Source organism: Streptomyces sp. NPDC002795, from assembly GCF_042888725.1.
Taxonomy (GTDB): domain Bacteria; phylum Actinomycetota; class Actinomycetes; order Streptomycetales; family Streptomycetaceae; genus Streptomyces.
Window position 1 is genome coordinate 405,388 of record NZ_JBIAQB010000009.1, and the last position, 45,363, is coordinate 450,750.

Annotated in this window: 37 protein-coding genes; 24 read left to right on the forward strand and 13 right to left on the reverse strand. The window is 69.6% G+C overall.

The window, feature by feature from the left end; genetic code table 11:
- Positions 1-144: 144 nt before the first annotated feature.
- On the reverse strand, positions 145-1,371 hold the full coding sequence (fdhA, locus tag ACFYWS_RS28070) for a formaldehyde dehydrogenase, glutathione-independent (RefSeq protein ID WP_389280990.1): 1,227 nt from the start codon (positions 1,369-1,371) through the stop codon (positions 145-147).
- Positions 1,372-1,577: 206 nt separating this feature from the next.
- Between fdhA and ACFYWS_RS28075 the strand changes: the two genes are divergently transcribed.
- Complete coding sequence (locus tag ACFYWS_RS28075; protein WP_389280991.1) at positions 1,578-1,952, forward strand: cupin domain-containing protein; 375 nt, start codon at positions 1,578-1,580, stop codon at positions 1,950-1,952.
- A gap of 52 nt (positions 1,953-2,004) precedes the next feature.
- Here the strand turns inward: ACFYWS_RS28075 and ACFYWS_RS28080 are convergent, their stop codons facing one another.
- The 3 genes from ACFYWS_RS28080 to ACFYWS_RS28090 all read right to left on the reverse strand — a co-directional run bounded on the left by ACFYWS_RS28080 (position 2,005) and on the right by ACFYWS_RS28090 (position 5,364).
- Positions 2,005-3,216: an MFS transporter gene (locus ACFYWS_RS28080; protein ID WP_389281072.1), complete on the reverse strand. Its 1,212-nt coding sequence runs from the start codon at positions 3,214-3,216 to the stop codon at positions 2,005-2,007.
- Positions 3,217-3,874: 658 nt separating this feature from the next.
- On the reverse strand, positions 3,875-4,447 hold the full coding sequence (locus tag ACFYWS_RS28085; protein ID WP_389280993.1) for a methylated-DNA--[protein]-cysteine S-methyltransferase: 573 nt from the start codon (positions 4,445-4,447) through the stop codon (positions 3,875-3,877).
- A gap of 41 nt (positions 4,448-4,488) precedes the next feature.
- On the reverse strand, positions 4,489-5,364 hold the full coding sequence (locus ACFYWS_RS28090; RefSeq protein ID WP_389280994.1) for a glycerophosphodiester phosphodiesterase: 876 nt from the start codon (positions 5,362-5,364) through the stop codon (positions 4,489-4,491).
- A gap of 270 nt (positions 5,365-5,634) precedes the next feature.
- Here ACFYWS_RS28090 and ACFYWS_RS28095 point away from each other — a divergent pair, with 270 nt between their 5' ends.
- From ACFYWS_RS28095 to aroQ, 7 genes are all read left to right on the forward strand, one after another.
- The gene (locus ACFYWS_RS28095) at positions 5,635-6,486 is read left to right on the forward strand and encodes an MHYT domain-containing protein (RefSeq protein ID WP_389280996.1); all 852 of its coding nucleotides are present in this window, start codon (positions 5,635-5,637) and stop codon (positions 6,484-6,486) included.
- A gap of 74 nt (positions 6,487-6,560) precedes the next feature.
- Complete coding sequence (gene uvrB, locus ACFYWS_RS28100; protein WP_389280998.1) at positions 6,561-8,699, forward strand: excinuclease ABC subunit UvrB; 2,139 nt, start codon at positions 6,561-6,563, stop codon at positions 8,697-8,699.
- 151 nt (positions 8,700-8,850) lie between these two features.
- Complete coding sequence (locus tag ACFYWS_RS28105; protein ID WP_389281000.1) at positions 8,851-9,429, forward strand: TerD family protein; 579 nt, start codon at positions 8,851-8,853, stop codon at positions 9,427-9,429.
- A 266-nt stretch (positions 9,430-9,695) separates the two neighbouring features.
- Positions 9,696-10,685, forward strand: coding sequence for a TerC/Alx family metal homeostasis membrane protein (locus ACFYWS_RS28110; RefSeq protein WP_389281002.1), 990 nt, complete (start codon positions 9,696-9,698; stop codon positions 10,683-10,685).
- 129 nt (positions 10,686-10,814) lie between these two features.
- On the forward strand, positions 10,815-11,117 hold the full coding sequence (locus ACFYWS_RS28115; protein WP_389281004.1) for a hypothetical protein: 303 nt from the start codon (positions 10,815-10,817) through the stop codon (positions 11,115-11,117).
- Positions 11,118-11,200: 83 nt separating this feature from the next.
- A complete protein-coding gene (locus ACFYWS_RS28120) occupies positions 11,201-12,301 on the forward strand; it encodes a calcium:proton antiporter (protein ID WP_389281006.1) in 1,101 nt (366 codons plus the stop codon).
- Positions 12,302-12,385: 84 nt separating this feature from the next.
- Positions 12,386-12,859: a type II 3-dehydroquinate dehydratase gene (gene aroQ, locus ACFYWS_RS28125; RefSeq protein WP_389281008.1), complete on the forward strand. Its 474-nt coding sequence runs from the start codon at positions 12,386-12,388 to the stop codon at positions 12,857-12,859.
- Between the two features lie 46 nt (positions 12,860-12,905).
- On the opposite strand, the gene ACFYWS_RS28130 is transcribed toward aroQ, so the two are convergent.
- Positions 12,906-13,562, reverse strand: a complete 657-nt coding sequence (locus ACFYWS_RS28130) for an MBL fold metallo-hydrolase (protein ID WP_389281009.1) — start codon at positions 13,560-13,562, stop codon at positions 12,906-12,908.
- 9 nt (positions 13,563-13,571) lie between these two features.
- Positions 13,572-14,303, reverse strand: a complete 732-nt coding sequence (locus ACFYWS_RS28135) for a maleylpyruvate isomerase family mycothiol-dependent enzyme (RefSeq protein ID WP_389281011.1) — start codon at positions 14,301-14,303, stop codon at positions 13,572-13,574.
- Positions 14,304-14,600: 297 nt separating this feature from the next.
- Here ACFYWS_RS28135 and uvrA point away from each other — a divergent pair, with 297 nt between their 5' ends.
- Positions 14,601-17,639, forward strand: coding sequence for an excinuclease ABC subunit UvrA (gene uvrA / locus ACFYWS_RS28140; RefSeq protein WP_389281013.1), 3,039 nt, complete (start codon positions 14,601-14,603; stop codon positions 17,637-17,639).
- Positions 17,640-17,743: 104 nt separating this feature from the next.
- On the opposite strand, the gene ACFYWS_RS28145 is transcribed toward uvrA, so the two are convergent.
- Together ACFYWS_RS28145 and ACFYWS_RS28150 are read right to left on the reverse strand one after the other, a co-directional pair.
- Positions 17,744-18,682, reverse strand: a complete 939-nt coding sequence (locus ACFYWS_RS28145) for a carbohydrate kinase (protein ID WP_389281014.1) — start codon at positions 18,680-18,682, stop codon at positions 17,744-17,746.
- Between the two features lie 211 nt (positions 18,683-18,893).
- Positions 18,894-19,844, reverse strand: a complete 951-nt coding sequence (locus ACFYWS_RS28150; protein ID WP_389281074.1) for a hypothetical protein — start codon at positions 19,842-19,844, stop codon at positions 18,894-18,896.
- A gap of 188 nt (positions 19,845-20,032) precedes the next feature.
- On the opposite strand from ACFYWS_RS28150, the gene uvrC reads away from it, so the two are divergent.
- The 14 genes from uvrC (at position 20,033) to ACFYWS_RS28220 (ending at position 37,178) form a co-directional block, all read left to right on the forward strand.
- On the forward strand, positions 20,033-22,102 hold the full coding sequence (uvrC, locus tag ACFYWS_RS28155; protein ID WP_389281016.1) for an excinuclease ABC subunit UvrC: 2,070 nt from the start codon (positions 20,033-20,035) through the stop codon (positions 22,100-22,102).
- The gene (gene rapZ / locus ACFYWS_RS28160) at positions 22,099-23,187 is read left to right on the forward strand and encodes an RNase adapter RapZ (protein WP_389281017.1); all 1,089 of its coding nucleotides are present in this window, start codon (positions 22,099-22,101) and stop codon (positions 23,185-23,187) included. The genes uvrC and rapZ overlap by 4 nt, the downstream gene beginning before the upstream one ends.
- Entirely contained in the window at positions 23,184-24,221 is a 1,038-nt protein-coding gene (yvcK, locus tag ACFYWS_RS28165) for a uridine diphosphate-N-acetylglucosamine-binding protein YvcK (protein ID WP_389281018.1), read from the forward strand. The genes rapZ and yvcK overlap by 4 nt, the downstream gene beginning before the upstream one ends.
- Positions 24,212-25,237, forward strand: a complete 1,026-nt coding sequence (gene whiA / locus ACFYWS_RS28170) for a DNA-binding protein WhiA (RefSeq protein ID WP_389281020.1) — start codon at positions 24,212-24,214, stop codon at positions 25,235-25,237. The genes yvcK and whiA overlap by 10 nt, the downstream gene beginning before the upstream one ends.
- 196 nt (positions 25,238-25,433) lie before the next feature.
- Positions 25,434-28,349 carry a M14 family zinc carboxypeptidase gene (locus tag ACFYWS_RS28175; RefSeq protein ID WP_389281075.1) on the forward strand — a complete coding sequence of 972 codons (2,916 nt, stop codon included), beginning with the start codon at positions 25,434-25,436 and terminating at the stop codon, positions 28,347-28,349.
- A gap of 194 nt (positions 28,350-28,543) precedes the next feature.
- A complete protein-coding gene (gap, locus tag ACFYWS_RS28180; protein WP_389281022.1) occupies positions 28,544-29,551 on the forward strand; it encodes a type I glyceraldehyde-3-phosphate dehydrogenase in 1,008 nt (335 codons plus the stop codon).
- 167 nt (positions 29,552-29,718) lie between these two features.
- Positions 29,719-30,930, forward strand: a complete 1,212-nt coding sequence (locus tag ACFYWS_RS28185; protein WP_389281023.1) for a phosphoglycerate kinase — start codon at positions 29,719-29,721, stop codon at positions 30,928-30,930.
- 6 nt (positions 30,931-30,936) lie between these two features.
- The gene (tpiA, locus tag ACFYWS_RS28190) at positions 30,937-31,725 is read left to right on the forward strand and encodes a triose-phosphate isomerase (protein ID WP_389281025.1); all 789 of its coding nucleotides are present in this window, start codon (positions 30,937-30,939) and stop codon (positions 31,723-31,725) included.
- A gap of 118 nt (positions 31,726-31,843) precedes the next feature.
- Complete coding sequence (secG, locus tag ACFYWS_RS28195; RefSeq protein ID WP_389281027.1) at positions 31,844-32,074, forward strand: preprotein translocase subunit SecG; 231 nt, start codon at positions 31,844-31,846, stop codon at positions 32,072-32,074.
- 228 nt (positions 32,075-32,302) lie between these two features.
- Positions 32,303-32,638, forward strand: coding sequence for an RNA polymerase-binding protein RbpA (locus ACFYWS_RS28200; RefSeq protein ID WP_078637775.1), 336 nt, complete (start codon positions 32,303-32,305; stop codon positions 32,636-32,638).
- A gap of 168 nt (positions 32,639-32,806) precedes the next feature.
- On the forward strand, positions 32,807-34,465 hold the full coding sequence (pgi, locus tag ACFYWS_RS28205; protein WP_389281028.1) for a glucose-6-phosphate isomerase: 1,659 nt from the start codon (positions 32,807-32,809) through the stop codon (positions 34,463-34,465).
- Positions 34,443-34,976 carry a PH domain-containing protein gene (locus ACFYWS_RS28210; protein ID WP_389281029.1) on the forward strand — a complete coding sequence of 178 codons (534 nt, stop codon included), beginning with the start codon at positions 34,443-34,445 and terminating at the stop codon, positions 34,974-34,976. The genes pgi and ACFYWS_RS28210 overlap by 23 nt, the downstream gene beginning before the upstream one ends.
- Complete coding sequence (locus ACFYWS_RS28215) at positions 34,973-36,583, forward strand: PH domain-containing protein (RefSeq protein ID WP_389281031.1); 1,611 nt, start codon at positions 34,973-34,975, stop codon at positions 36,581-36,583. Before ACFYWS_RS28210 ends, ACFYWS_RS28215 begins: the two co-directional genes overlap by 4 nt.
- A gap of 106 nt (positions 36,584-36,689) precedes the next feature.
- Positions 36,690-37,178 carry a DUF2087 domain-containing protein gene (locus tag ACFYWS_RS28220; RefSeq protein ID WP_389281032.1) on the forward strand — a complete coding sequence of 163 codons (489 nt, stop codon included), beginning with the start codon at positions 36,690-36,692 and terminating at the stop codon, positions 37,176-37,178.
- Positions 37,179-37,227: 49 nt separating this feature from the next.
- Here the strand turns inward: ACFYWS_RS28220 and pgl are convergent, their stop codons facing one another.
- Genes pgl through tkt form a run of 5 tightly spaced genes read right to left on the reverse strand, consistent with a single transcriptional unit; the run spans position 37,228 to position 43,871 of the window.
- Complete coding sequence (pgl, locus tag ACFYWS_RS28225; RefSeq protein WP_389281034.1) at positions 37,228-38,007, reverse strand: 6-phosphogluconolactonase; 780 nt, start codon at positions 38,005-38,007, stop codon at positions 37,228-37,230.
- A gap of 10 nt (positions 38,008-38,017) precedes the next feature.
- A complete protein-coding gene (gene opcA / locus ACFYWS_RS28230) occupies positions 38,018-39,094 on the reverse strand; it encodes a glucose-6-phosphate dehydrogenase assembly protein OpcA (RefSeq protein ID WP_389281035.1) in 1,077 nt (358 codons plus the stop codon).
- Positions 39,091-40,626, reverse strand: a complete 1,536-nt coding sequence (gene zwf, locus ACFYWS_RS28235; protein ID WP_389281037.1) for a glucose-6-phosphate dehydrogenase — start codon at positions 40,624-40,626, stop codon at positions 39,091-39,093. Before zwf ends, opcA begins: the two co-directional genes overlap by 4 nt.
- Before the next feature lie 4 nt (positions 40,627-40,630).
- Entirely contained in the window at positions 40,631-41,749 is a 1,119-nt protein-coding gene (gene tal, locus ACFYWS_RS28240) for a transaldolase (RefSeq protein WP_389281038.1), read from the reverse strand.
- A 34-nt stretch (positions 41,750-41,783) separates the two neighbouring features.
- Entirely contained in the window at positions 41,784-43,871 is a 2,088-nt protein-coding gene (gene tkt / locus ACFYWS_RS28245) for a transketolase (RefSeq protein WP_389281040.1), read from the reverse strand.
- Positions 43,872-44,261: 390 nt separating this feature from the next.
- Between tkt and ACFYWS_RS28250 the strand changes: the two genes are divergently transcribed.
- Positions 44,262-45,212 carry a heme o synthase gene (locus ACFYWS_RS28250; protein ID WP_389281077.1) on the forward strand — a complete coding sequence of 317 codons (951 nt, stop codon included), beginning with the start codon at positions 44,262-44,264 and terminating at the stop codon, positions 45,210-45,212.
- The last annotated feature ends 151 nt before the right edge of the window (positions 45,213-45,363 follow it).

Below are 45,363 nucleotides of genomic sequence, written 5' to 3' on the forward strand. Positions count from 1 at the left end.
GGCGCCTGGGGGGGGGGGGGGGCGCCGGGGCGGGGGGGGGGGGGCGGGGGCGGGGGGGGGGGGGGGTGGGGGGGGGGGGGGGGGGGGTGGCCCCCGGCCCCCCCCCCCCCCCCCCCCGACCGCCCCGGACAGCCCGGACCGGCCTCAGACCGGTCGGGCGCCGCTCAGCACGCCGTGCGGATCGATGACGTACTTACGGCTCGCGCCCTGGTCGAACTCCGCGTAGCCGCGCGGCGCGTCCTCGATGCCGATCACGGTCGCGTTGACGGCCTTCGCGATGTGCACGCGCTCGTGCAGGATCGCCATCATCAGGCCCCGGTGGTACTGCATCACCGGGCACTGCCCCGTCGTGAACGTGTGGCTCTTCGCCCAGCCGAGGCCGAGCCGCACCTTCAGCGTTCCGGTGCGCGCGTCCTGGTCGACGCCGCCCGGGTCGTCGGTGACGTACAGGCCGGGGATGCCGAGCGCGCCACCGGCCGCCGTGAGCCCCATCAGGGAGTTGAGGACCGTGGCCGGCGCCTCGGGTGCGTCCGGGCCGTGTCCGCGGGCCTCGAAGCCGACCGCGTCCACGGCCGCGTCCACCTCGGGGACGCCGAGGATCTCGGCGACCTGCTCCTCCACCGTGCCGCGCGTGAGGTCGACCGTCTCGCAGCCGAAACTCCGTGCCTGCGCGAGCCGTTCGGCGTTCATGTCCCCGACGATCACCACGGCCGCGCCCAGCAGCTGCGCCGATGCCGCCGCCGCGAGCCCGACGGGCCCGGCCCCGGCCACGTACACCGTCGAACCGACCTTCGTGCCCGCCGTGACCGCGCCGTGGAAGCCGGTCGGGAAGATGTCGGAGAGCATGGTCAGATCGAGGAGCTTCTCGCGCGCCTGGTCGGCGTCGGGGAAGCGCAGCGCGTTGAAGTCCGCGTAGGGGATCATGGCGTACTCGGCCTGACCGCCGACCCAGCCGCCCATGTCGACATAGCCGTAAGCCGCCCCGGGCCGCGCCGGGTTGACGTTCAGGCAGATGCCGGTCTTGCGCTCCTTGCAGTTGCGACAGCGCCCGCAGGCGATGTTGAACGGCACGGAGACGATGTCCCCGACGTTCAGGAACTCGACGTCGGGGCCCTTCTCCACGATCTCACCGGTGATCTCGTGGCCCAGGACGAGGCCCTCGGGTGCCGTGGTGCGGCCGCGCACCATGTGCTGGTCGCTGCCGCAGATGTTGGTGGCGAGCACCTTGAGGATCACGCCGTGCCGGCAGGTCCGGCCCACGTTCGCCGAGGCCACCCCCGGCCCGTCCTTCAGTTCGAGCGTCGGGTGCTCGATGGTCCTGACCTCCACCGCTCCCGGCTTGAGATATGCGACTGCCCTGTTTCCGCTCATGCCTGACCGCCGTCCCTTCGGCTTCGTGACTCGCTCTGCGGGATGCTCCGGCTGTGCGCACGGCGGAGTCTGCTACCGAAACGGCGTTCTGAGGAGCCTTCCGGGCAGAGTTGTTGAAGCCTCGACGAGCCGTCCAGTCGGCGGGGCCTGTACGGCACAGGCCGTCCAGTGAGAGGAGAGGCGCAGGTCATCTACGGTGACTGGCCATGACCACGAACGATCGACCCGCAACCGCCCTGGGCTCCTTCGCCGTCCGCGTCCCGGACGTGGACCTCGAACCCGAGCCCCTCGACCCCGCACAGATCCTCTCCGGTGCCCCCGAGGTGACCGGCAAGGTGCTGTGGGAGTCGGCCGACGGCAAGCAGGTGCGCGGCATCTGGCAGATCACGCCCGGCGTGGTCACCGACACCGAGGCGAACGAGCTGTTCGTGGTCGTCAGCGGCCGCGCCACCGTCGCCGTCGAGGGCGGCGAAAGCCTGGAACTCGGCCCCGGCACGGCCGCCGTGCTCCGCGAGGGCGACCGGACGACGTGGACGGTGCACGAGACGCTGCGCAAGGCGTACCACATCACCCTGAGCTGATCCGCGAGATCCGCGTACGAACTCGCCTGTCCGCTACGGGGGTTGGGTTCCGCTACGGATGTGGGGACCGCCGCGTGAACAGGGCCAGCGCTCCGAGCGGGAGCAGCAGGCACGCCGCGGCCAGGTTCAGCCACGCGTAGCTCGCCGTCGCCACCACGATGCCCGCCGTCGCGCCGCCGATTCCCGCCGACAGACTCGTCGTCAGGTCGGAGAGTCCCTGCGCGGCGGCCCGCGCGGCCTGCGGCACGGAGTCGGTGAGCAGCGCGGAGCCCGCGACGAGCCCGGCCGACCAGCCGAGCCCGAGCAGGAACAGCGCCGCCGCGCTCTGCGTGTGACTCCCGCCCGCGGTCCCGGCGAGCAGCGCCGCGCACGCGAGCAGGCCCACCGCGAGCCCGATCACAGTCAGACGCCCGAATGTGTCGGCGAGACGGCCCATCACCGGCGAGAACGCGTACATGCCCGCGATGTGCACGCTGATGACCAGCCCGATCAACTCAATGCCCGCGCCGTGGTGTTCGAGGTCCACCGGTGTCATCGACATGACGGACACCATCGCCGTGTGCGACACCGCCACCGTCACCAGCGCGAGCCGGGCGCGCGGCGACGCGGACACGGCAGCGAATCCCGCCCGTATGGAGCGCGCGGCGGGTGACTGCTCCTCGGCGGGGGCCAGGGACCGCGCGGTCAGCAGCGGGTCGGGGCGCAGCAGTACGTGCACCACGACCGCCGATATCAGGAACACCCCGGCCGCCCACATGAACGGTCCCGCTTCCGCCGGTATGCCGAGCCCGGAGACGCTGCGGCCCGCGGGCGCCGCGATGTTCGGTCCGAGGACGGCGCCGATGGTGGTGGCCCATACGACGGTCGAGATGGCGCGGGCCCGCCGGTCGGGCTCGGCGAGGTCGGCGGCCGCGTACCGGGCCTGGAGGTTGGCGGAGGACGCCGCGCCGAACCCCATCAGCCCGATGAGCAGCAGCGGAAAGCTGCCGAGCACCGCGGCGACGACGGTCACCACGGCGCCCACCGTGCCGATCAGATAGGCCAGTACGAGGCCGGCCCGCCGCCCACGGGCGTTCATCAGCGCGGCCAACGGCACCGAGAGCACCGCGGTCCCCGCGACACTCGCCGTGGACGCGAGGCCGGAGAGCGCCTCGTCCCCGCTGACCTTCTTGGCCAGCACGGCGGCCAGCGCGATCCCGGTGGCGGTCCCCAGCCCACCCAGTATCTGCGAGGCGACCAGCACCCGCTGCGTACGCTGCTGCAACGCCTCTGCCCCCGGCCCCGCCCCGCGTTCGGCGGCCGCCCCGCTGCCGTCGGCGCGGCCGACGTCTTCAGGGAGCACGAGGCCGCTCGCGCGACCGGCGCCTCCCGGCCGACTGGCGCGGCCGACGCCCGCGGGGCGATCGGTGCTTCCCGCGCTCCCGGTGCCGCTCGCGCGTCCGTGGTCTTTGCGCCCGGTGTCGTCGGCGCGTCCGGGGTCTCCGGGGACCACGAGGCCGCTCGCGTGTCCGAGCTCTTCGCGGCGATCAGCGCTTCCCGGGCGGCTGGTGCCGTCGGCGCGGCTGAGGTCTTCGGGGCGATCGGTGCTTCCCGCGCTCCCGGCGCCTCCCGGTCGGCCGGTGCCTCGCGCGCGGCCGACGCCCTCCGGGCGCTCGGGGCCTCCCGCACGCCCGGTGCCGTCAGTGCGGCTGAGGTCTTCGGGGCGATCGGAGCCTCCCGCGCTCCCGGTGTCTCCCGCGCGGCCGACGTCCCCGGGGTGATCGATGCCTCCCGCTCGGCCGGCGGCGTCGGCGTGCTCTGCGAGTCCGTCTCGCGCGGACGCGTCCTCCGGTCGCCCGAGTCGCCCCTCATCCGTGCTCAACGCACACCCCCGCCCCGATCAACCTTGCAGACCGCACGCGTCCGCCCCGACCAGGACCGTCTCAGAACAACGGCTCGGGCAACACCCCTTCCAGCGCGAGCAACTTCCGCTTCGTCTCGAGTCCGCCCCCGAAGCCGCCGATCCCGCCGTCGCGCTCCACGACCCGGTGGCACGGCACCACGACCGGCAGCGGATTCGACCCCATCGCCAGCCCCACGGCCTGCGCGGCTCTCGGCTGTCCGACCCGGTGGGCCAGATCCCCGTACCCGACGACCGCTCCGTACGGCACCCCGGCGAACAGCTCGCGCAGCACCTCCCGGTTGAACCCGGTGATCAGTGACCAGTCGAGCGGCACGTCGAACGCGCGCCGACGGCCCGCGAAGTACTCCGCGAGCTGCCGTATCGCCTCGGCGAGCAGGGGCGATTCGGGCGCCTCGACGGGCTCGGCCCCGAGTTTGGAGCCGAGCCCGTCGAGTGCCTTGTCCCGCACCGCGTCGGTGGCGTGGAAGACCACGTTCACCAGACCGGCGTCCGTCGCGGCGAGCAGCAGCGGGCCGATGTCACTGCGCACGACGGCCCACACGGCCTGCTTCGGCGCGGCGGGAGTGGTCTCGCTCGGTCCAGTGGCGTTCATGCCGACCACGGTACGGCCGGGCACTGACAACGCCGGGCGGGTCAGCCGCCGACGGCCGCCCGCACCACGTCAGGCGCGTTGCTGATGATCCCGTCGACGCCGAAGCCGGCCACCTGCCGCGCGGTCTTCGCGTCGTTGACGGTCCAGGTGTAGGACTCGAGCGGCTTGCCGTGCGGGCCCTTGAGCGCGTGCACCGCCTTGACGTAGTCCGCCGAGATCGTCGTGTGCGAGGGATTGATCTGGTCGGCGAACTTCGCGTACGTCGGCAGCTCCGACACCGCGGGGGTGCCGAGGTAGCCCGTCTTGATGTCCGGGCGCCGAGAGTGCAGGGTGCGGATGCTCTCCGCGTTGAAGCTCTGGACGATCAGCCGGTGTTTGACGTCCCCGGCGTCCAGCCAGCCGTCCCTGCGCAGCTGATGCAGGATCTGGTCCTCGATGCCCGGGTACAGCTCGGGCGACTTGACCTCCATGAGCAGCTTCTGGTGGTTACGGTCGACGCGCCGCAGGTACTCGTGGAGCGTCGGGATCCGCGCGCCCGTGTACTCGGCGCCCTTCCAGCTGCCCGCGTCCAGCTTGGCGATCTCACCCGAGGTGAAGTCCGCCACGTTCCACGGGGAGCGGTCGGGATAGACCTGCTCGACGTTGGTGGTGCGGGCCAGGGTGGTGTCGTGGAGGACGACCAGGGCTCCGTCCCTGGTGCGCTGCACGTCGTTCTCGACCCAGGTGAACCCCAGGGCGTGCGCCTTGTCGACGGCTGCCAGGGTGTTCTCGGGTGCGTACGCGGAGGCACCGCGGTGGGCGACGACCGCGGTTCTGTTGTGTGCGGGGGCGGCTTGTGCGGTGGTGGGCAGGACCAGGACACCGATGACGACGGAGCCCGCCGCTGAGGTCAGAGCGGCTGCTGCGCGTGCGTACACGTGTGCTCCTCATGCGTCGTGGAATCACGGACTGTACGAGATTGACAGCTGAGAGCGAACGAAAAGTAGGCGCAGGATGGTCACGAGTTGAATGGAGTCACTCAACTGCGGTCGGCCCCGGTGTCGTGCACCCGGCTTCTTTGCCGGAAAATCGTTCGGACGTTCCCGTGTGCGATTTAATCTCTGCCTCACCCGCGGTCGCCTCGGCCGCCGCGCGCGAAGGGACGAGCTGCACATCTCACGGAAAACCAGGCGGAAGGGCTGTCACGCATGCAGGGTTCGGTCGACGGCTTCAGTTACGGGCTCGTCACCCCGGTGGTGGCGTATCTCATGGCCTGCCTCGGAGGCGCCCTGGGACTGCGCTGCACCACCAGATCCCTGCTCGTCGCCAACACCTGGCGGGTGGGATGGCTCGCGCTGGGCTCCGCGGCGATCGGCTCCGGGATCTGGACCATGCACTTCATCGCGATGATGGGCTTCAGCGTGGAGGACCTGCCGATCCGCTACGACCCGCTGATGACGTTCGCGAGTCTCGGCGTGGCCATCCTCATGGTCGGCATCGGCGTCTTCATCGTCGGCTACAAGGGCGCGACCGGCGCCGCTCTGTTCACCGGGGGCACCATCACGGGCCTCGGAGTGGCGTCCATGCACTACCTCGGAATGGCCGGAATGCGCCTTCACGGGACGATCAGTTACAGCACGTTCACCGTGGTCGCCTCCGTGGTCATCGCCATGGCGGCGGCCACCGCCGCCCTGTGGGCGGCCGTCCAGGTACGGGGCATCATGTGGAGCGTCGGCGCGAGCCTGATCATGGGGCTCGCCGTCTCGGGGATGCACTACATGGCGATGGCGGGGGTCAGCGTCCACGCGCACACCGATGCCGTCGGTTCCCCCGGAGGGGACTCGGCCACCGCCATCCTCGGGCCCATGCTGATCGGCCCGCTGGGCTTCCTGCTCCTGGCCGGGGTCGTCGTCGTATTCGACCCGATGCTGGTCACGGGCCGCCCCGACTGGCGTGACAGCCGAGCGGCAGAGGCCCGGCTCGGGACCCCCGCACCGGCCGTCACACGCCTGCGCCGCCCCCGGGGACGACCGGCTTCGCGCACGCCGCAGGACTCGTGACCCGGAACCCCTGAAGGCCGGGCCCGACAGCGGTTCGGGCCCGGTTGTCAGTGGCGGGTCGTACGGTTGGTTCCATGCGGCCCGTATCCAAGATCGAACGCACGGTGGCACCCTTCGAGGTCGTCAGCCCGTACCAGCCCAGCGGTGACCAGCCCGCGGCCATCGCCGAGCTGGAGAAGCGCGTGACGGCAGGCGAGAAGGACGTCGTCCTGCTCGGCGCGACCGGCACCGGCAAGTCCGCCACCACGGCGTGGATGATCGAGAAGCTCCAGCGCCCCACGCTCGTCATGGCGCCGAACAAGACGCTGGCCGCCCAGCTGGCCAACGAGTTCCGCGAGCTGCTTCCGAACAACGCGGTCGAGTACTTCGTCTCGTACTACGACTACTACCAACCCGAGGCGTACGTTCCGCAGTCGGACACGTACATCGAGAAGGACTCCTCGGTCAACGAGGAGGTGGAGCGCCTGCGCCACTCCGCGACGAACTCGCTGCTGACGCGCAGGGACGTCATCGTGGTCGCCTCCGTCTCCTGCATCTACGGCCTCGGCACTCCGCAGGAGTACGTGGACCGCATGGTCCCCCTGAAGGTCGGGGACGAGATCGACCGGGACGACCTGCTGCGCCGCTTCGTGGACATCCAGTACACGCGCAACGACGTGGCGTTCCAGCGCGGCACCTTCCGGGTGCGCGGCGACACCATCGAGATCTTCCCCGTCTACGAAGAGCTCGCGGTCCGCATCGAGATGTTCGGCGACGAGATCGAGTCGCTCTCCACCCTCCACCCCCTCACCGGCGAGGTCATCAGCGACGACGACTCGCTGTACATCTTCCCGGCGACCCACTACGTGGCCGGCCCCGAGCGCCTGGAGCGCGCGGCCAACGACATCGAGAAGGAGCTGGAGGAGCGCCTCGCCGAGCTGGAGAAGCAGGGCAAGATGCTCGAGGCCCAGCGCCTTCGCATGCGGACCACGTACGACCTCGAGATGCTCCGCCAGATCGGCTCCTGCTCCGGCGTGGAGAACTACTCGATGCACTTCGACGGCCGCGAGCCCGGCTCCCCGCCGCACACGCTGCTCGACTACTTCCCGGACGACTTCCTGCTCGTGATCGACGAGTCGCACGTCACCGTGCCGCAGATCGGCGCCATGTACGAGGGCGATGCCTCCCGTAAGCGCACCCTCGTGGACCACGGCTTCCGCCTGCCCTCCGCGCTCGACAACCGCCCCCTGAAGTGGGAGGAGTTCCAAAAGCGCATCGGCCAGGCCGTCTATCTGTCGGCGACGCCGGGCAACTACGAGCTCTCGCGCGCGGACGGTCACGTCGAGCAGATCATCCGCCCCACCGGTCTCATCGACCCCGAAGTCGTCGTGAAGCCCACCGAGGGCCAGATCGACGACCTGGTGCACGAGATCCGTACGCGCACGGAGAAGGACGAGCGCGTCCTGGTCACCACGCTCACCAAGAAGATGGCCGAGGACCTCACGGACTACTTCATCGAGCTCGGCATCCAGGTGCGCTATCTGCACAGCGACGTCGACACGCTGCGCCGCGTCGAGCTGCTGCGCGAGCTGCGCGCGGGCGAGTTCGACGTGCTGGTCGGCATCAACCTGCTGCGTGAGGGCCTCGACCTGCCCGAGGTCTCCCTGGTCGCGATCCTCGACGCCGACAAGGAGGGCTTCCTGCGCTCCGGCACCTCGCTGATCCAGACGATCGGCCGCGCGGCGCGAAACGTCTCGGGCCAGGTCCACATGTACGCCGACAAGATCACCCCGGCGATGGAGAAGGCCATCGACGAGACCAACCGCCGCCGGGAGAAGCAGGTCGCGTACAACGAGGCGAACGGGATCGACCCCCAGCCCCTCCGTAAGAAGATCAACGACATCGTGGCGTCCATCGCGCGCGAGGACGTCGACACGGAGGCGCTGATCGGCACCGGCTACCGAAAGGGCGGCAAGGACGGAAAGGGCGCCAAGGCCCCCGTCCCCTCGGCCGGAAAGGCGGAGGCGCCGGCCAGGAAGAAGCGCGGCAAGGCGGAGGAGACGGTTCCCACGGACCGTCCCGCGGCCGAGCTGTCCGGGCAGATCGAGGAGCTGACCGAGCGGATGCGGGCCGCCGCGGCGGACCTTCAGTTCGAGGTCGCGGCACGGCTGCGCGACGAGGTGTCGGAGATGAAGAAGGAGCTGCGGCAGATGAAGGAGGCAGGCATCGCCTGACCTGCCACGACGGGCGGGGTGGCAGAGGCGTGTCGCAGGACCGCCACAAAACCCCGCCCACGGTGGCGGCGTTGTCGGCGCCGCCCTCTAGGGTTTGGACCAACCGCGCGTATGGCGCGGCAACAGGGGACGGTTCGAGAGGGGACAGCGCGTGGGCATCGACTTGACCAAGGGTCAGGCCATCAGCCTGGAGAAGCAGGGCGGGGGCACCCTCACGGCCGTACGGATGGGACTCGGCTGGCAGGCGGCTCCTCGACGCGGCCTGTTCGGCACCCGCACGCGCGAGGTCGACCTCGACGCGTCGGCGGTCCTCTTCGCCGACAAGCAGCCCGTCGACGTGGTCTTCTTCCGCCACCTCGTCAGCGAAGACGGCTCGGTGCGGCACACCGGCGACAACCTGGTCGGCGGTGCCGGGAAGGGCGGCGACGACGAGTCGATCGTCGTCGACCTGCAGAGCGTCCCGGACCACATCGACCAGATCGTCTTCACGGTCAACTCCTTCACGGGACAGACCTTCCAGGAGGTGCAGAACGCGTTCTGCCGCCTGGTCGACGAAGCGAACGGTCAGGAACTCGCCCGCTACACGCTCGACGGCGGCGGAAAGTACACGGCGCAGATCATGGCGAAGGTGCACCGTGCGGGCAGCGGCTGGAAGATGACGGCCCTCGGCGAAGCGGCCAAGGGCCGGACATTCCAGGACCTGATGCCCGCGATCCTGCCCAGCCTGTAGCCGTCGTGGACAGGTCTCGGATAGGCCTCCGACCTGCACACTTGGCAACTACTTTACCTTTCCCTTTACCTTTCATGGGTGTTTCGAGTACGCTCCTTTACGCGGAGGGGAGTACTCCAACGCGGCGTTCCCGTCAGTACGGACGACAGGCCAGACGGCGGTCGATCCCGGGGCGCCGGCCCGAGACGCGCCAAGGCGCTCGGGTGGAAGAGACCTCCGGCAGCGACGACGCTGATCAGTAGCCGTACGACGCCGGAGGCGCAGTAGTGGACGTATCAATGACTGTGTGGGTGCTGACCGTTCTCGGTCTGTGCGCCCTCATTGCGGTCGACTTCTTCATCGGGCGAAAGCCCCACGACGTATCGATCAAGGAAGCAGGCATCTGGACCGTCGTCTGGATCGTGCTCGCCGCGCTGTTCGGCGTCGGCCTCATGGTCTGGGGCGGCAGCCAGGCGGGCGGCGAGTTCTTCGCGGGCTTCATCACCGAGAAGTCGCTCAGCGTGGACAACCTCTTCGTCTTCATCCTGATCATGGCGAAGTTCTCGGTGCCCACCCAGTTGCAGCAGCGCGTACTGCTCTTCGGTGTGCTGATCGCGCTCGTACTGCGAGCGATCTTCATCGCGGCGGGCGCGGCGATCATCTCCAACTTCTCGTGGGTCTTCTACATCTTCGGCGCCTTCCTCATCTACACCGCCTGGAAGCTCATCAAGGAGGCCATGGCGGACGACGAGGAGGAGGAGTTCGAGGAGAACCGCCTCCTTAAGTCGATCGAAAAGAAGTTCGGCGTCGCGGACAGCTACCACGGCACGAAGCTCTTCATCCAGCAGCACGGCAAGAAGGTCATGACGCCGCTCCTGGTCGTCATGCTCGCCATCGGCATGACCGACGTGCTGTTCGCGATGGACTCGATCCCGGCGATCTTCGGCCTGACCCAGGACCCGTACGTCGTCTTCACCGCGAACGCCTTCGCGCTGATGGGCCTTCGCCAGCTGTACTTCCTCATCGGTGGCCTGCTCAAGAAGCTGGTGCACCTCAGCTACGGCCTCTCGGTGATCCTCGCCTTCATCGGCGTGAAGCTGGTCCTGCACGCACTGCACGAGTCCGGTGTGCACGTACCGGAGATCTCCATCCCGGTCTCGCTCTCCGTCATCTGCGGCGTCCTGATCGTCACGACGATCACCAGCCTCATCGCCTCGAAGAAGCAGGCCGAGCGGGACGCGGCCGAAGCGGCTCGGAAGGACAGCATCGAGGCCTGACGGCGTCGAGCGTAGGAATTACCAGCACCGGGAGCGGTGCGCGGCCGATTGCCGCGTGCCGCTCCCGGTGCTTCGTTGTGCCCTGAGCGCGTTCCGCGGGGGCGCGAGGGCACGACGGGGGAGGACCCCATGAAGTTCGTCCAGATCATCGATTTCGAGTCCCAGCGGTTCGGCGAGATGCGGGAGCTGCTGGAGGCCTTCGAGCAGCGGATGCAGGGCACTCCGGGCGGCCCCACGCACCGGATGATGCTCAAGGACCGGGACACCACCGGCCGCTATCTCGCGGTCATCGAGTTCGAGTCCTACGAGGACGCGATGCGCAGCAACGAACACCCCGAGGTGGCCGAGCTCAACCGGCAGCTCTCGGCCCTGTGCACCCGCCCGCCGGCCTTCACCAACTGCGACCTCAAGGACACGCGCGAACTCAAGTGACGTACACGTGCGGCGCTCTGCGACCGCCGGGCGCCGCCGCCGGAGAAGTCGCGCCCCCACTCCGCCACGGGCACCATCGATGAATGATCACCAGAGTGCGGGCGCTGAGTACGCAGTGGACCGTGGTGATGCCACTGATCGCGATCGTGCTGCTCGCGTTCACCTGGGGGCGCGATCTGCCGGGTGCCGTGGTCGCCGTCGTCGCGGTGGTCCTCGCGGTCTCCGTACTCGCGGCCGTGCACCACGCGGAGGTCGTCGCCCACCGGGTCGGTGAACCCTTCGGTTCGCTCGTGCTCGCCGTGGCCGTGACGATCATCGAGGTCGCGCTGATCGTCACCTTGATGGCCGACGGCGGGGCCAAGAGCTCCACGCTCGCCCGCGACACCGTGTTCGCCGCCGTCATGATCACCTGCAACGGCATCGTCGGCGTCAGCCTGCTCGCGGCCGCGCTGCGGCACCGCGTGGCGATCTTCCAGTCCGAAGGCACCGGGGGAGCCCTCGCCACCGTGGCCACGCTCGCGACGCTCTGCCTGGTCCTGCCGACCTTCACCACCAGCAAGATCGGCCCGGAGTTCTCCACCTCCCAGCTGGTCTTCTCGGCCGTCGCCGCGCTCGTCCTGTACGGGCTCTTCGTCGCGACGCAGACCGTGCGCCACCGCGACTACTTCCTGCCGATCACCAAGCACGGCGAGGTGATCGACGCCGACGACCACGCCGACGTGCCGAGCACCAGGACCGCCCTGTTCAGCCTCGGCCTGCTCGCGCTCGCCCTGGTCGCGGTCGTCGGACTCACCAAGGGCGTCTCGAAGACGATCGAGCAGGGGGTGGCGGCGGCCGGCATGCCGCAGGCGGTGGTCGGCGTGATCATCGCGCTGCTCGTGCTGCTGCCCGAGACCATCGCGGCGCTCCGTGCGGCTCGCCGGGACCGGGTGCAGACCAGCCTCAACCTCGCGCTCGGCTCGTCCATGGCCAGCATCGGCCTCACGGTGCCCGCCGTCGCCATCGCCTCGTACTGGCTGACCGGGCCGCTCGTCCTCGGGCTCGGCGCCACGCACATGGTGCTGCTCGCGCTGACCATGGTGGTCGCGACCCTCACCATCGTCCCCGGCCGTGCCACACCGCTCCAGGGCGGCGTCCACCTGGTGATTCTCGCCGCGTACATCGAGCTCGCCGTCACGCCCTGACCGCCCTTCACCCACCGCCCTTCGGGCTGTAGTGGCGCCGTGATAGACCCTCAAGGAGCAAACGCTCTTCTACGGAGGTCCCTCGTGCCGCGCACTCTCGCCAACGCCCCGATCATGGTTCTCAACGGCCCGAACCTGAACCTGCTCGGCAAGCGCCAGCCGGAGATCTACGGCCGCGACACCCTCACCGACGTCGAGGCCCTGTGCGTGAAGACGGCCACCGCGCACGGCGCCACCGTGGACTTCCGGCAGTCCAACCACGAGGGCGAGCTCGTCGACTGGATCCATGAGGCGCGCGAGAACCACGTGGGCATCGTCATCAACCCGGCCGCCTACTCACACACCTCCGTGGCGATCCTGGACGCGCTCAACACCTGCGACGGCATGCCGGTGGTGGAGGTCCACATCTCCAACATCCACCAGCGCGAGGAGTTCCGGCACCACTCCTACGTATCGCTGCGCGCCGACGGCGTGATCGCCGGATGCGGCGTGCAGGGATACGCGTTCGGCGTGGAGCGGGTGGCGGCGCTCGCCGCACCGGGCACGGCGCAGGCGTAAAACGCCGCCTACAGGGCGGGCCGAGGCGAAACGGCCCGCCTACAGGTCACCAGCCCCGCTCGCGCCACTCCTGGACGTGGGGACGCTCGGCGCCCAGTGACGTGTCGTTCCCGTGTCCCGGGTAGACCCACGTCTCGTCCGGCAGCGTGCCGAAGATCTTCGTCTCCACGTCGTCGATGAGACTCGCGAAGGCCTTGGGGTCCTTCCACGTGTTGCCCACGCCGCCGGGGAACAGACAGTCACCGGTGAAGACGTGCGGGTGGCCGTGCGGGTCGTCGTAGACCAGGGCGATCGAACCGGGCGTGTGGCCGACCAGATGGCGGGCCGTGAGCGTGATCCGGCCGAACTCGATGGTGTCCCCGTCGGAGACGGCGACATCCGTCGCCACCGGGATCCCCTCGACGTCCTCGCGCCCCGCGTACGTGCGCGCGCCGGTCGCCTCCACGACCTCCTGGAGGCCCTGCCAGTGGTCGCCGTGCCGGTGCGTGGTGACGACGGCGGCGATGCCGTCCTCACCGATGAGCCGCAGCAGCGTCTCCGGCTCGTTCGCCGCGTCGATCAGGAGCTGCTGATCGGTCGCGCGGCAGCGCAACAAGTAGGCGTTGTTGTCCATCGGCCCGACCGCGACCTTGGAGATCATCAGGTCCTGCAGCTCGTGCACATCCGCCGGGCCGCCGACCTTCACCGCTCCGCTGTACGTCATGGATTCAGCCTATAGCGGGGGCAGGGGCGGCAGGGAGCCCCGGTCGACGGTGAGGGCGCCGCCGTCCCTGCGGCCCGCGAGCCAGCCCAGGAGGTCGGCCTGGCGGCCCTTGACGACGATGCCGAGTTCCGGTTCGGGGCCCGCGCCCGCCTTGATCTCCTCCAGGGAGAACTTCTGCACGGCCCCCGTGGAGATCATCCGGCCGTCGTCCTGCTTGATCAGCAGGGGCGGCAGGCCGGGGTGGTCGCGGAACCGCTTCGAGAGGAAGTTGATCTCCCGCTGGGTGAACTCGGCGGAGAGGTCCTCCAGCTCGTAGCCGATCCCGAGGTCCACGTGGTGCAGTTCGACCTCGATCCAGCGGCGGAACGGCACGTTCGAGGCGAGATCCTTCACACCGCCCCGCAGCTCCACCGTGCGCGCCCAGTCGGCGTCCTCGGCCCCCAGGCGCCGGAACCGCTCGGCGCTGTCCTGTACGTCACCGAGCTGCTCGCGCAGTCCGCGCGGGGCGTCCCGTTCGATGTCGGCGTCGCGGGACCGGGCGCTCTCGTACATGGGGCGGCCCTCGAGGACGTTGACGAGCGCGTCCGCGTTGCGGGCCAGGTGGGCGAGTACGTGCCCGCGGCTCCACCCCGGAAGCCGTGACGGCTCGGCCACGGCGGCGTTGTCCAGGGCGCCGACCGCGGCGAGCAGCCGGTCGGTCGCTTCGTGTACTGACGCCAGGTCGCGCACATGATCACTCATGGCGCCGACGATAGCCCCGCCACACGTTCGGGTGAAGGTGGCCTACGAAGGCCTACGATCCGCATGAATCGAATGTACGTGCTATATGGTCGAGGGCGGCGTCAGGCATTCTTGGTAGTCCGGGTTTGTTACCAACCAGGGAATCCGACCGGCGTTGTCAGTGGCTCCCTCTAGTCTTCGAAGGACAGCCTTCTCAGGGCCGCTCCGCCTCGATCGCGGCGTGAGCGCCTCGAGAGTCAGACCTCGAGAGACGGGGGCCCGCCCCTGTCACTTATCTCCAGAAAGGTGCGGACCGGCGTGGCCGACCGTCTCATCGTCCGTGGCGCGCGCGAGCACAATCTTCGGAATGTCTCGCTCGACCTCCCGCGCGACTCCCTCATCGTCTTCACCGGTCTGTCCGGCTCCGGTAAGTCCTCCCTCGCGTTCGACACGATCTTCGCCGAGGGCCAGCGCCGGTACGTCGAGTCGCTGTCGTCGTACGCCCGCCAGTTCCTCGGCCAGATGGACAAGCCGGACGTCGACTTCATCGAGGGCCTCTCCCCGGCCGTCTCGATCGACCAGAAGTCCACGTCGCGCAACCCGCGCTCCACGGTCGGCACCATCACCGAGGTCTACGACTACCTGCGCCTGCTCTTCGCGCGCGTGGGCAAGCCGCACTGCCCGGAGTGCGGCCGGCCCATCGCCCGCCAGTCGCCGCAGGCCATCGTCGACAAGGTCCTGGAGCTGCCCGAGGGCAGCCGCTTCCAGGTTCTGTCGCCGCTCGTGCGCGAGCGCAAGGGCGAGTTCGTCGACCTCTTCAGCGACCTGCAGACCAAGGGCTACTCCCGCGCGCGCGTGGACGGGCAGACGATCCAGCTGTCCGAGCCGCCGACGCTGAAGAAGCAGGAGAAGCACACGATCGAGGTGGTCGTCGACCGCCTCACCGTGAAGAGCACCGCCAAGCGCCGCCTGACCGACTCCGTGGAGACCGCGCTCGGCCTCTCCGGCGGCATGGTCGTGCTCGACTTCGTCGACCTCCCCGAGGACGACCCGGAGCGCGAGCGCATGTACTCGGAGCACCTGTACTGCACGTACGACGACCTGTCCTTCGAGGAGCTCGAGCCGCGCTCCTTCTCCTTCAACTCGCCCTTCGGCGCCTGCCCCGACTGCACCGGCATCGGTACGCGCATGGAGGTCGACCCCGAGCTGATCGTTCCCGACGAGGACAAGTCGCTGGACGAGGGCGCCATCCACCCGTGGTCGCACGGGCACACGAAGGACTACTTCGGCCGCCTCATCGGCGCCCTCGCGGACGCACTCGGCTTCCGTACGGACATCCCCTTCGCCGGTCTTCCGCAGCGCGCCAAGAAGGCGCTCCTGAACGGCCACAAGACGCAGATCGAGGTCCGCTACCGCAACCGGTACGGGCGCGAGCGCCGCTACACGACGCCCTTCGAGGGCGCCGTCCCGTTCGTGAAGCGCCGTCACAGCGAGGCCGAGTCGGACGCGAGCCGCGAGCGCTTCGAGGGCTACATGCGCGAGGTGCCCTGCCCGACCTGTGAGGGCACGCGACTGAAGCCGCTCATCCTGGCTGTCACGGTCATGGGGAGGTCGATCGCCGAGGTCTCGGCCATGTCGATCAGCGACTGCGCCGACTTCCTGAGCGAGATGAAGCTGAACGCGCGCGACAAGAAGATCGCTGAGCGCGTCCTGAAGGAGGTCAACGAGCGGCTGCGCTTCCTGGTCGACGTGGGCCTCGACTACCTCTCGCTCAACCGCGCGGCGGGCACCCTCTCAGGCGGCGAGGCCCAGCGCATCCGGCTCGCGACGCAGATCGGCTCCGGCCTCGTCGGCGTCCTGTACGTGCTCGACGAGCCGTCCATCGGCCTGCACCAGCGCGACAACCACCGGCTCATCGAGACGCTCGTCCGGCTCCGCGACATGGGCAACACGCTCATCGTGGTCGAGCACGACGAGGACACCATCAAGGTCGCCGACTGGATCGTCGACATCGGCCCCGGCGCGGGCGAGCACGGCGGCAAGGTCGTGCACAGCGGTCCCTTGAAGGAACTGCTGGCGAACCCGGAGTCGGTGACCGGCCAGTACCTGGCGGGCAAGAAGGCCATCGCGATGCCGGACATCCGGCGGCCCGTGGACCCGGGACGCCGCCTCACCGTGCACGGTGCCAAGGAGAACAACCTCCAGGACATCGAGGTGTCCTTCCCGCTGGGTGTCCTCACGGCCGTCACCGGCGTATCGGGATCCGGCAAGTCGACGCTGGTGAACGACATCCTGTACACGCACCTGGCGAGGGAGTTGAACGGGGCGCGCTCCGTCCCGGGCCGGCACACGCGCGTGGACGGCGACGACCTGGTCGACAAGGTCGTGCACGTCGACCAGTCGCCCATCGGCCGCACGCCGCGGTCGAACCCGGCGACGTACACCGGAGTCTTCGACAACGTCCGCAAGCTGTTCGCCGAGACGACCGAGGCGAAGGTCCGCGGCTATCTGCCGGGACGCTTCTCCTTCAACGTCAAGGGCGGCCGCTGCGAGAACTGCTCCGGTGACGGCACGATCAAGATCGAGATGAACTTCCTGCCGGACGTGTACGTCCCGTGCGAGGTCTGCCACGGCGCGCGCTACAACCGGGAGACGCTGGAGGTCCACTACAAGGGCAAGTCCATCGCCGAGGTTCTGGACATGCCGATCGAGGAGGCGCTGAGCTTCTTCGAGGCCGTCCCGGCGATCGCCCGCCACCTCAGGACGCTCAACGACGTGGGCCTCGGCTACGTCCGGCTCGGGCAGCCCGCGCCGACGCTCTCCGGTGGTGAGGCGCAGCGTGTGAAGCTCGCCAGTGAGCTGCAGAAGCGTTCCACGGGCCGCACGGTGTACGTGCTCGACGAGCCGACCACCGGTCTGCACTTCGAGGACATCAGCAAGCTCATCACGGTGCTCTCCGGCCTCGTCGACAAGGGCAACACGGTCATCGTCATCGAGCACAACCTCGACGTGATCAAGACGGCCGACTGGGTCGTCGACATGGGTCCCGAGGGCGGCAACGGCGGCGGTCTCGTCGTCGCCGAGGGCGCCCCGGAAGACGTCGCGGCGGTCCCGACGAGCCACACCGGCAAGTTCCTGCGCGACGTCCTCGGAGCCGACCGGGTCAGTGACGCGGCCGTGCCCGCCGCCCGCACCCGTAAGGCGGCGAAGAAGACCGTGGCGGCGACGAAGGCCCCGGCCAAGAAGACGGCCGCGGTGAAGGCGACCGCTTCCAAGTCGACGGCCAAGACGACGGCCAAGACGGCGGCCAAGAAGTCCGCCGCCAAGAAGGCGACCGGGAAGGCCCGTAAGGCCTGACGGAGGTCCAGCCTCACCGGCAGACGAGCGACGGCGCCCCGTGGGAACTCCCCACGGGGCGCCGCGCGTTCAGAGTGGTGGGCAGGTCCTCACCAGGCAGGTCCTCACCAAGAAGGACCCACCAGTTCGGTGGCGTAGGGCGGCTCCGCGCCCGCCCGTGAGCAGGTGACCGCCGCCGCCCGCGCGGCGAACCGCAGCAGCCGGGACCAGTCGTCGCCGCCGAGCCCGGAGATCGCGGCGGGGGAGAGGGCGTCCTGGCGCGAAAGCCCGTGCAGCAGAGCGGCGTTGACGGTGTCGCCGGCGCCGATCGTGTCCACGACGTCGACCCGCTCGCCCGGCACCGAGTACTCGCCCCCGTCCCGTGTGAGCGCGGTGAGACCCTCCCCGCCGCGCGTGATCACCACAGCGGCGGGACCCGCGGCAAGCCACTCCTGTGGTGTGCCGCCCAGCCACTCGGCGTCGTCCTCGGAGAGCTTCAGCAGCGTCGTCGACCCGAGCCAGTTCTTGAAGCGGGCCCGGTAGGCGTCCGCGTCCGGGATCAGGCCGGCCCGGATGTTCGGGTCGAGCGCCGTGCACACGCCCTGCGCGGCGGCCGAGCGCATCACGTCCTCGTACGCGGTGGCGCCCGGTTCGAGCGCCAGCGAGCAGGTGCCGAACGACATCGCGCGCGTGCCGGCCGGCAGCGCCTCGGGCACCGCGAAGAGCCGGTCGGCGGTTCCCTCCACGTAGAAGGAGTACCCGGCGGAGCCGTCGGCGCCGATGGAGGCCACGGCGAGCGTCGTCGGTTCATCGCCCCGCTGCACCGGGGAGACGTCCACCCCGGCCGCCCGCAGGCCGCCGAGCAGGGCCTCCCCGAAGGCGTCCCGCGACACCCGCGAGCAGAACGCCACGGACGAGCCGAGACGGCCGAGCGCCACCGCCGTGTTGTACGGGCCGCCGCCGAGCCGCGGGGCGAGGGCGGGGAGTTCGGTGACGGGTCCGCCGTCGGTGGGCACGCCCTGGGGGACGAGGTCGATCAGCGCCTCTCCGGCGACGACAATCACGGTGTTTCCTTTCGGGCGGGCGGGCGAGCAGTCAGACAGGGACGGTGGGGTCTGCGAGCACCGTCGACGCTAGAGCCTCACACCGAGCGCGGCACCCGCCTCACCCGAACCGGGCACGCACGCCGTGAACCCGGGCACGCACGCCCCGCATCCGGGCACGGTCACTCCCACTCACTCCCACTCAGTCCCACTCAGTCCCACTCACTCCCACTCACTCCCAGTCCCACCCGATCCCCACCAGCCCCGCCCGCACCTGCGGCTCCACCATGTGCACCGACCGGTGCGGGCCGCTCAGCGGGAGTTCGTGGCGGCCGCCGCGCGGGTCCGCGGCCGACCGCTGGGCGAAGCGGTGGCAGCGCACGGGCAGCGCGTCGTCCGCGAACCGGACCTGGAGCGCGTACTGCCCTCCGGAGAAGCCGAATCCGCGGACGTACTCGGAGGCGGAACCGGCCGTCCCGTCCTCGAAGCCGTAGTGGAACAGATGGGTGTCGCCCGCCCGGAGCCGCGCGTCGAAGAGCAACTCCGCGACCAGGACGCCCGCCCTGTCGTCCCAGCGCACCCGTCCCGTACGGCAGTTCTCCATGGCGAAGACCGCCACATCCGCCGGGGAACACCCCGGGCTGCCATGGTGGATGGCCACATAACGGTCCACGCCGTCGCGGTGCGCCCGGACGATCTGCTGCGAGTCCCTGCCGAGGAGCTGCCGGTGCGCGCCGATCCGCACTCGCTCGTGGTGCCCGACGGTGTGCGGCCTGCCGTCCAGCGGGGACTCCAGCTCCGCGAGCAGCCGCTCGACGGCCCCGGACGCCTCGATGAGCGACCGGTACGAGCGGGCCGCAGGGCGCTTGGGCCCGGCCGTTCCGGGAACCGGACCGAGCAGCCGGATCAGCGATTCCTCGGGCAGTTCGAGGATCTCCTCCAGAGCGCGCACGGCCCGCATCGATTCGGGGCGCTGCGGCCGCCGCGCGCCCTGCTGCCAGTAACTGAGGCTGGTGACACCGATGTTGACGCCGTGACCGGCGAGGTGGTGGCGCACGCGGTGCAGGGGCAGTCTGCGGGCGGCGATCGCGGCCCGCAGAGCGCTGTGGAACGGGCCGGAGCGCAGGGCCACGTCCAGCTCCGGTGCCTGTGCCGCTTGCTTCTGCCGTTCGCCGAGCCGCATCCGGGCCTCCCACTTGTGCGACGCCATTCACTGCCCCGAGGCACCGGCATTGAAGCGTGTTGACCTGCTCCCGACAAGACTCGGCACACACGGCGCCGGACATCGCGCCGGACATCGCACCGCCACCGCGTCGCCCGCCCCGCCGACGGCACCCCGAACTGTCACACACCGCCAGTAGGGTGTCTGACATGGCCGACCCCTCCAGCTACCGCCCCAAGCCGGGACAGATCCCCGACTCTCCAGGGGTGTACAGGTTCCGCGACGAGCACCGCCGGGTGATCTACGTCGGGAAGGCAAAAAGCCTGCGCCAGCGCCTGGCGAGTTACTTCCAGGACCTGGCGAACCTGCACCCCCGTACGCGCACGATGGTCACCACGGCCGCGTCCGTGGAGTGGACGGTGGTGTCCACGGAGGTCGAGGCGCTGCAGCTGGAGTACTCCTGGATCAAGGAGTACGACCCCCGGTTCAACGTCAAGTACCGCGACGACAAGAGCTACCCGTACCTCGCGGTGACGATGAACGAGGAGTTCCCGCGGGTCCAGGTGATGCGCGGCCAGAAGAAGAAGGGCGTGCGCTACTTCGGCCCGTACGGGCACGCGTGGGCGATCCGCGACACCGTGGACCTGCTCCTGCGCGTCTTTCCCGTACGCACCTGCTCCAAGGGCGTGTTCAACAACGCGGAGCGCACGGGCCGGCCCTGCCTGCTCGGCTACATCGGCAAGTGCTCGGCGCCCTGCGTGGGCCGCGTCACGCCCGAGGAGCACCGCGAACTGGCCGAGGAATTCTGCGACTTCATGGTGGGGCGTACGGGGACGTACATCCGGCGCCTGGAGAAGGACATGGCCGCGGCCGCCGACGAGATGGAGTACGAGCGGGCGGCCCGCCTGCGCGACGACGTCGAGGCGCTCAAGAAGGCCATGGAGAAGAGTGCGGTCGTCCTCACCGACGCCACCGACGCCGACCTCGTCGCCCTTGCGGATGACGAGCTGGAGGCGGCCGTCCAGATCTTCCACGTGCGCGGCGGACGCGTGCGCGGCCAGCGCGGCTGGGTCACCGACAAGGTCGAGGCGGTCACCAGCGGTGACCTCGTCGAGCACGCGCTGCAGCAGCTCTACGGGGAGGAGACCGGGGACGCGGTCCCCAAGGAGGTCCTCGTCCCCGCGCTGCCCGACCCCCTGGAGCCCGTCCAGGCCTGGCTCACCGAGCGCCGCGGGTCGAACGTGTCGTTGCGCATCCCGCAGCGCGGCGACAAGAAGGCGCTCATGGAGACGGTCCACAGGAACGCGCAGCAGGCGCTCGTCCTGCACAAGACGAAGCGCGCCTCCGACCTCACCACGCGCTCGCGCGCGCTGGAGGAGATCGCCGCGGCCCTCGACCTGGACGGCGCTCCGCTGCGCATCGAGTGCTACGACATCTCGCACCTCCAGGGCGACGACGTCGTGGCCTCCATGGTCGTCTTCGAGGACGGCCTCGCCCGCAAGAGCGAATACCGGCGCTTCCAGATCAAGGGCTTCGAGGGCCAGGACGACGTCCGCTCCATGCACGAGGTCATCACCCGGCGCTTCAAGCGTTACCTCTCTGCCCAGGAGAAGTCGGCCGACTGGTCCGACGAGGAGCCGGACGCGGGCGAGGAGCCGGTGGTCGAGGAGTCGCGCCTCACGGAGGACGACGGCCGCCCCAAGAGGTTCGCCTACCCGCCCCAGCTCGTGGTGGTCGACGGCGGCCAGCCGCAGGTCGCGGCGGCCAAGCGGGCGCTCGACGAGCTCGGCATCGACGACATCGCGGTGTGCGGCCTCGCCAAGCGCCTCGAAGAGGTCTGGGTGCCGGACGAGGAGGACCCGGTGGTCCTGCCCCGTACCAGCGAAGGGCTCTATCTGCTCCAGCGCGTGCGTGACGAGGCGCACCGCTTCGCGATCACCTACCAGCGCACCAAGCGGGCCAAGCGCTTCAGGGCGGGCCCGCTGGACGACGTGCAGGGGCTCGGGGACTCGCGCAAGCAGGCGCTGCTCAAGCACTTCGGGTCGGTGAAGCGGCTGCGGGCCGCCACCATCGACCAGATCTGCGAGGTCCCCGGCATAGGCCGCAAGACGGCCGAGGCCATCGCGGTGGCCTTCGCCAAGGCCGCGCCCGCTGCGCCCGCGGTGAACACGGCCACCGGAGAGATCATGGAAGACGAGGACGGTACGACGGACGTGCCGACCGGCGGGGACCCCGTCAGCGCGGGCGCCCCGGAGGAACGACGGGGGCAGGAGCCATGAGCGAGCAGGATCACGAGAGCAGCGCCACCAGCGGCACGCCACAGGGCCCCGCAGCACACGAACAGCCGCAACCACAGCACGGAGCACAAGTGAGCACGGGCACCGGATCAGGGACAGGACCAGGTACGGAACCAGACACAGCCGCGGAATCGGACACAGCCGCGGAGCCGGACACCGGAGCGGCGGCCGGCAAGTCCGCGGAGGCGCCGGGCGTCCCCGACGCCGCCATCCCCGAGCTCGTGATCATCTCCGGGATGTCGGGCGCGGGCCGCTCCACGGCGGCGAAGTGCCTGGAGGACCTCGGCTGGTTCGTCGTCGACAACCTGCCGCCCGCGCTGATCCCCACCATGGTGGAGCTCGGCGCCCGCTCGCAGGGCAACGTGGCGCGGATCGCGGTCGTCGTCGACGTACGGGGACGGCGCTTCTTCGACAACCTCCGGCAGTCCCTCGCGGACCTGGAGGCCAAGAACGTCACGCGCCGCATCGTCTTCCTGGAGTCCTCCGACGAGGCTCTGGTGCGCCGCTTCGAGTCCGTGCGCCGTCCGCACCCCCTCCAGGGCGACGGCCGGATCGTCGACGGCATCGACGCCGAGCGCGAGCTGCTGCGCGAGCTGCGCGGCGACGCCGACCTGGTCATCGACACCTCCAGCCTCAACGTCCACGAACTGCGCGCCAAGATGGACGCCCAGTTCGCAGGCGACGAGGAGCCCGAGCTGCGGGCCACCGTCATGTCGTTCGGCTTCAAGTACGGACTGCCGGTCGACGCCGACCTCGTGGTCGACATGCGCTTCCTGCCGAACCCGCACTGGGTCCCCGAGCTGCGCCCCTTCACCGGGCTCAACGAGGAGGTGTCGAACTACGTCTTCTCGCAGCCCAGCGCCAAGGAGTTCCTCGACCGCTACACCGAGCTGCTCCAGCTGATCGCCGCGGGCTACCGCCGTGAGGGCAAGCGCTACGTGACGATTGCCGTCGGCTGTACGGGCGGCAAGCACCGCTCCGTCGCGACGTCGGAGAAGCTCGCCGCCCGCCTCGCCGCGCAAGGCGTGGAGACCGTGGTCGTCCACCGTGACATGGGACGGGAATGACGGGACGTACCCTGCGGCTCACCAGCAGGATCCGCCGCAGAACCTCACCGGTGAGGCCGGGCAAGGGCGCCACACCCAAGGTCGTCGCCCTCGGCGGCGGCATGGGCCTTTCGGCGTCCCTGGCCGCGCTGCGCCGCATCACGAACAACCTCACCGCCGTCGTCACGGTCGCCGACGACGGCGGCTCCAGCGGCCGCCTGCGCGACGAGCTGGGCGTGCTGCCACCCGGTGACCTGCGCAAGGCCCTCGCGGCCCTGTGCGGGGACGACGACTGGGGCCAGACCTGGGCCCGCGTCATCCAGCACCGCTTCCAGTCCAAGGGCGAGCTGCACGAGCACGCGGTCGGCAATCTGCTGATCGTCGCCCTGTGGGAGCAGCTCGGCGATCATGTGCAGGCACTGGACCTGGTCGGCAAGCTGCTCGGCGCGCAGGGGCGGGTGCTGCCCATGTCCGCCGTCCCGCTGGAGCTCCAGGCCCAGGTGAAGGGGCACGTTCCGACACGCCCGGACGACATCGAGACCGTACGCGGTCAGGCCACGGTCGCGCTCACCCGCGGCGAGGTCCAGTCCGTCCATGTGGTGCCGCGCGATCCGCCGGCCGTCCCGGAGGCGGTCGCCGCGGTGCTCGACGCGGACTGGGTGGTGCTCGGCCCGGGCTCCTGGTTCTCCTCCGTGATTCCGCATCTGCTGGTCCCGGAGCTGCTCGACGCGCTGGTCGAGACGAAGGCCCGCCGGGTCCTCTCGCTGAACCTCGCGCCGCAACCCGGAGAAACTGAGGGGTTCTCCCCGCAGCGTCATTTGGAAGTTTTGGGACGACACGCACCTAAACTCGCCCTGGACGTGGTGCTGGCCGACGAGGCCGCCGTGCCCGATCGCGAGTCCCTGACCGAAACCGCGCATGAGCGTTTCGGTGCCGCGGTCGAGCTGGCGCCGGTGGCCAGGCCCGACGGAACTCCGAGGCATGACCCGGAGCTGTTGGCCGCCGCGTACGACCGTATTTTTCGGATGCATGGAAGGATCGGCCCATGGCGATGACGGCAGCGGTGAAGGACGAGATCTCCCGGCTCCCCGTCACCCGGACCTGCTGCAGGAAGGCCGAGGTCTCGGCCATTCTGCGGTTTGCGGGCGGCCTTCACCTGGTGAGCGGCCGCATCGTGATCGAGGCGGAGCTGGACACCGCGATGGCCGCACGGCGGCTCAAGCGGGACATTCTCGAGATCTTCGGGCACAGCTCGGAGCTGATCGTGATGGCGCCCGGCGGGCTGCGCCGCGGCTCGCGGTTCGTTGTACGAGTGGTGGCGGGCGGCGACCAGCTGGCCCGCCAGACGGGTCTGGTGGACGGCCGCGGCCGTCCGATCCGGGGCCTGCCGCCGCAGGTGGTCTCGGGGGCCACCTGTGACGCGGAGGCGGCCTGGCGCGGCGCGTTCCTGGCGCACGGCTCGCTCACCGAGCCGGGGCGCTCCAGCTCCCTCGAGGTGACGTGCCCGGGCCCCGAGGCGGCGCTCGCGCTGGTCGGCGCCGCCCGCAGGCTCCAGATCGCGAGCAAGGCCCGTGAGGTGCGCGGCGTGGACCGCGTGGTGGTGCGCGACGGCGACGCGATCGGCGCCCTGCTCACCCGGATGGGGGCGCACGAGTCGGTGCTCGCCTGGGAGGAGCGGCGGATGCGCCGCGAGGTGCGCGCCACGGCGAACCGCCTCGCGAACTTCGACGACGCGAACCTGCGCCGCTCGGCCCGCGCCGCGGTCGCGGCCGGCGCCCGGGTGCAGCGCGCCCTGGAGATCCTCGCCGACGACGTGCCCGAGCACCTCGCCGCCGCGGGCCGCCTGCGCATGGAGCACAAGCAGGCCTCCCTGGAGGAGCTGGGCGCGCTCGCCGACCCGCCGCTGACCAAGGACGCCGTCGCGGGCCGCATCCGCCGCCTGCTGGCCATGGCGGACAAGCGGGCCCAGGACCTCGGCATCCCCGGCACGGAGTCCACCATCACGGAGGACATGGCGGAGGAGATGACCGAGGAGATGGCGGAGAGCCTCGCGCACAACCTGGCGGGCTGACCCGCACGACCGCTGCGACAAGCCGGTGGCGGCGCCCGATCGTGGGCGCCGCCACCGGCTTTTCCCTGTCCGTGAACGAGGCCTGAGGCCCCCTTGACTTGACCATGAAGTGTCATGATTCTGGCGCTTGTTCGCTTCTGCGGCATCACGCCACAACCGTGGCAGACAACTGCAAGGGGGGCTCATGCGACGAAGTGTGGGACGACGAGCGAGATCGATCCTCGCTGTCGGAGCGCTTGTTCTGGGGGTGGGAGGCGCCGCACTGGCGCCCGTCGCCCACGCGGACAACGACCCGGCGAAGGACAATCAAGGCGCGGACGCCGTCAAGGTGTTCCGCGCCGAGGTGTCTCAGGAGCAGATACCGCTGCTCCTCCAGGCCGGCCAGGACAGTCACGAACTCGGCGAGCACGCACCCGGCAAGGGCACTTCCAAGGTCGAGGTCTATCTCACGGACAAGCAGGCCGACGGCCTTCGTAAGAAGGGCGTCGACCTCACCGAGCACAAGCTGACCGCCAAGGCCACGGCCCGCGTCGAGGCCGCGGGCGACGGCGTCTTCCGCCCGTACAGCGGCAAGGGCGGCCTCCAGGAGGAGATCCTCCGCACCGCCCAGGAGCATCCCGACCTCACCAAGGTCGTCTCCATCGGCAAGACGGTCCAGGGTCAGGACATCCTCGCGCTCAAGCTCAGCAAGGGCGCCAAGAAGGTCAAGGACGGCGCGAAGCCGTCCGTGCTCTACATGTCGAACCAGCACGCGCGCGAGTGGATCACCCCGGAGATGACCCGCCGCCTGATGCACCACTACGTGGACAACTACTCCAAGGACGCGGGCATCAAGAAGCTCGTCGACTCCACGGAGATGTGGTTCGTCCTCTCCGCGAATCCCGACGGCTACGACTGGACGTTCAAGGACGCGGCCAACCGCCAGTGGCGCAAGAACATGCGCGACAACAACGGCGACGGCAAGTACACCACCGGCGACGGCGTCGACCTCAACCGCAACTTCGCCTACAAGTGGGGCTACGACGACGAGGGTTCGTCACCCGAACCCGCCAACCAGACCTACCGGGGCGCGAGTCCGAACTCCGAGCCGGAGACCAAGGCCGTCCACGCCTTCGAGAAGCGCGTCGGGTTCGACTACGCCATCAACTACCACTCCGCAGCCGAACTGCTGCTCTACGGAGTGGGCTGGCAGGTCGCCACGCCGACCCCGGACGACGTGCTCTACAAGGCGCTCGCCGGCACCCCGGAGAAGTCCGCGATCCCCGGCTACCACCCGCAGGTCTCCTCGGAGCTGTACACCACGAACGGCGAGGCCGACGGGCACGCCGGCAACGTCAACGGCGTCTCGATGTTCACGCCCGAGATGAGCACCTGCCAGACCGCCTCGAACGTCGACCCCAATGACGCGTGGAACGCCGCCGACTGTGCGTCGGTCTTCACGTTCCCGGACGACGAGAAGCTCATCCAGGCCGAGTTCGAGAAGAACATCGCCTTCGCGACGTCGCTCGCCGAGACCGCCTCGCACCCAGACCAGCCGTCGTCCTCGGTCGGCATGGAGGCGCCCGACTTCACCCCGGCGAAGTTCACGACTTCGTACGCCCGCGGTGGTGACCAGGAAGTCTCCGTGACCGCGCGGAAGTCGGTACGCGACAAGGAGCTGAACTACCGCGTCAATGGCGGCCGTTCGCACGATGAGGAATTGCGCGCCTGGAAGGGCGGCGAGACCTACGGAGGCGAGGACAATCTGCACTTCGACGCCTATCGGGCGAAGGTCGAGGACGCCGATGTCGGCGACAAGGTAGAGGTGTGGTTCACGGGACGGACGAAATCCGGAAAGCGCACAAGTAGCGAGCACTTCACCTACACCGTCGCCGCGCGCGACAAGGGGGACACTCTTGTCGTCGCGGAGAACGACGCCGCAGGCGTGCAAACAGCCGCCTACGTAGACGCGCTCAAGGCGGCGGGCCGCTCGCCGGTCGTCTGGAACGTCGCGAAGCAGGGCGCTCCCGACCCCCTCGCCGTCCTCGGTCACTTCAAGGCGGTCGTCCACTACACGAGCGCCGACCGTCCCGGCCTCGCCACCCAACTCGCCGTACGCGACTACCTGAACGAGGGCGGCAAGCTCGTCGAGGCCGGTGAGAAGGCGGGCGGCTCCGTCGACATCGGCGGCACCACGACGAACGACTTCAGCCAGTACTTCCTGGGCGCCTACTCGCGCACGGCCTCCCCTGTGGCGACCCGCTTCGACGGTTCCGGCGCCCTCGGCGGGACGGCCGCGTCCCTCGGCGGCGCCCCCGGCAACCCGCTGAACGGCGCGGGCCTGTACGAGGCGACCTCTGCGACGTTGCCGCAGTTCAGCAGCGCGGGAGCGGGCCAGTACGAAGGTGCGGGCATGGCGGCCGCCGTCCACACGGACGACGCGTACAAGCGGCTGACCCGCACCATCGACCTCACCGGCGTCACCGCGGCCCAGCAGCCGACCCTGCGGATGCAGCTCCTGTGGGACACCGAGCCGGGTTACGACCACGTACTCCTGGAGGCGCACACGACCGGCCTGGAGGACTGGACGACCCTGCCCGACAAGGAGGGCCAGACCTCGACCAAGGTGCCTACGGAGTGCGAGGCCGGGTTCTTCCTCCAGGACCACCCCGCGCTCGGGCGCTACCTGACACAAGACGGCGCCGCCTGCGGCAACACCGGCACCTCCGGCCAGTGGAACAGCCTCACCGGCTCATCGGACGACTGGAAGACGGTCACGTACGACCTGAGCGCCTACGCCGGGAAGTCCCTTGAGGTGTCCCTGAGTTACGTGAGCGACCCCGGCACCGGGGGCGAGGGTGTGCGCGCCGACAACGCCTCCGTCGTCATCGGGGGACAGCCCGACGAGACCGAGGGCTTCGAGACGTCCCTGGGCGCCTGGAGCGTCCCCGGGCCGCCCGCGGGCAGCCCGCCCGCCCAGAAGGACTGGGCGCTCGCCTCGGACCTGTTCACGACGTACGGGGCGGTCAGCACCCCGGACACGGTGCTCCTCGGATTCGGTCTGGAACACGTCACCGCGACGACCGATCGAAATGCGCTCATCAGAAAGGCCCTGCGCTCAATTAGCGACTGATCGGGGTCTGAATTACCCGCGAAATACACGGCGACCCGTACGTTACTCACGAGTACGGGTCGCTGTGTCCTGCATGGAGTCGCTCGATGTCACCCCAACCGCTTATGGGAGGTAGGGTCGGAGGCGGTCGGGGACATCCCAAATAAATCTCGCCGGCGTCGATACTCCGGCGTACCAACGAGGAGATCGGTTTCGTGACGATCCGCGTAGGCATCAACGGCTTTGGCCGCATCGGTCGCAATTATTTCCGCGCCCTTCTTGACCAGGGCGCAGACATCGAGATCGTTGCTGTCAACGACCTGGGTGACACCGCGACCACCGCACACCTTCTGAAGTACGACACCATCCTGGGCCGCCTCAAGGCCGAGGTGTCGCACACCGAGGACACCATCACGGTCGACGGCCACACCATCAAGGTGCTGTCCGAGCGCAACCCCGCCGACATTCCGTGGGGCCAGCTGGGTGTCGACGTCGTGATCGAGTCCACGGGCATCTTCACGAAGAAGGCGGACGCAGAGAAGCACATCGCGGGCGGCGCCAAGAAGGTCCTCATCTCGGCTCCGGCCAAGGACGAGGACATCACCATCGTGATGGGCGTCAACCAGGACCAGTACGACCCGGCGAACCACCACGTCATCTCGAACGCGTCGTGCACCACCAACTGTGTGGCGCCGATGGCGAAGGTGCTCGACGAGAACTTCGGCATCGTCCGCGGCCTGATGACGACGGTTCACGCGTACACGAACGACCAGCGCATCCTGGACTTCCCGCACAGCGACCTGCGTCGCGCGCGTGCCGCCGCGGAGAACATCATCCCGACCACGACGGGCGCCGCCAAGGCCACCGCCCTGGTCCTGCCGCAGCTCAAGGGCAAGCTCGACGGCATCGCGATGCGCGTCCCGGTCCCGACCGGCTCGGCCACCGACCTGGTCGTGGAGCTGCAGCGCGAGACCACCAAGGACGAGGTCAACGCCGCGTTCAAGAAGGCCGCGGACGGCGAGCTCAAGGGCATCGTGTACTACACCGAGGACCCGATCGTGTCCTCGGACATCGTGGGCGAGCCGGCCTCCTGCACCTTCGACTCCTCCCTGACCATGGTCCAGGAGGGCAACTCGGTGAAGATCCTCGGCTGGTACGACAACGAGTGGGGCTACTCCAACCGTCTCGTCGACCTCACGGTCTTCGTCGGCGGCCAGCTCTGAGACCTCTAAGGTTCTAGAGCAGCAAGGCACTTAGATGTGAGCGAAGGGTCCGGACCCGCGCGAGGCCGCGCGACAGTCCGGACCCTTCGCGCGTCAGCCTCCGAGGCCCAGCCCTCAAGGCCCGCCCTTCTCAACGTGCACGACCAGCCCTCTCAAGGAGCCCATCCATGAAGACGATTGAGGAACTTCTCGCCGAAGGGGTCGACGGGAAGCGGGTGTTCGTCCGCGCCGACCTCAACGTGCCGCTGGCCGACGGCCTCATCACCGACGACGGCCGCATCCGCGCGGTCCTGCCCACCGTGCAGGCCCTGGCCGGCGCGGGCGCCAAGGTGATCGTCGCCTCCCACCTGGGTCGCCCCAAGGGTGCCCCGGACCCGCAGTTCTCCCTGCTGCCTGCCGCCGAGCGCCTCGGTGAGCTCCTGGGCAAGCCGGTCGCGTTCGCGCAGGACACGGTCGGCCCCGCCGCCAACGAGGCCGTGGACGGTCTGGAGCCCGGCCAGGTCGCCGTCATCGAGAACCTGCGCTTCAACGCCGGCGAGACGAGCAAGGACGACGCCGAGCGCGGCGACTTCGCCGAGCAGCTCGCCAACCTCGCCGACATCTACGTAGGCGACGGTTTCGGCGCGGTGCACCGCAAGCACGCCTCCGTGTACGACCTGCCGAAGCGGCTCCCGCACTACGCCGGGTTCCTCATCGCCACCGAGGTCGGCGTCCTCAAGAAGCTCACCGACGACGTCAAGCGCCCCTACGTGGTCGCGCTCGGCGGCGCCAAGGTCTCCGACAAGCTGGCCGTCATCGACCAGCTGCTCGGCAGGGCCGACCGCCTCCTCATCGGCGGCGGCATGGCGTACACCTTCCTCAAGGCCAAGGGCTACGAGGTCGGCATCTCGCTCCTCCAGGAGGACCAGCTCCCGGTCGTCACGGAGTACATGGAGCGCGCCGAGAAGAACGGCGTGGAGCTCGTGCTCCCGGTCGACGTCCTGGTCTCCGGCGAGTTCCCGGACCTCAAGGGCAAGACCCCGGCCAACCCCTCGACCGTCGCCGCGGACGCCATCCCGGCCGACCAGGAGGGCCTGGACATCGGCCCCAAGACCCGCGAGCTGTACGCCTCGAAGCTCGCCGACGCCGAGACCGTGTTCTGGAACGGCCCGATGGGCGTCTTCGAGCACCCCGACTACGCCGAGGGCACCAAGGCGGTCGCCCAGGCCCTCATCGACGCTCCCGGCTTCACCGTGGTGGGTGGCGGAGACTCCGCCGCGGCGGTCCGTACCCTGGGCTTCGACGAGAAGGCATTCGGCCACATCTCGACCGGCGGTGGCGCTTCCCTCGAGTACCTCGAGGGCAAGACGCTGCCCGGTCTCGCCGCACTGGAGGACTGACCCCGCATGACTGCTCCCGTACAGGGCCGCACGCCGCTGATGGCGGGCAACTGGAAGATGAACCTCAACCACCTCGAGGCCATCGCGCACGTCCAGAAGCTCGCTTTCGCTCTCGCGGACAAGGACTACGACGCCGTCGAGGTCGCCGTTCTGCCGCCGTTCACCGACCTGCGCTCCGTGCAGACGCTGGTCGACGGCGACAAGCTGAAGATCAAGTACGGCGCCCAGGACCTCTCGGCGCACGACTCCGGCGCGTACACCGGTGAGATCTCGGGTCCGATGCTCGCCAAGCTCAAGTGCACCTTCGTGGCGATCGGCCACTCGGAGCGCCGGCAGTACCACGCCGAGACCGACGAGATCGTCAACGGCAAGGTGAAGGCCGCGTACAAGCACGGCCTGACGCCGATCCTGTGCGTCGGTGAGGAGCTGGACGTCCGCGAGGCGGGCGACCACGTCTCCCACACGCTCGCCCAGGTCGAGGGCGGTCTCAAGGACCTGCCCGCCGAGCAGGCCGAGACCATCGTCATCGCCTACGAGCCCGTGTGGGCCATCGGCACCGGCAAGGTGTGCGGCGCCGACGACGCGCAGGAGGTCTGCGCGGCCATCCGCGGGAAGCTCGCCGAGCTGTACTCGCAGGACGTCGCCGACAAGGTCCGCATCCAGTACGGCGGCTCGGTGAAGTCCGGCAACGTCGCGGAGATCATGGCCAAGCCCGACATCGACGGCGCGCTGATCGGTGGCGCCGCACTGGACGCCGACGAGTTCGTCAAGATCGTTCGCTTCCACGAGCAGTGACACGAGCAGCGAGTAGGCGCTAGGCGCCATACGTCGTACCCTTGCGGGGCCGAGGCTCTTTGCCGAGCTTCGGCCCCGTCGTCCAAATAAGTACGAGGAAGTTGGTCAAGCCGTGGTTATGGGGTTCTCGATCGCCCTGATCGTCTTCAGCCTGCTGCTGATGCTCCTTGTGCTGATGCACAAGGGAAAGGGCGGCGGCCTCTCCGACATGTTCGGTGGCGGCATGCAGTCCTCCGTCGGTGGATCCTCGGTCGCCGAGCGGAACCTCGACCGGATCACGATCGTGGTCGGTCTCCTGTGGTTCGCGTGCATCGTGGTGCTCGGCCTTCTGATGAAGATCAACAGCTGATTTCCGGGCCCGGCTCCTGGCGCCGGCCCGCACAACCGCATATCTCTCACGTAAAGCCCCATGTCCGGTACGCGCTCAACAACGCGGCCTATCATGGGGCTTGCGTCTGGGGAGCGATGTAACTCCAAGCACTGGACGCGCGTTGGGCCTTACGTAGACTGAGGCGCTCCGCGGCGAAGCGCGAACGCCGACGCGCTTCGCGGCACCATGACGCAGGGAGTTACGACCGTGGCAAGTGGCAACGCGATCCGAGGAAGTCGGGTCGGGGCGGGGCCGATGGGCGAGGCCGAGCGCGGCGAGTCCGCGCCGCGCCTGCGCATCTCCTTCTGGTGCTCGAACGGGCACGAGACGCAGCCGAGCTTCGCCTCCGACGCGCAGGTGCCGGAGACCTGGGACTGTCCGCGCTGCGGCTTCCCGGCCGGGCAGGACCGGGACAACCCGCCGGCCCCACCGCGTACGGAGCCGTACAAGACGCATCTGGCCTACGTGCGGGAGCGGCGCAGCGACGCGGACGGCGAGGCGATCCTCGCCGAGGCACTCGCGAAACTGCGGGGCGAGATCTGACCCACCGAGGGCCGGGCACTTGAGAAGGTGCCGGGCCCTTTCTCGTACCTCTTCTCGTACCTCGTTCGTGTGGCCGCGGAAAGGCCCGATTCACCCTGATCAATTAGGTTGGGTGGGAGCAGCGGGGCACCGTACGTACGCAGGTACGAGAGAAGGCTGAAGTTCGAGATGAACGCGTCCGACAAGCAGACAGCACTCACCCAGACGCCCGAATGGCAGGCGCTCGTCAAGCACCGGGAGCAGCTGGGCGACGTACAGCTGCGGGAGTTGTTCGAGGCCGATCCCGCGCGCGGGTCCGGCTGGGCGCTGCGGGTCGGTGACCTGCACGTCGACTACTCCAAGCACCTGGTCACCGACGAGACGCTGCGGCTGCTGCGCGAGCTGGCCGCCGCGACCGACGTGTTCGGCCTGCGTGACGCCATGTTCCGCGGCGACAAGATCAATACGACCGAGGACCGGGCCGTCCTGCACACCGCGCTGCGTGCTCCGCGCGACGCCGTGATCGAGGTCGACGGCGAGAACGTGGTGCCGGGCGTGCACGCCGTGCTCGACAAGATGGCCGCCTTCGCCGACCGGGTCAGGTCGGGGGAGTGGACCGGGCACACCGGCAAGCGGATCAGGAACGTCGTCAACATCGGCATCGGCGGCTCCGACCTCGGTCCCGCGATGGCGTACGAGGTGCTGCGCTCCTTCGCGGACCGCGGGCTCACCGTCCGCTTCGTGTCGAACGTCGACGGGGCCGATCTGCACGAGGCCGTACGGGACCTGGACCCGGCCGAGACGCTGTTCGTCATCGCCTCGAAGACCTTCACCACCATCGAGACGATCACCAACGCGACGTCCGCGCGCGACTGGCTGCTCACCGAACTGAGGGCCGGTCAGGAAGCCGTCGCCAAGCACTTCGTGGCGCTTTCGACGAACGCCGAGAAGGTGTCGGAGTTCGGCATCGACACGGCCAACATGTTCGAGTTCTGGGACTGGGTCGGCGGACGTTATTCGTATGACTCCGCGATCGGCCTGTCGCTGATGATCGCGATCGGGCCGGCCGCCTTCCGCGACATGCTCGACGGGTTCCACCTCGTCGACGAGCACTTCCGCACCGCGCCCGCAGAGTCCAACGTCCCGCTGCTGATGGGCCTGTTGGGCATCTGGTACGGAAACTTCCACGACGCCCAGTCGCACGCCGTGCTGCCGTACTCGCACTACCTCTCCAAGTTCACGGCATACCTCCAGCAGCTCGACATGGAGTCGAACGGCAAGTACGTGCAGCGCAACGGCGAGGAGGTCGACTGGCAGACCGGCCCCGTGGTGTGGGGCACGCCGGGCACGAACGGGCAGCACGCCTACTACCAACTCATCCACCAGGGAACGAAGTTGATCCCGGCGGACTTCATCGGCTTCGCCGAACCCGTCGCCGATCTGCTGCCGGGGCTCGTCGCCCAGCACGACCTCCTCATGGCCAACTTCTTCGCGCAGACCCAGGCGCTGGCGTTCGGCAAGACGCCCGACGAGGTGCGTGCCGAGGGGGTGCCCGAGGAGCTGGTGCCGCACAAGACGTTCAAGGGCAATCACCCGACGACCACGATCCTCGCGAAGAACCTCACGCCGTCCGTGCTCGGGCAGTTGGTCGCCCTCTACGAACACAAGGTGTTCGTGCAGGGCGCCGTCTGGAACATCGACTCCTTCGACCAGTGGGGCGTCGAGCTCGGCAAGGTGCTCGCCAAGCGCGTCGAGCCGGCGCTCAGCGAGGGCGCTGAGGTGCCGGGGCTCGACGAGTCGACCAGGGCGCTCGTCGCCAAGTACCGTGCGCTGCGTGGGCGTTCGTGACGAACTGAGTGACAAGGGCGGGGTCGGTGTGCGATTGCGGCCGCCCCGCCAGGCAGTGGACCGGCGTTCGGTCGGCTGGTGGCGGACGCAGTGGCTGCTTGCCACCGCCGCTCCGGTCCTCGTGCTCGGCCTGCTCGGCTGGCTGATCGAGCCGGCCCGGTTCTGGCTGCTGCTGCCGGCCATGGTGATCGCTGTCCCCGGCCTCCTCGCGAGCGCCCTGCTGCCGCCCTGGTGGTACCGCATGCATCGGTGGGAGATCACGGACGAGGCGGTCTACGTACGGACCAGCTGGTTGTGGACCGAGGCGCGGATCGCCCCGCTCTCCCGGATCCAGACGGTCGACACGCTGCGCGGCCCGGTGCAGCGGCTCTTCGGACTCGCGACGCTGACCGTGACCACCGCCTCCGCCAAGGGCGCGCTGCGCATCCCCGGACTCGCCGAGGACGAGGCGGTCGAGATGGCGCACCGGCTGGCCCGGATCACCCAGGCGACGCCGGGCGACGCGACATGACGTTTGGCTCGGGCGGCCGGGACCGTGAACCGCACGACCGCGAGGACGAGTGGCGGCGACTCGACCGCAAAGCCCTGATAGTGGCCGGGGAGATGCTCGCCGGTGTGGCCGTCGGCGCCGCCGTGCCGGTGACGCTGGGGCTGTCCTCCACCGTTCCCCTCGCGCCGCTCCTGCTGTGCGTGATCGGTGGGGCCGTGCTGCTGATCGGCGGTGGGCTCCTCGTCGAGGCGCTCCGGCTGCGGCACACGACGTACCGGATCGGGGTCGAGCGGGCCGTCATGCATCACGGGGTGTTCTTCACCCGGCGGCGTTCCCTGCCGCGCGAACGCATCCGCGTCGTCGACCTCACCGCCCACCCGCTGCAACGGGCCCTCGGCCTCGTGACCGTGCGGATCGGCACCGGGGAGCAGAGCGCGGGCACCGGCGCCACGCTCGTCCTCAACCCGGTGACCAGGGCCGAGGGCGAACGCCTGAGGCAGGAACTGCTGCGGCGGCCGGAGACGTGCGGCGGCGACGCCCGGGGCAAACGGCTCGCCACCTTCGATCCGCGCTGGATCCGCTACGCGCCCGTTTCCTTCCTCACGCCCCTGCTCGCCGTCACAGCGGGCGGAGCGGTGATGCAGGTCAGCGACTGGTTCGGGATCCAACTCGACGTGATCGACTGGATCGGCGACCGCTTCGAGAAAGTACGCGTCGTCTGGATGGTGCTGTGCCTCATCGGGATCGCGCTGGTGGCCGGCGCGGTCGGTGCCCTCGCGCTGTGGACCGAGGTGTGGTGGAACCACCGGCTCGACCGGACCCCGGACGGCACCCTCCGGGTACGCCGCGGCCTGTTCACCGCTCGCTCGATCTCCCTGGAGGAGGCCCGGCTGCGAGGGATCGACCGGGTAGAGCCGCTGGGCGCCCGGCTGTGCGGCGCCGCGCGGGTGGACGCCGTCGCCACCGGGCTCACCCAGAGCGAGAAGGACCACACCTCCGACAACAACACCCTGCTGCCCGCCGCCCCGTGCGACCTCGCCGACCGGGTCATCACCGAGGTACTGCGCGAGCCCGAGCCGCCCACCGGTATCCCGCTGACCTCGCACCCGCCCGCGGCGCTACGCCGCCGGCTGCGGTGGGCACTTGCCGCCGCGCTGGTTCCGGTGCTGGTGCTGACGGTGCTCGGGGCACTGCTCACCGACGTACTGCTGTGGATCGCGGCCGCGTGCGCGCTGCTCGGGGTGCCGTCCGCGCTGCTCCACGGGCGGGACCTGTACCGGGGCTTGGGGCACGGCCTCACCGGCCGGTATCTGGTGGTGCGATCCGGGTCCCTGCGGCGGTCCACCGTGGCGCTGCAGCGGTCCGAGGTGATCGGCTGGACGGTGCGGCGCACGCCCTTCCAGCGCCGGGACGGGCTCGTGACCGTGTTCGCGACGACGGCCGCGGGCGCGGGCGCGTACCCGGCTCGGGACGTCGGCGAGAGCGAGGGGCTCGCCTTCGCGAACGAAGCGGTGCCCGGTCTCCTCGCGCCGTTCCTGGAGGACGTAGGGGAACGGACGGATTCCGGGGCGCGGTGGACGGGGCGTCAGGTTCCCGGCACGGACGGGACGTTGCGCGAGAAACGATAATCGAATGCGGCGACGCCCTCCGGCGGGTGAGACTGCCGGTTCGTGACCCTTCCCCAAGCTCTCGACTACGTTCGAGCAGGGGAGGCCCCACTCGGAGGCAGCCCAGATGAACAACGGCCAGCTCATGTCGGCGCTCGCCGACCCCGACCGACTCAGGCTCTACGCGCGCATCGTCCTCGACGACCTGCCGCCCCGCGAGGCCGACTCCCCACTGGCACGCAAGCATCTCGGCAAGCTGATCGCCGCGGGTCTCGTCCAGCGTCTCGACGACGGTTCGCTGCGGGCCGGGCCCGAGATCTTCCGCCACCACCGGGCCGCCGAGCCGACCCCGGGTGTCCCGCGCCACCTCACCGGGTTCTTCTCCCGGGGCCGCCTCACCGCCATACCGGTACGCCCGACGGTCCGCCACGACCTGCTCGTACACCTCACGGGCACCCTCTTCGACGCCGAGCGCACCTACAGCGAGCGCGAGGTCAACGAGGCGCTGCGCACGGTCCACGACGACACGGCCGCGCTGCGCCGCTACTGCGTCATCGACGGCCTCCTCGTACGCGAGAAGGACGGGTCGGACTACCGGGTGCCGCAGCACGCGTAGGGCCCCACTTCTTTAAGAAGTGGGGCCCAGGTGCCTACGTAAGACGTCGTTACGAGACGGCCGGCGGATACAGCCCCGGCGGCAGCTGCGAGGCCGCCGCCGCGTCCAGCAGCCACAGCGTGCGCGAGCGGCCGTACGCGCCCGCGGCGGGGGCCTGGATCTCGCCCGCGCCGGACAGCGCGATCGCGGCGGCCTTCGCCTTGTCCTCGCCCGCGGCCAGCAGCCACACCTCGCGCGCGGCCCGGATCGCCGGGAGCGTGAGCGTGGTGCGGTTGGGCGGGGGCTTGGGGGCGCCGTGCACGCCGACGACCGTGCGCTCCGTCTCACGGACCGCCGGAAGCTCCGGGAAGAGCGACGCCACATGTGTGTCCGGGCCGACGCCGAGCATCAGGACGTCGAAGGTCGGCACGGGGCCGTGGTCCTCGGGTCCCGCGGCATTGGCGAGCTCGGCCGCGTACGCCTCGGCCGCGGCGTCCGCCTCGAAAGGACCGTCGGAGGCGGGCATGGGGTGCACGCGCGCGGGGTCGAGCGGCACCGCGTCGAGCAGGGCCTCCTTCGCCTGCGTGTAGTTGCGCTCGGGGTCGCCGTCCGGCAGGAAGCGCTCGTCGCCCCACCAGAGGTCGAGGCGGCCCCAGTCGATCGCGTCCCTGGCGGGGGCCGCACGCAGCGCGGCCAGCAGACCGTTGCCGTTGCGGCCGCCCGTCAGGACAACGGAGGCGGAGCCGCGGGCGGACTGGGCGTCGACGATCTTGGTGATCAGCCGGGCCGCGGCCGCCTGCGCCATCAGCTCCTTGTCGCGGTGGACGACGAGTTGGGGTGCTGCACTCACTTGTCTGCGCTCACTTCGTCGTTGCCTTCTTGGCCGGTGCCTTTTTGGCAGGGGCCTTCTCGGCCGGTGCCTTCTTCGCGGCCGCCTTCTTGGCGGGCGCCTGCGCGGGAGCGGTCGAGGCCGCCGACGGCACCGGCTCAGGCGCCGTCTTCTGGCCCTCGGGCTCGCCCAGCCGGTCCACGCCGAACCGCAGCGCGGCCGCGTACGTGTCGTCCGGGTCGAGCCGGCGCAGCTCCTCCGCGATCAGCTCGGACGTCTCGCGGCGCTTGAGCGCGACCGCGCGGTCCGGCTGGCCCTGGATGGAGAGCGTGGCGAGAGTGCCGTCGGCCCGGTCGAGGACGATCGGGCCGCAGGTGGACTCCAGGCGTACGCCGGTAAGGCCCGGGCCCGCCGACAGGCTGCGCCGCACCGGGACGTCGAGCCGGTCCGCGAGCCACATCGCGAGCAGCTCGCAGCTCGGGTTGAACTCCTCGCCCTCGACCTCGACCGAGGTGACGTCGCAGGTCACCTGGTCGAGCGCGGCGGCCAGCATCGAGCGCCACGGCGTGATCCGGGTCCACGACAGATCGGTGTCCCCGGGGGCGTAGGACTCGGCCCTGGCCTCCAGCTCGTGAACCGGCTGCTCGGCCGCGTACGTGTCCGTGACGCGGCGTTGGGCCAGCGCGCCGAGCGGGTCGTTCGCGGGGTCCAGCGGCGCGTCCACGGGCCACCAGACCACCGTCGGGGCGTCGGGCAGCAGCAGCGGCAGGACGACCGACTGGGCGTGGTTGATCACCTCGCCGTACAGCCGCAGGACGACGGTCTCGCCGGTGCCCGCCTCGGCGCCCACGCGAACCTCGGCGTCGAGCCGGGACTTCGTACGGTCGCGGGGGGAGCGCGAGACGCGCTTGATGACCACGAGGGTGCGCGAGGGGTGCTCGCGCGAGGCCTCGTTGGCGGCCTTCAGGGCGTCGTAGGCGTTCTCCTCGTCGGTGACGATGACGAGGGTCAGCACCATGCCGACGGCGGGTGTGCCGATGGCGCGGCGGCCCTTGACGAGCGCCTTGTTGATCTTGCTGGAGGTGGTGTCCGTGAGGTCGATCTTCATGGCCGGCGCCAGCTCCGTCCGTCTCGTGCGAGCATTTCGTCCGCCTCTGCGGGCCCCCACGTACCGGACGGGTACTGCGCGGGCTTGCCGTGCTCGTCCCAGTAGTCCTCGATCGGGTCGAGGATGTTCCAGGACAGCTCGACCTCCTCCGTACGCGGGAAGAGGTTGGCGTCGCCCAGCAGGACGTCCAGGATGAGCCGTTCGTACGCCTCGGGACTCGACTCCGTGAAGGACTCGCCGTACGCGAAGTCCATCGACACGTCCCGGATCTCCATCGACGTGCCCGGCACCTTCGAGCCGAAGCGGACCGTGATGCCCTCGTCCGGCTGGACGCGGATCACGATCGCGTTCTGCCCCAGCTCCTCCGTCGCCGTGTGGTCGAAGGGGGAGTGCGGCGCGCGCTGGAAGACGACGGCGATCTCGGTGACCCGGCGCCCAAGACGCTTGCCCGTACGCAGGTAGAAGGGCACGCCCGCCCAGCGGCGGTTGTCCACCTCCAGCTTGATGGCCGCGTACGTGTCGGTCTTCGACTTCGGGTCGATGCCGTCTTCCTGGAGGTAGCCGACGGCCTTCTCGCCGCCCTGCCACCCGGCCGCGTACTGCGCGAACACCGTGTCGCGGCCGATGTCCTTCGGGTGCTTCACCGCGCCGAGCACCTTGGCCTTCTCGGCGACGAGCGCGTCCGCGTCGAAGGAGGCGGGCTCCTCCATGGCGGTCAGCGCCATCAGCTGGAGCAGGTGGTTCTGGATGACGTCGCGGGCGGCGCCGATGCCGTCGTAGTAGCCGGCACGGCCGCCGATGCCGATGTCCTCGGCCATCGTGATCTGGATGTGGTCGACGTAGGACCGGTTCCAGATCGGCTCGAACATCTGGTTGGCGAAGCGCAGCGCCAGGATGTTCTGGACGGTCTCCTTGCCGAGGTAGTGGTCGATCCGGAACACCTGGTCCGGGTCGAACACCTCGTGCACGATCGCGTTGAGGTCCTTGGCGGAGGCGAGGTCGTGGCCGAAGGGCTTCTCGATGACGGCGCGCCGCCAGGAGCCCTCGGGGGCGTCCGCGAGGCCGTGCTTCTTCAGCTGCTGGACCACGTTCGGGAAGAACTTGGGGGGTACGGAGAGGTAGAACGCGAAGTTGCCGCCCGTGCCCTGCGACTTGTCCAGGTCGTTGATGGTCGCCTTGAGCTGCTCGAACGCGTCGTCGTCGTCGAAGTTGCCCTGGACGAAGCGCATCCCCTGGATGAGCTGCTGCCAGACCTCCTCGCGGAACGGTGTGCGCGCGTGCTGCTTGACCGCGTCGTGCACTTCCTGCGCGAAGTCCTCGTCCTGCCACTCGCGACGGGCGAACCCGATGAGCGAGAAGCCGGGCGGGAGCAGACCCCGGTTCGCGAGGTCATAAACGGCGGGCATCAGCTTCTTACGTGACAAATCGCCCGTAACGCCGAAAATCACCAGGCCCGACGGCCCCGCGATGCGCGGGAGCCGTCGGTCGGCGGCGTCACGGAGCGGATTGCTGTTCGCTCCGTGTGCGGTCAAGGGATCAGCCCTCCGAGGGGGCGAGGCGCTTGAGCTCCGCCTCGGTCGACTTCAGCAGGTCGGTCCAGGCCGCCTCGAACTTCTCGACGCCCTCGTCCTCCAGAAGCTGCACGACCTCGTCGTACGAGATCCCCAGCTTCTCGACGGCCTCGATCTCCTTGCGGGACTGGTCGTACGTGCCCGCGATGGTGTTCCCGGTGATCTGGCCGTGGTCGGCCGTCGCCTCCAGGGTGGCCTCCGGCATGGTGTTCACCGTGCCGGGAGCGACCAGGTCGTCGACGTACAGGGTGTCCTTGTACGCCTTGTCCTTGACGCCCGTCGAGGCCCACAGCGGGCGCTGCTTGTTGGCCTGCGCCTTGTCGAGCGCGGCCCAGCGGTCGCTGCCGAACACCTCTTCGTACGCCTCGTAGGCGAGCCGCGCGTTGGCGAGGCCGGCCTTGCCGCGCGCCGCCTTGGCGTCGTCCGTGCCGAGCGCGTCGATCCGCTTGTCGATCTCGGCGTCCACGCGGGACACGAAGAACGAGGCGACCGAGTGGATCGTCGACAGGTCGAGGCCCTTGGCCTTGGCCTTCTCCAAGCCGGCGAGGTAGGCGTCCATGACCTCGCGGTAGCGCTCGAGCGAGAAGATCAGCGTGACGTTGACGCTGATGCCGTTGCCGATCGTCTCGGTGATCGCGGGCAGGCCCGCCTTGGAAGCCGGGATCTTGATCAGCGTGTTCGGCCGGTCCACCAGCCACGCGAGCTGCCGGGCCTCGGCGACCGTCGCCTTGGTGTTGTGCGCCAGGCGCGGGTCGACCTCGATCGACACGCGGCCGTCCTGGCCGCCCGTCGCGTCGAAGACCGGGCGCAGGATGTCGGCGGCGTCGCGGACGTCCGCCGTCGTGATCATGCGGATCGCCTCTTCGACGGTGACCTTGCGGGCGGCGAGGTCGGCGAGCTGCTGCTCGTAACCGTCACCGCTGGAGATCGCCTTCTGGAAGATCGACGGGTTGGTGGTGACGCCCACGACGTGCTGCTCGTCGATCAGTTCGGCGAGGTTGCCGGACGTGATCCGCTTGCGCGACAGGTCGTCCAGCCAGATCGCCACGCCTTCCTCGGAGAGGCGCTTCAGTGCGTCTGTCATGGAAATTGCATCTCCTACGTGTCGTGTATGGGCGTCAGCGCTGGGCCGCGGCGAGAGATTCCTTGGCCTTGGCGACCACGTTCTCCGCAGTGAAGCCGAACTCCTTGAAGAGGACCTTGCCGTCCGCGGACGCGCCGAAGTGCTCCAGCGAAACGATGCGTCCGGCGTCCCCGACGAAGCGGTGCCAGGTCAGACCGATCCCGGCCTCGACGGCGACGCGCGCCTTCACGGCGGGCGGCAGGACGCTGTCCCGGTACCCCTGCTCCTGGTCGTCGAACCACTCGACACACGGCATGGATACGACGCGGGTGGCGATGCCCTCGGACTCGAGCTGCTCGCGGGCGTCGACGGCCAGGTGCACCTCGGAGCCGGTGGCGATCAGGACCAGGTCGGGCGTCGCCTTGGAGGCCTCGACGAGGACGTAGCCGCCCTTGGCGGTGTCCTCGTTGGCGTCGTACGTCGGCACGCCCTGACGGGTCAGCGACAGGCCGTGCGGGTGCGAGACGCCGTACTCCTTCTTGCCGCGGCGCAGGATCTCGCGCCAGGCGATCGCCGTCTCGTTGGCGTCCGCGGGACGGACGACGTTGAGGCCGGGGATGGCGCGCAGCGAAGCGAGGTGCTCGACCGGCTGGTGCGTCGGGCCGTCCTCACCGAGGCCGACGGAGTCGTGCGTCCACACGTAGGTGACGGGCAGCGACATCAGCGCGGACAGGCGCACGGCGTTGCGCATGTAGTCGGAGAACACCAGGAAGGTGCCTCCGTAGATACGCGTGTGGCCGTGCAGCGCGATGCCGTTCATCTCCGCGGCCATGGAGTGCTCGCGGATGCCGAAGTGGATGGTGCGGCCGTACGGGTCGGCCTCCGGCAGCGGGTTGCCCTTCGGCAGGAACGACGACGTCTTGTCGATCGTCGTGTTGTTCGAGCCCGCGAGGTCGGCGGAGCCGCCCCACAGCTCGGGGATCACACCGCCGAGCGCCTGCAGCACCTTGCCGGAGGCGGCACGGGTGGCGACACCCTTGCCGGTCTCGAAGACGGGGAGCTTCTCCTCCCAGCCCTTGGGCAGCTCGCCCGCGTTGACGCGGTCGAACTCGGCGGCGCGCTCCGGGTTGGCGGTGCGCCACTCGGCGAACTGCTTGTCCCACTTGGCCTTGGCCTGCGCGCCGCGCTCCAGGGCGCCGCGCGTGTGATGGATGACCTCGTCGGAGACCTCGAAGGACTTCTCCGGGTCGAAGCCGAGGACGCGCTTGGTGGCGGCCACCTCGTCGTCGCCGAGCGCCGAGCCGTGCGCGGCCTCGGTGTTCTGCGCGTTCGGGGCCGGCCAGGCGATGATCGAGCGCATCGCGATGAACGACGGCTTGTCCGTCACGGCCTTGGCGGCCTCGATGGCGTTGTAGATCGACTCGTGGTCCAGGTCGCCGTCCGGCTTCGGGGCCACACGCTGGACGTGCCAGCCGTACGCCTCGTAGCGCTTGCAGGTGTCCTCGGAGACGGCCGTCTCGGTGTCGCCCTCGATCGAGATGTGGTTGTCGTCCCACAGCAGGACCAGGTTGCCGAGCTGCTGGTGACCGGCCATGGAGGAGGCCTCCGCGGAGATGCCCTCCTGGAGGCAGCCGTCACCGGCGATCGCGTACACGTAGTGGTCGAACGGGCTCTCCCCGGCAGCGGCCTCCGGGTCGAACAGGCCGCGCTCGTAGCGGGCGGCCATCGCCATGCCCACCGCGTTGGCGACACCCTGGCCCAGCGGGCCCGTGGTGGTCTCCACGCCGGTGGTGTGCCCGTACTCCGGGTGGCCCGGCGTCTGCGAGCCCCAGGTGCGGAACGCCTTCAGGTCGTCCAGCTCCAGGCCGAAGCCGGCCAGGTAGAGCTGGATGTAGAGGGTCAGGGACGAGTGCCCCGCGGACAGGACGAAGCGGTCCCGCCCGACCCAGTCGGCGTCCGCCGGGTCGTGCCGCATCACCTTCTGGAAGAGGGTGTACGCGGCCGGGGCCAGGCTCATCGCCGTACCGGGATGGCCGTTGCCGACCTTCTGTACGGCGTCGGCGGCCAGGACGCGCGCGGTGTCAACGGCCCGCTGGTCCACATCGGTCCACTCGAAGTCTGTGGTGGTCGGCTTGGTGCTCACCCTGGGTCAGGGCTCCTCTCCACATGTCTCATGCCGGTGACGTCTGTCACCAGCCGTTGTCGAGCCTACCCTCGCTGGAACGTGCTTTTTTTCGACTCATTCCAGACTGCCGGGAGTCTGTCGGATCCGCCTCCTGACGCCGATCGGCGTGCTTTCGACACGTGAATACGCGGCCGCTCAGATGGGGGCTCATCCGTAGCCGGAAATGCTCATCCGGACGGGCTCCCAAAGAGGGGTGTGAAGGGGCGTTACGGCATGCGGGCCAACACGACCCACCCCCGCGAAGGGCTGGGTATGGGCAACGTCTAGAGTGGCGTGGTACGCGCGAGCTTTACCGGGACTTCACATCAAGTGGTCCGCATCGGGGGCTCGCTGGAGTCTCTGTCAGGGGTGTGCGTGACGGCCGTCGAATCCCGTCCAGCGGGAGCGCTGACAAGCAGCAGTCGGGGCCAGCGGCCGTTCGGGGCCCGCATCAAGGCGTTCGTGGCGTTGACCAAGCCGCGGATCATCGAGCTGCTTCTCATCACCACGGTTCCGGTGATGTTCCTTGCCGAACAGGGTGTGCCCGACCTTTGGCTCGTGCTGATCACCTGTGTCGGCGGTTATCTGTCGGCGGGCGGTGCCAACGCCCTGAACATGTGGTGGGACCGCGACATCGACGCGCTCATGGAGCGCACGTCGCAGCGTCCGCTGGTCACCGGCATGGTCAGCCCGAAGGAGTGCCTGGCCTTCGGTATCGCCCTCGCGGTGATCTCGACGCTGCTGTTCGGTTTCGCGGTGAACTGGCTGTCGGCCTGGCTGTCCCTGGGCGCACTGCTCTTCTACGTAGTCGTCTACACGATGATCCTGAAGCGGCGGACCGCGCAGAACATCGTGTGGGGCGGCATCGCGGGCTGTCTGCCCGTCCTCATCGGCTGGTCGTCGGTCACGAACTCCATGTCGTGGGCGCCGGTCATCCTCTTCGGGGTCATGTTCTTCTGGACGCCGCCGCACTACTGGCCGCTCTCCATGAAGGTGAAGGACGACTACGTGCGCGCGGGCGTGCCGATGCTTCCGGTCCTCGCCTCCAACAAGGTCGTGGCCAAGCAGATCGTCGCCTACAGCTGGGTGATGGTCGCGGTGTCGCTGCTGCTCCAGCCGCTCGGTTACACGGGCTGGTTCTACACGGCGGTCGCGCTGCTGGCCGGCGGGTTCTGGCTGTGGGAGGCGCACGGTCTGCAGAGCCGGGCCAAGGCCGAGGTCAGCGGTGCGAAGCTCAAGGAGATGCGGCTGTTCCACTGGTCCATCACCTATGTGTCGCTGGTGTTCGTGGCGATCGCGGTGGATCCGTTCCTGCGCTGAACCTCATAAGAAGTCCTCGATAAGCGGGGTGGGGGGGGCCGGGCCCCCCCCCCCCCCCGATCGGGTGTGTTTGTAGTGGTGGGGTGGCTCCGGGGCGGAGGCGGGAAGCAAAGGGGGGGGGGGGCCCCCGGGGGGGGCCACGGGGGGGCGG

Coding starts and splice junctions, on each gene's coding strand:
- fdhA (WP_389280990.1), bottom strand. CDS start 1,371: ATGAGCGGAAACAGGGCAGTCGCATATCTCAAGCCGGGAGCGGTGGAG.
- ACFYWS_RS28075 (WP_389280991.1), top strand. CDS start 1,578: ATGACCACGAACGATCGACCCGCAACCGCCCTGGGCTCCTTCGCCGTC.
- ACFYWS_RS28085 (WP_389280993.1), bottom strand. CDS start 4,447: ATGAACGCCACTGGACCGAGCGAGACCACTCCCGCCGCGCCGAAGCAG.
- ACFYWS_RS28095 (WP_389280996.1), top strand. CDS start 5,635: ATGCAGGGTTCGGTCGACGGCTTCAGTTACGGGCTCGTCACCCCGGTG.
- uvrB (WP_389280998.1), top strand. CDS start 6,561: ATGCGGCCCGTATCCAAGATCGAACGCACGGTGGCACCCTTCGAGGTC.
- ACFYWS_RS28115 (WP_389281004.1), top strand. CDS start 10,815: ATGAAGTTCGTCCAGATCATCGATTTCGAGTCCCAGCGGTTCGGCGAG.
- ACFYWS_RS28120 (WP_389281006.1), top strand. CDS start 11,201: ATGATCACCAGAGTGCGGGCGCTGAGTACGCAGTGGACCGTGGTGATG.
- ACFYWS_RS28130 (WP_389281009.1), bottom strand. CDS start 13,562: ATGACGTACAGCGGAGCGGTGAAGGTCGGCGGCCCGGCGGATGTGCAC.
- ACFYWS_RS28135 (WP_389281011.1), bottom strand. CDS start 14,303: ATGAGTGATCATGTGCGCGACCTGGCGTCAGTACACGAAGCGACCGAC.
- ACFYWS_RS28150 (WP_389281074.1), bottom strand. CDS start 19,844: ATGCGGCTCGGCGAACGGCAGAAGCAAGCGGCACAGGCACCGGAGCTG.
- uvrC (WP_389281016.1), top strand. CDS start 20,033: ATGGCCGACCCCTCCAGCTACCGCCCCAAGCCGGGACAGATCCCCGAC.
- rapZ (WP_389281017.1), top strand. CDS start 22,099: ATGAGCGAGCAGGATCACGAGAGCAGCGCCACCAGCGGCACGCCACAG.
- yvcK (WP_389281018.1), top strand. CDS start 23,184: ATGACGGGACGTACCCTGCGGCTCACCAGCAGGATCCGCCGCAGAACC.
- whiA (WP_389281020.1), top strand. CDS start 24,212: ATGGCGATGACGGCAGCGGTGAAGGACGAGATCTCCCGGCTCCCCGTC.
- ACFYWS_RS28185 (WP_389281023.1), top strand. CDS start 29,719: ATGAAGACGATTGAGGAACTTCTCGCCGAAGGGGTCGACGGGAAGCGG.
- tpiA (WP_389281025.1), top strand. CDS start 30,937: ATGACTGCTCCCGTACAGGGCCGCACGCCGCTGATGGCGGGCAACTGG.
- secG (WP_389281027.1), top strand. CDS start 31,844: ATGGGGTTCTCGATCGCCCTGATCGTCTTCAGCCTGCTGCTGATGCTC.
- pgi (WP_389281028.1), top strand. CDS start 32,807: ATGAACGCGTCCGACAAGCAGACAGCACTCACCCAGACGCCCGAATGG.
- ACFYWS_RS28215 (WP_389281031.1), top strand. CDS start 34,973: ATGACGTTTGGCTCGGGCGGCCGGGACCGTGAACCGCACGACCGCGAG.
- ACFYWS_RS28220 (WP_389281032.1), top strand. CDS start 36,690: ATGAACAACGGCCAGCTCATGTCGGCGCTCGCCGACCCCGACCGACTC.
- opcA (WP_389281035.1), bottom strand. CDS start 39,094: ATGAAGATCGACCTCACGGACACCACCTCCAGCAAGATCAACAAGGCG.
- tal (WP_389281038.1), bottom strand. CDS start 41,749: ATGACAGACGCACTGAAGCGCCTCTCCGAGGAAGGCGTGGCGATCTGG.